Genomic DNA, 56,630 nt, shown 5'->3' on the forward strand with positions numbered 1-56,630 from the left:
CCGGGGGGGCCGCCCGCCCGCCGGGGTGGGGGGGGCGGGGGGGTGGGTTCTCGACCAATAAAAGCCGCCGGGGGGGGGGGGGCGGGGGGGCCGCCCCCCCCCCCACCCCTCTTCGTTCGTTTCCGATTCCGTTCCCGATCGACGTGTGATCGATCCGGAACGATCTGGGACCGCCGAAGGGGCGCGCGCCATGACCGACCAGGACTTCCAGCCCGGGCTCACGCCGGGACACCTGGGTGCGCCGGTGCTGGAGCCGGAGGGCCGCCCCCCGACCGCGCCCCGGCCGCACTCCGATGCGCCGGATCCGCACCGACGGCGCAACGGACTGGCCTGCGGGCTCACCGCCCTGGCACTGGTCGCGGTGTTCGGCGGGGTCGGGCTCACCGGGTACACCTGGTTCCAGGCGCAGCGCAGGCCCCCGGCCGCCGCCGACTTCGCCGGACAGGGCACCGGCAGCGTCCAGGTCTCGGTGCCGGAGGGCGCGGGCCTGTCCCAGATCGCGTCCGCGCTGGTCCGCAACGGGGTGGTGGCCAGCTCGCTCGCCTTCACCCGGGCCGCGAAGGGCAGCGCGGCGGCCGCCGGACGGATCCAGCCCGGGACGTACACGCTGAAGCAGAAGATGTCGGCCGTGGCGGCGCTGGCGATCCTGGTCGACCCGGCCAACGCCAACGGCCTGACCATCCCCGAGGGCTGGCGCGGCTACCAGATCTTCACCGCCATCGACAAGAAGCTCAACCTGCCCGACGGCACCACCCGGCGCACCGCGCAGGAACAGGCCGTCGAACTGGGCCTGCCGGACTTCGCCAACGGCAGCCCCGAGGGCTACCTGTTCCCGGCGACGTACGCCGTCACCGACGGGACCACCGCGCTCGACCTGCTGAAGCAGATGGTGGAACGGGCGGGCAGGGAGTACACCCGCGACGACGCCAACGTCGTCGCGCAGAACCTCGGCCAGACCGTGTACGGGCTGGTCACCGTGGCCAGCATGGTCCAGGGCGAGGCCGACAACACCGAGGACATGGGCAAGGTGGCCCGGGTCATCTACAACCGGCTCGCCAAGGGCATGCCGCTGCAGCTCGACTCCACGATCAACTACGCGCTCGGCCGGTCGACCCTGAACACCACGGTGACCGAGACCAAGCTGAACTCCCCGTACAACACCTACCTGCACCCCGGGCTGCCACCGACGCCGATCTCCAACCCGGGACGGCAGGCGATCATGGCGGCGCTGGACCCGACGCCCGGGGACTGGCTGTACTTCGTCACCGTGAAGCCCGGGGACACCCGCTTCACCGACAGCTTCGACGTGCAGCAGCGCAACGTGGCGGAGTTCAACGCCTACCGGGCGGCGGCGAAGCCGAGCGCCCCGGCGTCCGGCTCGGCCGCCGCCTCGGGGGCGCCGGGGACGGCTCCCGGCGGGGCGTCCGGGGCGGCCACCGGCTCGGCGTCCGCGGCTCCGCCGGGGCCGGGCGCTCCCGCGGGCCCGGGTGCGGCGACTCCGTAGCGATCTTGTGTGCCCTCCGTGAGGTCCCCCGGTGACGGTGCGTTCGCCCGGGCAGGGGTAAGGCTGCGGTACGGTAACGTCTCCCTCCAGGCGCTGCGCTAGCACGCCGGTTCGAGATTCAGCCGGGACGATGCCGTCCCGGACGGCCGGTCCGATCCGTCGGCCGTCACCGTCGGTTAAGGGGATCAATGACCGATCTGGGTGGGGGCTACGCCCCCCAGGGCGAGCCGTGGCACCCCGGTGATCCCGGGTACGACGGCCGGCAGCCGGTCCCCGGCCAGCAGGACGGCCAGTGGCAGCAGCAGTACCCGCAGCAGGGTCAGCACGGCCAGCAGCCCTACGGGGACGCACAGCAGGGGTACCCCCAGCAGCAGATGCAGCAGCCGATGCAGCAGGGCTATCCGCAGCAGCAGATGCGGCAGCAGGCGTTCCAGCAGCAGGGCTACCAGCAGCAGGGGTTCCAGGGCGGTCAGCAGGGCTACCCGCAGCAGGGCCAGCAGCAGGGGTACCCCCAGCAGCAGATCCAGCAGCCGATGCAGCAGCAGGGTTACCCGCAGCAGCAGATGCCGCAGCAGGCGTTCCAGCAGCAGGGCTACCAGCAGCAGGGGTTCCAGGGCGGCCCGCAGAACGGCATGCAGCAGCCCGGTGTCCAGCAGCAGCCGGGCACGCAGGGCCAGAACGGGATGCCGGCACAGAACGGCATGCAGCAGCCGGGCATGCAGGGCCAGAACGGGATGCCGGCACAGAACGGCATGCAGCAGCAGCCCGGAGTGCAGCAACAGGGCATGCCGCAGCAGCAGGCACCGCAGCAGCGGGGCCGGAGGCGGGCTGCGCCCGCGCCCGAGCCCGAGCCCGCTTCGGGCCCCGGGCCGGACGGCATCGACTGGGAGGCCGAGGCCGCCGCGCTGGAGTCCGGGGCCCCGGCCGGTGACGATGGCCAGGGCGGGACCGACGAGTGGGACGGCCGCGAGGACGGCCACCGCGAGGACGGCGGCTACCTCGACGAGCACGCCGAGTCCGAGGAGGGCGGCTTCCTCGGCAAGCAGGACGAGTCCCGCGAGGCGAAGAAGAAGCGCAAGGAGAAGGGCAAGAAGTCGGGCCGCCGCAACGGCGGCGCCTGCCTGCTGGTCGCGGTGGTGCTGCTCGGCGCCGTCGGCGGCGCCGGCTGGTGGGGCTACGGCTTCTACCAGGACCACTTCGGGCCGCCGCCGGACTTCACCGGCGCGGGCACGGGTTCCGTCCAGTTCGAGGTCAAGAAGGACGCGCTCGCCGGGCAGATCGGCCTGGCGCTGAAGAACGCCGGCGTGGTCAAGAGCGTCGACGCGTTCACCACGGCCTGCAAGGCCGAGCCCAAGTGCGTCACCGTCCAGCCGGGCTTCTACGGCCTGAAGAAGGAGATGCCGGCCGCCGACGTGCTCAAGGAACTGCTCGCCCAGGCGGGCGGCGCGGCGATCGTGATCCCCGAGGGCAAGAACTCCACCGAGATCTACACCCTGATCGACACCAAGCTGAAGCTCCAGAAGGGTGCCACGGCCGCCGCCGCGCAGGCCCAGATCAACGACCTCGGCCTGCCCGCGTACGCCCAGGGCAAGATCGAGGGCTTCCTCTGGCCGACGCGCTACAACATCGCCGACGGCATGAAGCCCGAGGACCTGCTCAAGCAGATGGTGAAGACCGCCACCGACAAGTACGCCAACCTGGACTCCCAGGCGGCCTCGGTGGGCCTGAAGACCGGGTACGAGGTGATCATCGAGGCGAGCATCCTCCAGCGCGAGGGCAACAACGTCGACGACTTCGCCAAGATGGCCAAGACCATCCAGAACCGGCTGGCCGCCGGCGGCGAGATCAACCACAAGCTCGGCATGGACACCACGCTGCAGTACTCGTTGGGCCGCAAGGAGCTCAACAAGGGCGACATGGACAACGCGAGCAACCCGTACAACACCTACGTCAACCCGGGCCTGCCGCCGACGCCGATCTCCAACCCCGGCGACGACGCGCTCAACGCGGTGCTCCACCCGGCGGACGGCAAGTGGCTGTACTTCATCGCGATGGACCCGCAGCACACCCGGTTCGCCGAGACGAGCAAGGAGCACTACGCCAACGTCAAGGAGTACTGCCAGGCGGCCGGGCAGGGCTTCGACGAGGCCCGCGGCCACTGCACCACCAAGTAGCAGCGGCGGGACAGCAGTTCATGGAGAGGCAGTGTTGACCAGCAAGCACCGGGCGGCCGTCCTCGGCTCGCCGATCGCCCACTCGCTCTCGCCGGACCTGCACCGGGCCGCCTTCGCGGCGCTCGGGCTGGACGGCTGGCGCTACGACCGCTTCGAGGTCGACGAGGCCGCGCTGCCCGGCTTCGTCGCCGGACTGGACGAGGCGCAGTGGGCGGGCCTGTCGCTGACCATGCCGCTGAAGCGGGCGGTCATCCCGCTGCTCGACGAGGTCAGCGCGACGGCCCGCGCGGTGGACGCGGTGAACACCGTGGTGTTCACCGCCGACGGGCGGCGCACCGGGGACAACACCGACGTTCCCGGACTGGTCAACGCGCTGCGCGAGCGCGGGATCACCGAGGTGCCCGGCGCCGCCGTCCTGGGTGCCGGGGCCACCGCCTCCTCGGCGCTGGCGGCGCTCGCCCGGATCTGCACCGGCGAGGTGACGGTCTACGTGCGCAGCGCCGAGCGGGCCCGGGAGATGGCCGAGCTGGGCGAGCGTCTGGGCGTGGTCGTCCGCACTGCCGACTGGGAGCGCGGGGCCGAGGCGCTGGCGCAGCCCCTGACCGTCTCCACCACGCCGGCCGGTGCCACGGACGCCTTCGCCGGTTCGCTGCCCGCTGCGCCCGGGACGTTGTTCGACGTGCTGTACCACCCGTGGCCGACGGCGCTGGCCGCCGCCTGCGCCGAGCGCGGGGCGACCGTGCTGGGCGGGCTGGACCTGCTGGTGCACCAGGCGGTGCTGCAGAGCGAGGCCTTCACCGGGCGGACCCCGGGGCCGCTGGCGGCGATGCGCGAGGCGGGGGAGAAGGCGCTCGCCGGGAGCTGAGGCCCGGTGCCCGCCCGGTGCCGGGTGACGCCCGCTGCCTTCCCGCCGCCCCTGCGCGGCCTCCCGGCCGCATGCTGACCGGTTGCCGTCCGTCACGCGGACTGCGCCCCCGGGTGCCGCTGGGGCATGAAAGGATTCAGGCAGAAGGCACGCTCGGGCGGGCCGCGGCGGTGCCGTGGGCCGGCCCGCTGATGAAGGAGCTCCGTTGGGTACGTTGCGCTGGCTGACGGCGGGGGAGTCGCACGGCCCCGCACTCGTCGCGACGCTGGAAGGCCTGCCCGCCGGCGTACCGGTCACCACCGCCGTGGTGGCCGACGCGCTGGCGCGCCGTCGGCTCGGTTACGGCCGCGGGGCGCGGATGAAGTTCGAGCAGGACGAGGTGACCTTCCTCGGCGGTGTCCGGCACGGCCTGACCATGGGCAGCCCGGTCGCGATCATGGTCGGCAACACCGAGTGGCCGAAGTGGGAGCAGGTCATGTCGGCCGACCCGGTCGACCCCGAGGTGCTGGCGGGCCTGGCCCGCAACGAGGCGCTCACCCGCCCCCGGCCCGGCCACGCCGACCTGGCCGGCATGCAGAAGTACTCGATCGAGGAGGCCCGGCCGATCCTGGAGCGCGCCAGCGCCCGCGAGACGGCCGCCCGGGTCGCGCTGGGCGCCGTCGCCCGCGCGTACCTCCGTGAGGTGGCCGGGATCGAGATCGTCAGCCACGTGGTCGAGCTGGCCGCCGCCAAGGCGCCGGCCGGTGTGCTGCCGCTGCCCTCGGACGAGGCCCGGCTGGACGCCGACCCGGTGCGCTGCCTGGACGCGGACGCCTCGAAGGCGATGGTCGCCGAGATCGACCAGGCCCACAAGGACGGTGACACCCTCGGCGGCGTGGTCGAGGTGCTGGCCTACGGCGTGCCGGTCGGCCTCGGCTCGCACGTGCACTGGGACCGCCGTCTGGACGCGCGGCTGGCCGCCGCGCTGATGGGCATCCAGGCGATCAAGGGCGTCGAGGTCGGCGACGGCTTCGACCTGGCCCGGGTCCCCGGCTCGCAGGCGCACGACGAGATCGTCCCGACCGCCGAGGGCGTCAAGCGCACCTCCGGCCGGTCCGGCGGTACCGAGGGCGGCCTGTCCACCGGCGAGGTCCTGAGGGTGCGCGCCGCGATGAAGCCGATCGCCACCGTGCCGCGGGCGCTGCAGACCCTGGACGTGCGCACCGGCGAGCCGGCCAAGGCGCACCACCAGCGCTCGGACGTCTGCGCGGTGCCCGCCGCGGGCATCGTCGCCGAGGCGATGGTCGCGCTGGTGCTGGCCGACGCGGTCGACGAGAAGTTCGGCGGCGACAACGTCACCGAGACCCGCCGCAACGTGCAGGGCTACCTCGACCACCTGATCATCCGATGACCCGACCCGTCGTGGTGCTGGTCGGCCCGCCCGGCAGTGGCAAGTCCACCGTCGGGCGGGCCCTGGCCGAGCGCCTGGGCGCCGACTTCCGGGACACCGACGCCGACATCGAGACCACGGCCGGCAAGCCCATCCCGGAGATCTTCATCGACGAGGGCGAGTCGCACTTCCGCGCACTGGAGGTGGCGGCCGTGCGCGCCGCCGCCACCGGACACGACGGGGTGCTGGCGCTCGGCGGCGGCGCGGTGATGGCCGAGGCCACCCGTGAGCTGCTGCGCGAGCTGCCGGTGGTCTTCCTGGAGGTCCCGCTCGCCGACGCGGTCAAGCGGGTCGGCCTGGACGCCCCGCGCCCGCTGCTGGCGGTCAACCCGCGGGCCCGCTGGCGCGAGCTGATGGAGGCCCGCCGCCCCCTCTACCTCGAGGTCGCCACCGCCGTGGTCGACACCGCAGGCCGCACCCCCGAGCAGGTCGCGGACGCCGTACTGGAAGCACTGGAGCTGAAGACCCCCCATGACTGACCCCATCGTCAGGATCCACGTCGGCGGCAGCGCCGGTCACGACCCGTACGACGTGCTGATCGGGCACCAGCTGCTCGGCGAGCTGGCGCCGCTCATCGGCAACCGCGCCAAGCGGGTCGCGATCATCCACCCGGAGGCGCTGTCCGCCACCGCCGACGCCATCCGCGAGGACCTGGCCGGCGAGGGCTACGACGCGATCGCGCTGCAGGTGCCCAACGCCGAGGACGCCAAGAGCGTCGAGGTCGCCGCGTACTGCTGGTCGGTCCTCGGGCAGACCGGGTTCACCCGCAGCGACGTCATCGTCGGCCTCGGCGGCGGTGCCACCACCGACCTGGCCGGCTTCGTCGCCGCCACCTGGCTGCGCGGCGTCCGGTGGATCTCCATGCCCACCACGCTGCTCGGCATGGTCGACGCGGCCGTCGGCGGCAAGACCGGCATCAACATCGCCGAGGGCAAGAACATGGTCGGCGCCTTCCACCCGCCGGTGGGCGTGCTGGCCGACCTGGGCACCCTGGAGACCGTGCCCAAGCACGACTACGTCTCCGGCCTCGCCGAGGTCATCAAGTGCGGCTTCATCGCCGACCCGGCCATCCTCGACCTGATCGAGGCCGACCCCGAGGGCGCCAAGACCCCGGCCGGCCCGCACACCGTCGAGCTGATCCGGCGCGCCATCCAGGTCAAGGCCGACGTGGTCTCCGGAGACCTCAAGGAATCCGGTCAGCGCGAGATCCTCAACTACGGTCACACCCTCGGCCACGCCATCGAGCGCAACGAGCGGTACAAGTGGCGGCACGGTGCCGCGATCTCCATCGGCATGGTCTTCGCCGCCGAACTCGGCCGCCTGGCCGGGCGGTTGGACGACGAGACGGCCGACCGGCACCGCAGCGTGCTGGCCTCGGTCGGCCTGCCGCTGAGCTACCGGGCGGACGCCTGGCCGAAGCTGCTCGACGCGATGAAGATCGACAAGAAGTCGCGCGGCGACCTGATCCGCTTCATCGTCCTCGACGGCCTCGGCAAGACCTCCGTGCTGGAGGGCCCCGACCCGTCCCTGCTGGTCGCCGCCTACGCGGAGGTCTCGGCGTGACCCGGGTCATGGTGCTCAACGGCCCCAACCTGGGCCGGCTCGGCAGCCGCGAGCCGGACGTCTACGGCGCCACCTCCTACGCCGGCCTGGTCGAACGCTGCACCGCCCTCGGCAAGGAGTTCGGCTTCGAGGTCGAGGTGCACGAGACCAACTCCGAGCAGCAGATGGTGGAGTGGCTGCACGAGGCGGCCGACGGACAGGTGCCCGTGGTGATCAACCCGGGCGCGTTCACGCACTACTCGTACGCGATGCGCGACGCCGCCGCGCAGCGCACCGCGCCGCTGATCGAGGTGCACATCTCCAACCCGTACGCCCGGGAGACCTTCCGGCACACCTCGGTGATCGCGGCGGTGGCCTCCGGCACCGTCGCCGGCTTCGGGCTCGGCTCGTACGAGCTGGCGCTGCGGGCGCTCGCCGAGGGGCTCACCTCGCGCTGAGGACCGGGCCCGTCCCCGACGGGCCCGGACCCACGGCCCGGCTGCGGACTGTGCCCGCTGCCGGGCCGCCGTGTAGTGTCCCCGCTGAGAACGTGTCGGGAGGTGCCGTGACGCAGTACGCCGGAGGCGGGCAGGTCCCGCCGCGTCCCGCCGCTCCGCCGGTGCCTCCGGGGGGCGGTGCGGGAGCGGCCCCGTCGGGGGTGCCGGTTCCGCCGCCGCAGGTCCGGCCCGTGCCGACCGGTTCACCGGCTCCTGTGGCTCCCGTTGCTCCTGCGGCGCCCGTTGCTCCGGCGCCCGTTGCTCCTGCGGCGCCCGTGGCGCCCGCTGTGGTCGGGCCCGCGCCCGTGGTGCCCGCTGCAGTCGGGCCCGCGCAGGTGCTCGCGCCCGGGCCCGCCGCCGGTCCGGCCCCGACTCCCGTCACGGCCCAGGCCCAGGCCCAGGCCACGGTCCCGGTGCCCGTGCCGCTTGCCGCTCCGGTGCCCAGCGCACCGGTACCCGCCGGAGGGACCGGGCACTTCGTCCTGCCGTCCGGGACGCCCGTCCAGCTGCCCGCCCACCCGCCGCGGCAGCACGCGCCCACCGGGCCGATCGCCGTCCTGCTGATCGGTCCCGCCGGCGCCGGCAAGACCACCGTCGCCCGGTACTGGGCCGAGCGCCGGCCCACCCCGACCGCGCACATCAGCCTGGACGACGTACGGGAATGGGTGCAGTCCGGCTTCGCCAACCCGCAGTCCGGCTGGAACAACGCCTCCGAGGCGCAGTACCGGCTGGCCCGCCGCACCTGCGGCTTCGCCTGCCGCAACTACCTGGCCAACGGCATCTCCTGCATCATCGACGACGCCGTCTTCCCGGACCGTCCGGCGATCGGCCTCGGCGGCTGGAAGCGGCACATCGGCCCCGGCATGATCCCGGTCGTCCTGCTGCCCAGCCTGGACTCGGTGCTGGGCCGCAACGCCCGGCGCAGCGGGAACCGGCGCCTCGGCGACGAGGAAGTGGCGCGCATCCACGGGCGGATGGCCGGCTGGTACAACTCCGGGCTGCCGATCATCGACAACTCGTACCTGGACGTCGCCGGGACGGCCGCCGAGCTGGACCGTGTGATCCTGGCCCGGCTGACGGGCATGCCGGTCCGCTGACCCGGCCGACAGCCCCCGCCCGGCCGCCCCCCCCGTCACCCCCCGCCCCGCCTCCCCGTCGCCTGCCGACTCGGGCGGCCGCGGGCGTGTCGGTGCCGACTGCGATGATGGAGGCGTCCTCGGGCCCGCCCAGCGGCCCGTCCTGTCGAACCCGGGGAGCTGACGCCCGTGCCGGAAGGCCACATCATCCACCGCCTCGCCGCCGAGAACCGGAAGGCCTTCGGCGGACGCCCCGTCCGGGTCTCCAGCCCGCAGGGCCGGTTCGCCGACGAGGCCAAGGTGATCGACGGGCAGCTGCTCACCGGTGCCGAGGCGATCGGCAAGCACCTCTTCCTCGGCTTCGAGGAAGGCGCCTGGGTGCACGTCCACCTCGGGCTCTACGGAGGCTTCACCTTCGGCGCCGGCCCGGCGCCCGCGCCGGTCGGCCTGGTGCGGCTGCGACTGGAGGGCGAGGACGGCTACGCCGACCTGCGCGGTCCCAACACCTGCGCCCTCGTGGCCGACGACCGGAAGGCCGCGGTCGCGGCCCGCCTCGGCCCCGACCCGCTGCGCGCCGACGCCGACCCGGAGGCCGCCTGGCGCCGGATCGCGGCCAGCCGCACGACGGTCGCCGCGCTGCTGATGGACCAGAAGGTGCTCGCCGGGGTGGGCAACGTCTACCGGGCCGAGGTGCTGTTCCGCCACGGCATCGACCCGCACCGGGCCGGGCGCGACCTCACCCGGAAGGAATGGGACGCCGTCTGGTTCGACCTGGTCGCCCTGATGCACGAGGGCGTCGCGGTCGGCCGGATCGACACCGTCCGTCCCGAACACACCCCGGAGGCGATGGGGCGCCCGCCCCGCGTGGACGACCACGGTGGCGAGGTGTACGTCTACCGGCGGGCGGCGATGCCCTGCCACGTCTGCGGCACGGACGTGCGGACCGAGGAGCACGCCGCGCGCAACCTCTTCTGGTGCCCGACCTGCCAGGCAGCCTGAGACCCCGATCCGCCCTCCGGGCCGGAGCCCAGCCCGTAGGCTGGGGCCGACCGGCCGGAGGGAGCGGGCAGATGGAGCATCGGCGGGTGACCAACACCGTGTCAGGAACGGTGGGTGGCCACGTGGTGCAGGCCGACACCATCGGCTCGGTGCACCTCCACCAGGCCGAACCGCCGCCGAGGCCTCGTCAGGTCCGGCCCCCGCACGGGCCCTTCGTCAACCGGGAGCCGGAACTCGCCGCGCTGACCGCGGCGTCGGGCCGGGTCGAGGCCGGCGGGCTGGGGATCGTGGTGTTCACCGGGCTCGGCGGGGTCGGGAAGACCGAACTGATCGCCAAGTTCGCCGAGGAGCACCGGGCGCGCTTCCCGGGCGGGGACCTCTACGCGGACCTCCTGGCCTACCGGCACCAGGGCGGGGTGGACCTCCCCTCGCTGCTGGCCGGCTTCCTGCGCGCCCTCGGGACGGAGCCCCCGGCGGTGGAGGCGGAGCGATTCACGATGTTCCGCACGGTCACCGCCGAGCGCCGGTGCCTGTTCTTCCTGGACAACGTCGAGCACGCCGCCGAGGTGCGCGCCCTGCTCCCGTCGACCGGACTGGTGGTGGTCGCGAGCCGGCGGCGGCTGCCCGCGCTGCGCACCGACGGCGCCGAGGTGCGACAGCTCGGTCCGCTGAGCGCGACGGCCGGTGCCGATCTGGTCCGGGCCTGGCTGGGTTCCGGGCGGGGCACCGACGGGGAGTTGGCGGCGCTGGTCGAGCTGTGCGGCGGGCTGCCGCTGGCGCTGAACGCCGTCGGCAGCCAGCTGCTGGACCGCGACCACCTGCCGGTCGGCCGGGTGGTGGCCGAACTGCACGACCGGGAGGGCAGGTTGGCCATGCTGGACGACGAGGAGAACGACCTCGGCCCGACCTACGACCTGGTCCACGAGCGGTTGTCGCCGCACGGCCGGGCGCTCTACCGGCTGATCGGCGTGCACCCCGGCCCCTTCGTGTCGGCCGAGTCGGCGGGTGCGGCGGGTGTCGAGCGGGCCGGGGCGGCGCTGCAGGAACTGCGCGCCGTCCACCTGCTCGACGAGGTGATGGACGACGACGTCGAAACGCGCTTCCGCGCCCACGACGTGGTGCGGCTGCACGCCTACGGCCGTACCCGGGAGCTGCCCGGCCGGACGGAACTCCTCGCCCGGGTGGTGGCCTACTACCGGGGCCGGGCCGCACTGGCCGACCGGGCGATGGGGGCCAGGCTGCGACTGCAGGAGGAGAGCGGCGAGGAGCTGCCCGGGTTCGCCTCCGGCGCGGCCGCCCTGGAGTGGCTGCACGCCGAACGGGCCAACCTGCGCGCCGTGGTGGAGGAGGCCGCCCGGCAGCGGTGGCACGGCGAGGTGTGGCGGCTCTGTGAGTCGCTCTGGCCGCTGTACCACGGCCGCAAGCTCTACGAGGACTGGATCGCCACCCACCGGCTCGGCGTCGAGTCGGCCCAGTGGGACAACCAGCCGGCCGCCGTGGTCCGGATGCGCAACCAGCTCGCCCGCGCCCACTTCGAGCGCAAGGAGTACCGGCTCGCCGCCGAGCAGTTGGCGCTGGCCGCGGAGCAGCTGCCGCTGGTGGCGGACCGCCGCGTGGTGGGCGTACTGCACGAGACGGACGGCCTGCTGTGCCTGGCCGACGGCCGCCCCGGCGACGCGGTGGAGCGGTTCACGCTGGCCCTGGCGGAGAACCGGGGCGACGACCACGGTGAGATCGTCCAGAGCTACAACCTGGCACAGGCGCTGATCGCCGACGGCCGCGCCCCGGAGGCGCTGGACGTCCTGGACCGCGCCGGCGCGCGGGCCGCGGACACCGACGACCACGACATGCTGATGAAACTGCCGCTGGTCCGCGCCCGGGCCCACCGCGCGCTGGGGCGACCGGACCTCGCCGTCGTGCACGCCGGTGACTGCGCCCGGCGGGCCGGGGAGCGGAGCCAGTACGTGAAGGAGGCGCAGGCGCACACCCTGTTGGTGGCCCTGGCGGAGGAGCTGGGCGATGCCGAGTTGGCCGGGCGCAGCCGGGCCCGGCTGCGGGAACTGGCGGGTCAGCTCTAGGGTCCGTCCTCACACCGCGACTGCGGGGCGACGCTCCCCGGCCTTCGGCTTGCGACGCACGCACCCCAACGCCGCCCGGCCGCCCTCCGGGCGGACGACGGGAGCGTGACGACGGGAGTGAGCGGACGGGAGCGTGCGGACGGACCCTAGGGAGGCGGGCCCTGGGGCGCGGTGCTGAACGAGAGCCGGGTGCGGTGCTCGCCGGTGCGGACGGTGAGTCCCTGTCGGGGGAGTTCGGCCGGGTCGCCGCCGTCGGCGAGCCAGCAGGCCACGGCGGAGCCGAGCAGCAGCGGGTCGATGCCCGGGTCGGGGCCGCCCCAGTCCGGTTCGGCGCGGGCCTCCAGCAGCAGACCGCTGCGCAGCCGGAGCAGGTGCCGGGCCGGGCCGAGCGCGGCCACCGCGACGGCGAGGCCGGGGAGTTCCGCGGCCGAGTCGGCGAGCCAGCGGGGAGCGGGGAGTTCGGCGTGGACCTCGGTGCGGGCCAGCACCTCCGCGGTGTAGCGCAGGGCGTCGCCCGGGTGTTCGTCGGTGAGCGCGTGGAAGCCGCGCGGGGTGTGGTCGGCCGGGTCGACGGGGTAGCGCCGCAGACTGACCTCGGTGCCCTCGCTCCCGCCCTCGACGTCGTACGCGGTGGGTCCGTCGGTGGTGCCGGGGTGCGGGACGGGCTTGGGGTAGGGCGGCAGGAGCGGTTCGTCCCCGGGTTCGTCCAGGTGCTCCAGGAAGGAGTAGAGCAGGGGGCGCAGCAGCGCGGCGGACCGGCCGCGCCGGCTCAGCGAGCGGTCGGTGAGCGGGCGCAGGGTGTCCGGGTCTTGCTCCCGCAGGGCCCGGGCGAGTTGGGCGGCGAGGTCGCCGTCGGGGTCGAGCACGGGGGCGGTCTGGCCGAAGGCGTAGCCGGGGGAGCGCGGGTCGAGTTCGGCGGCGCCGGTGGCGACGAGCACGGTGGGTCGTTCCAGCGCGGCGCCGTAGACGGATACCGAGCCGTGGTCGCCGATCAGGCAGTCGGCGGCGACCAGCGCGGCCTGCCAGCCCTGGTGCGGCGGGATCAGCCGCAGGCCCATCCGGCGGGCGGTGTCGAGCAGCGCCTCGGGGTCGTGCCGGCTCCAGATGTTGGGGTGCAGGACGACGGCGACCGTGTACTCGTCGGCGGGCAGCCGGCGGACCAGCCGCTGGGGCAGGTCGGGGCGGCGGCCGAATAACGAGTGCTCGCTCCAGGTGGAGTTGACGACGACGAGCCGTCGGCCGTCGACGGCGCCGAGCGCGGCCCGGTAGGCGTCCCGGGAGCGCAGGCTGCGCAGCATCCGGTCGAGGCACGGGTCGCCGACGACCCGGGCGACGTCCAGCGCTTCGGGGCAGGAGGTCCGCAGGCGGTCCAGCTGTTCGGGGTGGGAGAGGCCGAGGACGTCCACGAACACCTCTCCGCCGTGGGTGAGTTCGTTGCGCGAGAGGCCTGCGGAGCTGGTCGTGTCGCCGGTGGACTCGGTCACCAGGCGGTTGTAGCCGGCGCCGTGCGGGAGGACGACGAGCCGGGCGTCCAGGTGGTGCATGGAGGAGTGGACGGCGCAGGCGACGGCGAGGTCGAAGTGGTGCCGGAGGGCGTCCTGCCAGTCGAGCACGGTGAAGCCGGGCAGGCCGTGCAGGTAGTCGTCCAGGGCGCGGTCGGCGAAGGCGGAGCCGGGGTTGACGGTGAAGTACCGGGCGATGCCGTCCGGGTTGAGGAGGGTGAGGACGTCGAGGACGCGGGTGGCGGAGGTGAGGGTGCGGGCGACCGCCAGCACGCGTGCCCTGACCGGTCGGGTGTTCCAGCGGTCGGCGGGCCAGGCGTGGGGGTGGGACGGCACACCATGATCGTACTCATCCGGTGGCCCGGCCCGACGGCTGTTCCCCGAGTGTCGGTCAGCCCGCGGCGGCGGTGGGCTCGTGGTGCTCGCCGGCGGCGCATTCGTCGAGGAGGGGGCGCATGTCCTCGTCCACGAGCCGGTAGCGCACCACGCGGCCGTCCTTGTCGCCGGTGACGACGCCGGCCGTGCGGAGCAGCCGCAGGGCCTGGGAGACGGCGGGGTCGCGCATGCCGGTGGCGACCGCGAGGTCGGTGACGGCGAGCGGGCCGGCCCGGTGCAGGGCGAGCAGCAGGGCGAGCCGTCCGGGGTCGGCGAGCAGGGAGAAGCGCTCGGCCCAGGACCGGACGTGCGCGGTGTCGCCGATCGCGGCGATGGCCTCGCAGACCCGGTGCCCGTCGATGGTGCGGTGGCCCGCGCGGTCGGCCGGTACGAGATGCATGCGGACATTCTTGCAGGCGGGGGCCTGTGATCCTGGACACCTGCGCAGGTGCGCAGCCTTGCATGGGTCGGGGCGCGACCCCTACGGTGTAGCCCGCCGTGGTGCTCGGGAAGACCGGTGACGGACCCTCAGGGGTCCCAGTCCGGAGCGGCCCTCGCCACTGTGATCGGGTGAGTTCCTTCGTCCTCGACGGAATTCGGTCCGTGTCCACGAAGCCACTGGGTGCCTCGCGCACTCGGGAAGGCGGACCCGGATGTCCCGTAAGCCAGGAGACCGGCCACGGCACTTCACGAAGTGATTCCACGAGGTGTTGGAGCGTGATCCTGAGATGACCCTGCCCGAAACCGCCGCGGCGGACGCGAAAGCGGCGCCGTCCGTGTTGCCCGCCTTCCGGTGGAAACGCGAGGACACCGTCCGTACGGCCGGGTTGATGGGGGTGATCCTGGCCATGCACGTGGTGGCCTTCGGGACGCTCGTGTTCCTGGTGGCGCCCGAGCGGTACGCGGTCGGCACCCAGGTCTTCGGGGTGGGCCTGGGCATCACCGCGTACACCCTCGGGATGCGGCACGCGTTCGACGCCGACCACATCGCGGTGATCGACAACACCACCCGCAAGCTGATGGCGGACGGCAAGCGGCCGGTCTCGGTGGGATTCTGGTTCGCGCTGGGGCACTCCTCGATGGTGGTCATCATGGCCGCCCTGGTGGCGGGCGGCGCCCAGCTGGCGAACACGCTGATGGACGACGAGTCGACCACCCACAAGTGGCTCGGCGTGGTCGGGACGACCACCTCCGGGGTGTTCCTCTACCTGATCGGCGCGCTCAACCTGGCGGCGCTGCTCGGCATCGTCAAGGTGTTCCGCGCGATGCGGGCCGGGCAGTACGACGAGGCGGAGCTGGAGGCGCACCTCGACTCCCGCGGCTTCATGGCCCGGGTGCTGAACCGGGCGACCCGTTCGATCACCCGCCCCGGGCAGATGTTCCCGGTCGGCATGGTGCTGGGCCTGGGCTTCGACACCGCCACCGAGGTCACCCTGATGGTGATGGCGGGTTCGGGCGCGGCCGCCGGGCTGCCCTGGTACGCGATCGTCTGCCTGCCGCTGCTGTTCGCGGCCGGGATGAGCCTGTTCGACACCCTGGACGGGACGTTCATGAACTTCGCGTACCAGTGGGCCTTCTCCAACCCGGTGCGGAAGGTGTACTACAACCTGACCATCACGGGGCTGTCGATCGCGGTGGCCTTCATCATCGGCACCATCGAGCTGGTCGGCGTGCTGCACGAGAAGTTCGACCTGACCGACCCGGTGAGCGGCTGGATCGCGGAGATCTCGCTGGACAACGTCGGCTACGCGATCGCGGGGCTGTTCGTGGTGGTCTGGGCGGTGGCGATCGGGTACTGGAAGCTCGCCAAGGTCGAGAAGCGCTGGACGCCGCAGGAGCAGTGAGCCCAGGGGCCCACCGCGCGGTGCCGAACGGCGCCTCCCCACTCGGGGAGGCGCCGTTCGTGCGTGCGGGGTCAGCGCTCCTCGCGGAAGTCGACGTACCGGCCCGCGACCGGGTCGTACTTGCGCAGGACCATCCGGTCCGGATCGTTGCGGCGGTTCTTGCGGGTCACGTACGTGAAGCCGGTGCCGGCGGTGGAGCGGAGCTTGATGACGGGGCGCAGTTCGCTGCGGGCCACGGGTGTCCTCCTGGGTCCGGGGTGTTCGGTCGAGACCGTACACCGAAATGGAAGTCATTTTCATCTGGTGTAGCGTTTGCGCCGTCCCGATCATTCCCGGACGCCAGGGAGCACCCATGTCCGCCCACTGCCGGCTCACCGGCCGCCGGCCCGGCTTCGGCAACGCGATCTCGCACTCGCACCGCCGCACCCGCCGCCGCTTCGACCCCAACGTCCAGCGCAAGCGCTACTGGCTGCCCGGTGAGGGCCGGTACGTGCGGCTCACGCTGAGCGCCAAGGGCATCCGCACCGTCGACACGATCGGCATCGAAGCCGCCGTCGCCCGGATCCGGGCCCGGGGGGAGAGGGTCTGATGGCCGAGCAGAGCAAGATCGCCAAGAACGAGCAGCGGCGCGCCGTCGTCGACCGGTACGCCGAACGCCGGGCCGAGCTCAAGCGGATCATCGCCCACCCCGGCGCCGACCCGGCCGAGCGCGCCGCCGCGCGGGCCGAACTCGCCCGCCGGCCGCGCGACGCCGGCCCGACCCGGGTCCGCAACCGCGACGCCGTGGACGGCCGCCCCCGCGGCTACCTGCGCGCCTTCGGCCTCTCCCGGGTCAACCTGCGCGCGCACGCCCACGCCGGCCACCTGCCGGGCGTCCGGAAGGCGAGCCGGTGAGCCCGGTGGACGCCCCGGAGCGGATCAAGCTGCCCGTGGTCGTCGTCGCCGGGCTGCACGCCGAGGAACGACGCGCGGCCGTCGACGAGCTGACCGCGGACGCGGTGGAGGCGGTGGTGCTGCGGCACGACCTGCGGGACGCCTCGCTCGGCCTCGTCCACCGGGAACTGCGCGACGCCCGGGGGGTGTTCGACGCGGACGACGTGCCGTTGACGAACGACTGCCCGTGCTGCGCCCTGCGCGAGGACCTGCTGCCCCGGCTGCTGGGGATCGCCGACGAAGGCCGCCACGGGCTCGCCGTCGTCGAACTGTGGGGCGGCAGCGACCCGCACCCGGCCGTCGAGGTGATCGCCGGCGGAGAATCCGGCGGGCGGCGCCTCGCGGACGCCGTCGAACTCGCGGGCGTCGTCACCGCCGTCGCTCCGGACCGGCTGATCGGCGAACTCTCCGTCCCCGACGACCTGGCGGAACACGGCGAACACACCGCCGAACGGGACGAGCGGACCCGTGCGGAAGCGTTGGCCCACCAGATCGAGTACGCCGGCACCCTCGCCGTTCCGCGAGCCACGGCGCACGCGCCGGGGCTCGCACTGCTGCGTCAGCTCCACCCCACCGCCCGGGTCGTCCGGCTCGGCACCGGCGCCCTCACCCGGGCCGCACTCGGCGGCTTCGACGTCGCCGCCGCCCGCGACCGGGTCAACCCGGCCATCGCCCTGCTGCCGCAGGAACGCGACGAGGCGGGCGTCACCACCCTGGTGTGGGAACGCCGCCGGCCGCTGCACCCGGAGCGGTTCCACGAGGCGCTGCACCAGCTCGTCCCGGCGGCGCAGCGCAGCCGCGGCCGCTTCTGGCTGGCCAACCGCCCGGACCTGATGCTGGCCTGGGACGCGGCCGGGGCCAACCTCGCCGTCGAGGAGTGCGGGCCCTGGCTCGCCACCCTGTCCGACGCGGCCTGGGAGTTCTACCCGCCCGCCCGGCGGGCGGCGGCCGCCCTCGACTGGCACCCGCTGCACGGCGACCGGGTCCAGCAGCTCTGCTTCACCGCAGAGGGGCTGGACGTCGACGGGATCACCGCGCTGCTCGACTCCTGCCTGCTCACCGACGTCGAACTCATCGCCGGTGAGGCCGGCTGGAAGACCCTGCCCGACGCCTTCCGGGACCTGCTCGCCCCCCTCCACTGAAGGAGCCCCGGCATCATGCGCAAACGAACAGCCCCGCCGAAGGAGCGGCCCGACCCCCTGGACGCGGCCGGCATCGAGGACGTCGACCACGAGGACCAGGAGCTTCCGATGGCCGTGCCCGAGCGCAGGACCTCCCGCAGCAACACCCGGCACCGTCGCGCCCGGTGAAGGGCGACGCCCCCGAAGCCGGTCCCGGTCACGAGCGACGGCCGCGAGCTGCTCGTGCCGCAGAACCTGGTCCCGGCCTACCGCCGGGGGCTGATCGACCCGGGGGAGGCGTAGCGGCGGCGGCCCGTGCCGGGTGGCGGGAAACCGGTGGTGGTACGGGGGCGCGTCGGGGGCTCCGGGGGTTCCGTCGGGGGTGCTCGGCGGGCGGTTCGGGCCGGGGGTTCGTAGGCTCGACGCATGGCGGATGCGTACGCGGGGCGGCGGGAGCGGGTGAGGGAGCACTGCAGTGCGGCCGGGGCCGATGCGGCGCTGATCACCCGGGCGGCGAACGTGCGGTATCTGACGGGCTGCGCGCCCTGCGGGGCGACGCTGCTGCTGACCAGGGAGCGGGCGCTGCTGGCGCTGCCCGACGACCTGCCGCCGGACGACACGGGGGAGCACCTGATCGTCCCCGACGTGACCCGGCTGCCGGTGGCGGCCGGGGCGGACACCGCGCTGGCCGCCACCGCCGCGGCGAGCAGCTTCGGGGTCGAGGGCCTCGCGGTCGAGGAGCACGACCTGACCGTCAGCCGGCACCGGACGGTGGCGGGCCTGGCCGAGCGGGCCCGGCTGGTCGACCTCGGGCAGGTGGTCGAGCGGCTGCGGGTGGTCAAGGACGAGCACGAGATCGCCGATCTGCGGATCGCCGCCGAGATCGCCGACCAGGCGCTCGGCGAGCTGCTGGAGTCGATCCTGGTCGGCCGCACCGAGCGGCACCTGGCCATGGAGCTGGAGCGCCGGATGATCGACCACGGGGCCGACCGGGCCGCCTTCCCGGTGTCGGTCGGCACCGGCAGCCACTCCGGCCAGGCCGCCCACCAGCCGACCGACCGCCGGGTGGAGGAGGGCGACTTCCTGACCGTGGTGATGGGGGCCCAGTACCGCGGCTACGGCGTGTCCACCGCCCGCACCTTCGTGATCGGCGCCGCTCCCGCGCCGTGGCAGGTGGAGCTGCACCGGTTGGTCTTCCGGGCCCAGCGGGCCGGTCGGGAGGCGCTCGGACCAGGCGTGGAGCAGTGCGTACCCGACCGGGCCGCCCGGCAGGTCCTGGAGGCGGCGGGCCACACCGAGGGCTCGCCGCACCCGGTGGGCCACGGCATCGGGCTGGAGATCCGGGAGGCACCGCGCCTCGGTCCGTCGGACATGGGTAAACTGGACAGCCGCGTGCCGGTCACCGTCGGCCCAGGGGTCCACCTCCCGGGCAAGGGCGGCGTCCGGATCGAGGACACGCTCGTCGTGCGCCCCCTCGAAGAGGGCGGGCCCGAGCTGCTCACCATCACCACCAAGGAGCTCCTCGCCCTGTGACCGCGGCCTCCAGTCGGCCGTCGGCGGCAGGACGCACCCCTTGGTTCCTTGACAGCTATATCCAGGAGTAAGTGCGCCCGTGGCTTCCACGAACGATCTCAAGAACGGCATGGTCCTCAAGCTGGAGGGCGGCAAGCTCTGGTCCGTCGTCGAGTTCCAGCACGTCAAGCCCGGCAAGGGCCCGGCCTTCGTTCGGACCAAGCTCAAGGAGGTCCTGACGGGCAAGGTCGTCGACAAGACCTTCAACGCCGGCACCAAGGTCGAGACCGCCAACGTCGACAAGCGCGGCATGCAGTTCTCGTACAAGGACGGCGAGAACTTCGTGTTCATGGACATGGACACCTACGACCAGCTCACCATCGAGCCGGCCGTCGTCGGCGACGCCGCCAAGTACCTGCTGGAGGGCTTCGAGGCCCTCGTCGCGCAGAACGAGGGTTCGGTGCTCTACATCGAGCTCCCGACCTCCGTCGAGCTGACCATCGCCGAGACCGAGCCGGGCGTCCAGGGCGACCGCTCCACCGGCGGCACCAAGCCGGCCACCCTGGAGACCGGCGCCGAGATCCAGGTGCCGCTCTTCGTCACCACCGGTGAGAAGGTCAAGGTCGACACCCGCGACGGCAGCTACCTCGGCCGGGTGAAGTAAGTCCGTGTCGGCCGCACGTAGCAAGGCCCGCACCCGGGCCTTCCAGATCCTCTTCGAGGCCGACCACCGCGGGGTCGACCCGCAGCGGGTCCTCGCCGACTGGGTGGCCCGCGCCCGCGAGCCGAAGCCCGAGGAGGGCACCCCGCAGGTCGGCGAGTACACCATGGAGCTGATCGAGGGGTACGTCCAGCACGCCCGTCGGATCGACGACCTGATCTCGCAGTACGCGGTGGGCTGGACCCTCGACCGGATGCCGATCGTGGACCGCAACGTCCTGCGACTCGGCGCGTACGAGCTGATCTGGGAGGACGGCGTCCCGGACGCGGTCGTCCTGGACGAGGCCGTCGAGATCGCCAAGGAGTACTCCACGGACGACTCCCCGGCCTTCGTCAACGGCATGCTCGCCCGTTTCCTGGAGCTGAAGCCGAGCATCCGCCGATAACCGGTCGTGCTCCGCTGACGGCCGTCGGACCCGCATGCCGGGTCCGGCGGCCGTTCGGCGTTCCCCGGCCGTCGCGCGGTCGGCCCGATCGGCGTAGGGTGTGGCCTACTCGTCAGTAACTTGGTGTTCGACGCCCCGTGCGAAAAGGCAGGTCCTCCCCCATGACCACCGCGATCCGCAGCGAGTTCGACCGGGGCATCGCCCTGACCAGACACCCCGAGGAGGCCGGCCGCTACGAGGCCGAGCTGGGCGCCGGCTGGCAGATCGGCGGCGGGGTCAACGGCGGGCTGCTGCTCGCGGTGGCCGGACACGCGCTGTCGCTGGAGCACGAGTCGCACCCGGACCCGGTGTCGATCAGCGGTTACTACCTGTCCGCCTCCACCCCCGGCCCGGCCACCGTCCGCACCGAGGTGCTGCGCACCGGCCGCGGGCTCTCCACCGGCACCGCCTCGCTCAGCCAGGACGGCGTCGAACGGCTGCGCGTGGTGGCCAGCCACGGCGACCTCTCCGCCGCCGACGGCGAGGTGCGCACCAGTGCCCGGCCGCCGCAGCTCCCGCCGCCGGAGCAGTGCATCGGCGTGGAGCACGCGCCGAAGGAACTGATCGCCGAGGCCGCCCTGCTGGAGCGCTTCGACCTGCGGCTGGACCCGGCCACCGTCGGCTGGGCGCTCGGGCAGCCCTCCGGCAACGGGCGGATCCAGGGCTGGTTCCGGCTCGCCGACGGCCGCGAACCCGACCCGCTGCTGCTCCTGCTGGTCGCCGACGCGCTGCCGCCGGTCACCTTCGACCTCGGCATGCCCGGCTGGGCCCCGACCGTCGAGCTGACCGTCCACCTGCGGGCCAAGCCCGCCCCGGGCTGGCTCCGCGTCACCCACGCGACCCGCAACCTGGCCGGCGGGTACTTCGAGGAGGACGCCGAGGTCTGGGACGAGTCCGGCCGTCTGGTCGCGCAGTCCCGCCAGCTGGCCCGGGCGCCGCGGTAGTCCGGGGGGATCCGCGCCACCGGTCCTATTACCGGTGGTTACATTCCTGTGACACGCCGTACGTGTGCGGCGCGCGGGCGGTGGGGAGGAAGGCGGTCAGCGGCGAGCCCGCCGCCGACCGTCACCCCCGTCGGCCGTCGTCGCCGGCGGCCGCCCGCCGAAGCCAGGAGCCATCCGATGAGTAGCCGCCACGGCCGCGCCCGCCGTAACTCCGACTGCACCGCCGGCGGCTCGCGGCCCGCGGTGCGGGCGTCGCACCGGCCGCAGGGGGCCGACGGGGCCGAGGGCGTCGAGGGCGTCGAGGGCGCCGACCAGGCGTTCGTCATCGGGGTGCTGACCAGCGCCGCGGACTTCGCGCGGGCCCGCGCCTGGGGGATCTCCGACGCCCCCGACTACGAGCGCTACCTGGCCGACACCGCCGAGCTGCTGGCGGACGCGCTGGAGCGCTTCGAGACCGTCCGGGCGCGGATGTTCCACCCGCAGGACTTCGAGGAGTTCTGCCTGCTCAACGGGCTGGACCCGGCCGAGCCCGCCGCCCGCGACCGCTACCTGGTCAACCCGGCGCTGCAGACCCAACTGCTCGCCTACCAGGGCGAGGAGCCGGCCGGGGACTTCGTGCCGCGCCTGGTCCGGGCCCGGGAGAACGGGCTGACGCTCTGCCACGCCGACCTGCTGCTCGACGGCGGCCTGTACGGCGGCGCGGGCGAGCGCGACGAGGACCACGCCCGCTGGGTGCGCGCCGCCTACCAGCGCGGGGGCGAGGTGTTCCGCCGGATGCTGGTCGGGGCGGGCGCCGGCGTGTACGAGCTGCGCCTGCGGGTGGACGCGCCCGGCGGCAGGCTGACCGCGGCCGCGCGGGTGCTGCAGTGGGAGGACGGCGTGGTGCGGATCAACGACGAGGACCTGGAGCTGGTCTGCGCGGTGCTGTGCGCCGGGCTGGCCCTGGAGCTGCCGGGCGTCGCGGTGCTGCACGGTTCGCAGGGCTCGGCCGCCTCCTGCGGGGAGTACCTGCCGGCCTCCTGGGCCTGGTCGAGCAGTGGGCAGGACTGGGCGCCGGCGGACCGGCCGGTCCGGCTGGACGGGGTCGCCGCGCAGCCCGGCTACAGCCTGGGCACGGTCTGCTGACACGTGGCGCGCCGCGCCGGGGGAGGGCCCGCCGGGCCCGGGAACACCGCGGCGCGGCCCCCCGGTCTGGGGTGCCGCGCCGTGACGTTTCTGCTTGCCGGCACTGGTGGGACGAGTGCCGGCACGCACAAGGATCCGCTGGCGGGAGCCGGTGCGGTGAGCCTCAGCTCGCGTCCTCCTCGCGCACCGCACGGCGCGCGTCGGGGTTCAGCACGCCCCAGGAGATCAGCTGCTCGGTGAGGATCGACGGCGACTGGTCGTAGATGACCGCCAGGGTGCGCAGGTCGTCCTGGCGGATCGACAGCACCTTGCCGTTGTAGTCGCCGCGCTGGCTCTGGATGGTCGCCGCGTAGCGCTGCAGCGGGCCGGCCTTCTCGGAGGGGACCTGGGTCAGTCTCTCCAGGTCGAGGACCAGGCGCGGCGGCGGCTCGGCCGCGCCGCCGGGGGTGCCGCCGGGCAGCAGCTCCTGTACCGGGACGCCGTAGAACTCCGCCAGCTCGGCCAGTCGCTGCACGGTGACCGCACGGTCCCCGCGCTCGTACGAGCCTACGACGACTGCCTTCCAGCGCCCCTGGGACTTCTCCTCGACACCGTGCAGGGAGAGCCCCTGCTGAGTGCGGATCGCTCGGAGCTTGCCTCCGAGTTGCTTCGCGTAGTCGCTGGACATTGATCTCCCCGGACGAGATTGCTTCGCGTTCAGTGGTGGGTCACGGGCGATGTCGACGTCGTTACCGGTGGGTTCGACGTCCGTCTCGTAACTCACTGTGAGGTTACGTAGAGTAAGGTAGTTGCGTCAAGCCGAATGGGGCAGTCGTGCGAATGGCCCGCATCGTCGGCGCGTCCGGGGTGTTAACCGACGGAAGCGGAATGATGGACTTCTGTTTGCCGTCCGGGGCGCTGCTAGGATGACCCGAAGCCCACGCCGACCCGGCGGGGGTGATTCAGACATCCTTTAAGGCCCGTCCAGTGAGGCGGGGAAGGAGGTCCGCTTCGGCATGACCGCACACCGAGATTCGACGCCGCAGGAAACGACGCCGCGGCCGCCGCACCAAGTGCTGGACGGCACGGACATCGCCCGGGTCATCACCCGGATAGCGCACGAGATCGTCGAGCGCGCCAAGGGCGCGGAGGACGTCGTGCTGCTCGGCATCCACACCAGGGGTGTCCACCTCGCCCGCCGCCTGCACGGCCGGCTGGCCCAGATCACCGGGCGCGACATCCCGCTGGGCACCCTGGACATCACCATGTACCGGGACGACCTGCGGCTGAAGCCCGCCCGCGCCCTGGAGCACACCGAGATCCCCTCCGACGGCATCGACGGCAAGCTCGTCATCCTCGTCGACGACGTGCTCTTCTCCGGCCGCACCATCCGCGCCGCGCTCGACGCGCTGAACGACATCGGCCGGCCGCGCGCCGTCCAGCTCGCCGTCCTGGTCGACCGCGGCCACCGCGAGCTGCCGATCCGCGCGGACTACGTGGGCAAGAACCTCCCCACCTCGCTGCGCGAGGCCGTTCAGGTGCGCCTCTCCGACGCCGACGGCGTGGACGCCGTCCTGGTCGGGGACCGCGACTTCGCCGCGCGCTCGTCACAGGCCATGGCCGCCAAGCCGTCCGAACCGCACCTCCCGGAGTAACCCGCGTGAAGCGCCACCTCGTCTCCGCCGCCGATCTCAGCCGCGACGACGCGCTGCTGATCCTGGACACCGCCGAGGAGCTGGCCCAGCTCTCCGGGCGGGCCGTCAAGAAGCTGCCCACGCTCCGCGGCCGCACCGTCGTCAACCTCTTCTTCGAGGACTCCACCCGGACGAAGACCTCCTTCGAGGTCGCCGAGAAGCGCCTCTCGGCCGACGTCATCAACTTCTCCGCCAAGGGCTCCTCGGTCTCCAAGGGCGAGAGCCTCAAGGACACCGCGCTGACCCTGCAGGCCATGGGCGCCGACGCGGTGGTCATCCGCCACCACGCCTCGGGCGCACCGGCCCGGCTGGCCCAGTCCGACTGGCTGCACGGCAGTGTGATCAACGCCGGTGACGGCACCCACGAGCACCCCACCCAGGCGCTGCTCGACGCCTTCACCATGCGCCGCCACCTCAACCCGGGCTCCGGCCACGACCTCGCGGGCCGCCGGGTGACGATCGTCGGCGACGTCCTGCACAGCCGGGTCGCCCGCTCCAACGTCCACCTGCTGAACACCCTCGGTGCCCAGGTCACCTTCGTCGCCCCGCCGACGCTGCTGCCGATCGGCATCGAACCCAATCCCGAAACCGGCGCAGGCGGGTGGCCCTGCGAGATCAGCTACGACCTCGACGCGGTGCTGCCCAAGACGGACGCGCTGATGATGCTGCGGGTCCAGCGCGAGCGGATGAACGCCGCGTTCTTCCCGACCGAGCGCGAGTACAGCCGCCGCTACGGCATGAACGGCCACCGGCTGGCCCGGCTGCCCGAGCACGCGATCGTGATGCACCCCGGCCCGATGGTCCGCGGCATGGAGATCACCGCCGAGGTCGCCGACTCGCCGCGCTGCACCGCGGTCGAGCAGGTCGCCAACGGCGTCTCCGTCCGGATGGCCGTGCTCTACCTGCTGCTCGGCGGAGCCACCCCCGCCGACGCCCCCGCCGACGCCCCCCGTACCGAGACCGTGGAGACCGCTCAGTGACCACCTACCTGATCCGCAACGCCAAGATCCTCGGCGGCGCCCCGCAGGACCTCCTCCTCGCCGACGGCGTGGTCAAGGAGATCGGCACCGGCCTGGCGGTCGAGGCGGACATCGAGATCGACGCCACCGGTCTGGTCGCGCTCCCCGGCCTGGTCGACCTGCACACCCACCTGCGCGAGCCCGGCCGCGAGGACGCCGAGACCGTGCTCACCGGCACCCGGGCCGCCGCGATGGGCGGCTTCACCGCCGTGCACGCGATGGCCAACACCACCCCGGTGGCCGACACCGCCGGCGTGGTCGAGCAGGTCTGGCGGCTCGGCCAGGAGGCCGGCTACTGCGACGTGCAGCCGGTCGGCGCCGTCACCGTCGGCCTGGAGGGCAAGAAGCTCGCCGAGCTGGGCGCGATGCACGAGTCCGCGGCCGGCGTGCGGGTCTTCTCCGACGACGGCAAGTGCGTGGACGACGCGGTGCTGATGCGCCGCGCCCTGGAGTACGTCAAGGCCTTCGACGGCGTCGTCGCCCAGCACGCCCAGGAGCCGCGGCTGACCGAGGGCGCCCAGATGAACGAGGGCCAGGTCTCCGGCGAGCTCGGGCTCGGCGGCTGGCCGGCCGTCGCCGAGGAGTCGATCATCGCCCGCGACGTGCTGCTCGCCGCGCACGTCGGCTCCCGGCTGCACGTCTGCCACGTCTCCACGGCCGGTTCGGTCGAGATCATCCGCTGGGCCAAGGCCAAGGGCTGGGACGTCACCGCCGAGGTCACCCCGCACCACCTGCTGCTCACCGACGAGCTGGTCCGCTCCTACGACCCGGTGTACAAGGTGAACCCGCCGCTGCGCACCGCCGAGGACGTCCAGGCGCTGCGCAAGGCGCTCGCCGACGGCACCATCGACGCCGTCGCCACCGACCACGCGCCGCACCCGGCCGAGGACAAGGACTGCGAGTGGGCCGTGGCCGCGATGGGCATGGTCGGCCTGGAGACCGCGCTGTCGGTCGTCCAGCAGACCATGGTCGAGACCGGCCTGCTGAACTGGGAGGGCGTCGCCGACCGGATGTCGCACCGTCCGGCCCGGATCGGCCGTCTCACCGGGCACGGCCGGCCGATCTCGGTGGGTGAGCCCGCGAACCTGGTGCTGTTCGATCCCGCGTACCGTGGTGCCGTGAACCCGGACACCTTCGCCACCCGTAGCCGAAACACGCCTTACAAGGGCCTCGACCTGCCCGGACGGGTGCACGCCACCTTCCTGCGCGGGCGCGCCACCGTGCTGGCCGGCGAGCCGGTCGAGCAGGACGGCGACGCGTGATGGACTACGCCACGCTCGCCAAGGAGCAGGCGAAGGTCACCAACTGGCCCGGGTACATCGGCTGGTCGATCGGCCTGCTGATCGTGATCGGCCTCGTCTACTGGCTGATGCGCCAGGGCTGGAACTGGCGCCGCACCCTGCAGTCCGGCATCCCGCCGCTGCCCGCCGTGCCGGATCGCGCCGGGCGCACCATCCTGGAGACCAGCGGCCGCTACCACGGCACGACCACCGCCGGGAACTGGCTCGACCGGGTCGTCGCGCACGGCCTGGGCACCCGCAGCCGGGCCGACCTCACCCTCGGCGAGGACGGCCTGCTGGTCCGCCGCCCCGGTGACGTCGACTTCTGGATCCCGGCGGCGCACCTGACCGGTGCCCGCACCGACTCCGGGATCGCCGGCAAGGTCGTCCCGTCCGGGCTGCTCGTCGTCACCTGGACGCTCACCCGGCCTTCGGCCGGGGGGACCCCCACCGAAACGATCGAGCTGGACTCCGGCTTCCGGGCCGACCACCCCGACGAGCACGCCGCCTGGGTCGAGGCGGTCACCCACCTCGCAACACGCACGCAGACGAAGATGACGGAAGAGGCCGCGCAATGACCGCACCTGCCCCCACCACGCAGCGCCAACGGCGGGAACGCGTCCCCGCCGTGCTCGTCCTGGAGGACGGCCGGACCTTCCGCGGCCAGGCCTACGGCGCCACCGGCGAGACCTTCGGCGAGGCCGTCTTCAACACCGGCATGTCCGGCTACCAGGAGACCCTGACCGACCCGTCGTACCACCGCCAGGTCGTCGTGATGACCGCCCCGCAGATCGGCAACACCGGCTGGAACGACGAGGACGACGAGTCCAAGCAGATCTGGGTCGCCGGCTACGTCGTGCGCGACCCCGCCCGGGTCGCCTCCAACTGGCGCTCCCGCCGCTCGCTCGACGAGGAACTGGTCAACCAGGGCGTCGTCGGCATCAGCGGCATCGACACCCGCGCGCTGACCCGCCACCTGCGCGAGCGGGGCGCGATGCGCTGCGGCATCTTCTCCGGCGAGGCGCTGGCCGACCAGGCCGCCCTGCTCGCCCGGGTGCAGCAGTCGCCCGAGATGAAGGGCGCCGACCTGTGCGCCGAGGTCGCCACCACCGAGCCGTACGTGGTGCCCGCGATCGGTGAGAAGCGCTTCACCGTGGCCGCGCTGGACCTCGGCATCAAGGCGATGACCCCGCAGCGGATGGCCGAGCGCGGCATCGAGGTGCACGTGCTGCCGGCCAACGCCACCCTGGAGGACGTCTACGCGGTCGAGCCGGACGGCGTCTTCTTCTCCAACGGCCCGGGCGACCCGGCCACCGCCGACCACCAGGTCGCCGTCGCGCAGGGCGTGCTGGAGCGCAAGACCCCGTTCTTCGGGATCTGCTTCGGCAACCAGATCCTCGGCCGCGCCCTGGGCTTCGGCACCTACAAGCTCAAGTACGGCCACCGCGGCATCAACCAGCCGGTGCAGGACCGCACCACCGGCAAGGTCGAGGTGACCGCCCACAACCACGGCTTCGCCGTGAACGCCCCGCTGGACAAGGTGAGCGACACCCCCTACGGGCGGGTCGAGGTCTCCCACGTCTGCCTGAACGACGACGTGGTCGAGGGCCTGCAGGCGCTCGACGTCCCCGCCTTCAGCGTGCAGTACCACCCCGAAGCTGCTGCCGGCCCGCACGACGCGGCCTACCTCTTCGACCGTTTCGTGAAGCTCATGGAGGGCCAGCGTGCCTAAGCGCACCGACATCAAGTCCGTCCTGGTCATCGGCTCCGGCCCGATCGTGATCGGCCAGGCCGCAGAGTTCGACTACTCGGGCACGCAGGCCTGCCGGGTCCTCAAGGCCGAGGGCCTGCGGGTCGTGCTGGTCAACTCCAACCCGGCCACGATCATGACCGACCCGGAGATCGCCGACGCCACCTACGTCGAGCCGATCACCCCGGAGTTCGTCGAGAAGATCATCGCCAAGGAGCGCCCCGACGCGCTGCTGCCGACCCTGGGCGGGCAGACCGCGCTGAACACCGCGATCTCGCTGGACGCCAACGGCGTGCTCGCCAAGTACAACGTCGAGCTCATCGGCGCCAAGGTCGAGTCGATCAACAAGGGCGAGGACCGCGAGCTCTTCAAGGGCGTCGTCGAGGCCGTCAACGCCAAGATCGGCCACGGCGAGTCCGCCCGTTCGGTCATCTGCCACACCATGGACGAGGTGCTGGCCGGCGTCGACACGCTCGGCGGCTACCCGGTCGTCGTCCGCCCCTCCTTCACCATGGGCGGCGCCGGCTCCGGCTTCGCCCACGACGAGGAGGACCTGCGCCGCATCGCCGGCCAGGGCCTGACTCTCTCGCCGACCACCGAGGTGCTCCTGGAGGAGTCCATCCTCGGCTGGAAGGAGTACGAGCTGGAGCTGATGCGCGACAAGAACGACAACGTCGTGGTCGTCTGCTCCATCGAGAACTTCGACCCGATGGGCGTGCACACCGGTGACTCGATCACCGTCGCCCCGGCGATGACCCTCACCGACCGCGAGTACCAGATCCTGCGCGACGTCGGCATCGCCGTCATCCGCGAGGTCGGCGTCGACACCGGCGGCTGCAACATCCAGTTCGCCGTCAACCCCGACGACGGCCGGGTCATCGTCATCGAGATGAACCCGCGCGTCTCGCGCTCCTCGGCGCTCGCCTCCAAGGCCACCGGCTTCCCGATCGCCAAGATCGCCGCCAAGCTGGCCGTCGGCTACACCCTGGACGAGATCCCCAACGACATCACCGAGGAGACCCCGGCCTCCTTCGAGCCGACCCTCGACTACGTCGTGGTCAAGGTGCCGCGGTTCGCGTTCGAGAAGTTCCCGAGCGCCGACGCCACGCTGACCACCACCATGAAGTCGGTCGGCGAGGCCATGGCCCTCGGCCGCAACTTCCCCGAGGCGCTGCAGAAGGCGCTGCGCTCGCTGGAGAAGAAGGGCTCCCAGTTCTCCTGGACCGGCCCGGTGGGCGACAAGACCGCTCTGCTGGCCAAGGCGGTCGTGCCGACCGACGGCCGGATCAACACCGTCATGGAGGCGATCCGGGCCGGCGCCACCCCGGAGGAGGTGTTCGAGGCCACCAAGATCGACCCGTGGTTCGTCGACCAGCTCTTCCTGCTCGACGAGATCGCCGGCGAGCTGGCCGAGGCCGCCGAGCTCACCCCCGAGCTGCTGCGCCACGCCAAGCGCCACGGCTTCTCCGACCAGCAGGTCGGCGAGATCCGCGGCCTGAAGCCGGACGTGGTCCGCGAGGTGCGCCACGCGCTCGGCGTTCGCCCGGTCTTCAAGACCGTCGACACCTGCGCCGCCGAGTTCGCCGCCAAGACCCCGTACTTCTACTCGTCCTACGACGAGGAGAACGAGGTCGCCCCCCGCACCAAGCCCGCCGTGATCATCCTGGGCTCCGGCCCGAACCGCATCGGCCAGGGCATCGAGTTCGACTACTCCTGCGTGCACGCGTCCTTCGCGCTCGCCGAGGCCGGGTACGAGACCGTCATGGTCAACTGCAACCCGGAGACCGTCTCCACCGACTACGACACCTCCGACCGGCTCTACTTCGAGCCGCTCACCCTGGAGGACGTGCTGGAGATCGTCCACGCCGAGCAGCAGGCCGGCCCGCTCGCCGGCGTGATCGTCCAACTCGGCGGCCAGACCCCGCTGGGCCTGGCGCAGGCGCTCAAGGACAACGGCGTGCCGATCGTCGGCACCCAGCCCGAGGCGATCGACCTCGCCGAGGAGCGCGGCGCCTTCGGCCGCGTCCTGCGCGACGCCGGCCTGCCCGCGCCCAAGCACGGCACCGCCTTCTCCTTCGAGGAGGCCAAGGCGATCGCGGACGAGATCGGCTACCCGGTCCTCGCCCGCCCGTCCTACGTGCTCGGCGGCCGCGGCATGGAGATCGTCTACGACGAGGCCTCGCTCGCCTCCTACCTGGAGCGGCACGCCGGTCTGATCTCCGAGCACCCGGTGCTCATCGACCGGTTCCTGGACGACGCGGTCGAGATCGACGTCGACGCGCTCTACGACGGCACCGAGCTCTACCTCGGCGGCGTCATGGAGCACATCGAGGAGGCCGGCATCCACTCCGGCGACTCCGCCTGCGCACTGCCCCCGATCACCCTCGGCGGCCACGACATCAAGCGCCTGCGCACCTCCACCGAGGCCATCGCGCGCGGCGTCGGGGTGCGCGGTCTGATCAACATCCAGTTCGCCCTCTCCGGCGACATCCTGTACGTCCTGGAGGCCAACCCGCGCGCCTCCCGGACCGTCCCGTTCACCTCCAAGGCGACCGCCGTGCCGCTGGCCAAGGCCGCCGCCCGGGTCTCGCTCGGCGCGACCATCGCCGAGCTGCGCGCCGAGGGCCTGCTCCCGGCCGAGGGCGACGGCGGCACGCTGCCCGCCGACGCGCCGATCGCGGTCAAGGAGGCCGTGATGCCGTGGAGCCGCTTCCGCGACGTGCACGGCCGCGGCGTGGACACCGTGCTCGGCCCGGAGATGCGCTCGACCGGCGAGGTCATGGGCATCGACAAGGTCTTCGGCACGGCCTACGCCAAGGCCCAGGCCGGCGCCTACGGCGCGCTGCCGACCAAGGGCAAGGTCTTCGTCTCGGTCGCCAACCGCGACAAGCGCAACCTGGTCTTCCCGGCCCGCGCGCTGGTCAGCCTCGGCTTCGAGGTGCTCGCCACGGCCGGCACCGCCGAGGTGCTGCAGCGCGGCGGCATCCCGTCCACGCTGGTGCGCAAGCACAGCGAGGGCGAGGGCCCGAACGGCGAGAGGACCATCGTCCAGCTGATCCACGACGGTGAGGTCGACCTCATCATCAACACGCCGTACGGCACCGGTGGCCGCCTCGACGGCTACGAGATCCGCACCGCGGCCGTGGCCCGCGCGGTGCCCTGCCTGACCACCGTCCAGGCGATGGGCGCGGCCGTCCAGGGCATCGACCGGCTGCTGCGCGACGAGGTCGGGGTGATGTCGCTCCAGGAGCACGCCGAGCTGATCAACGCCGGCCGCAAGTAGCACCACCGCAGTGGGGGGCACCGAAGCCAGTCGGGTGCCCCCCACTCCTGTGCCCGCCCGTCACCGGCCACCGCCCTTCCTTCGACGGGCTGCGCCCGCGCCCCGATTCCGCTCGTCGCCCCGATTCCGCTCGTCGCCCCGGGAGTTGACCCCCCTTGTACAAGATCCTGTTCGACCTCGTCTTCAAGAAGATGGACCCCGAGAAGGCCCACCACCTGGCCTTCTTCTGGATCCGTCTCGCCTCCTCGGTGCCGGGCCTGCGCAGCCTGGTGCGGCTGGCGCTCGCCCCGCGCGACCGCGCCCTGCGCACTCGCGCCCTCGGCCTCGACCTGCCCGGCCCGTTCGGCCTCGCGGCCGGCTTCGACAAGAACGGCGTCGGCATCGACGGCCTGGCCATGCTCGGCTTCGACTACGTCGAGATCGGCACCATCACCGGCGAGCCCCAGCCCGGCAACCCGGCGCCCCGGCTGTTCCGCCTGGTCGAGGACCGCGCGCTGATCAACCGGATGGGCTTCAACAACCAGGGCTCCGCCCGGGTCGCCGCCCGCCTCGCCGCCCGCCCGCACACCAGCTCCACCCCGGTGATCGGCGTCAACATCGGCAAGACCAAGGTCGTCGAGGAGGCCGACGCGGTCGCCGACTACGTCAAGTCCACCGAGCGGCTGGCCAAGTACGCCGACTACCTGGTGGTCAACGTCAGCTCGCCGAACACCCCCGGGCTGCGCAACCTCCAGGCCGTCGACCACCTGCGCCCGCTGCTCGCCGCCGTCCGCGAGGCCGCCGACCGCACCACCGCGCACCACGTGCCGCTGCTGGTCAAGATCGCCCCCGACCTGGCCGACGAGGACGTCGACGCGGTCGCCGACCTCGCCCTGGAACTGGGCCTGGACGGCATCATCGCCACCAACACCACGATCGGCCGCGACGGCCTCCTCACCGACGCCGGCCGGGTCGAGGAGATCGGCATGGGCGGCCTGTCCGGGGCCCCGCTCAAGGCCCGCGCCCTGGAGGTCCTGCAGCGGCTGCGCGCCCGGACCGGGGGCCGGCTGACCCTGGTCTCGGTCGGCGGCATCGAGACCGCCGAGGACGCCTGGCAGCGGATCGTCCACGGCGCCGACCTGGTCCAGGGCTACAGCGCCTTCATCTACGAGGGCCCGTTCTGGTGCCGGCGGATCCACAAGGGCCTGTCCGCCCGGATCCGGGCCGCGGGCTTCCGCGACCTCGCCTCGGCGGTCGGCAGCGCCGTGCGCAGCTCGTGACCGCCGCACCACCCCGGACGCATCCCGCACGCCCCGGCTCCCTCGGCTCCGCGGACCCCTCGGCCCGGTCGGAGCGCTCGGCCTCCTCGACTCCCTCGACTCCCTCGGACCTCTCGGACCTCTCGGACCTCTCGGAAAGTGACGACATGACCCTCGCCCCGTTCGGCGCCCGGCTGCGCCAGGCCCTCGACACCCGCGGCCAGCTCTGCGTCGGCATCGACCCGCACGCCTCCCTGCTGGCCTCCTGGGGACTCGGCGACGACCTGGCCGGCCTGGAGACCTTCAGCCGCACCGTGGTCGAGGCGCTGGCCGACCGGGTGGCCGTGCTCAAGCCGCAGGCCGCCTTCTTCGAGCGCTTCGGCAGCCGGGGCGTCGCGGTGCTGGAGAAGTCCGTCGAGGAGGCCCGGGCCGCCGGTGCGCTGGTCCTGATGGACGCCAAGCGCGGTGACATCGGCTCCACCATGGCGGCCTACGCCGAGGCGTTCCTGTCGCCCGGCAGCCCGCTGTTCTCGGACGCCGTCACGGTCAGCCCGTACCTCGGCTTCGGCTCGCTGCGCCCGGCCCTGGACCTGGCCCGGGAGCAGGGCTGCGGCGTGTTCGCGCTGGCGCTCACCTCCAACCCGGAGGGCGCCGAGGTGCAGCGCGCGGTGGGCGCGGACGGCGAGCCGGTCGCGGCCTCGGTGCTGCGCCAGCTGGCGGCCGAGAACGCGGGTGCCGTGCCGCTGGGCTCCTTCGGCGCGGTGGTCGGCGCGACGCTGGCCGACGCGGGCGTGGACCTGGCCATCAACGGCCCGCTGCTCGCCCCGGGGATCGGCGCCCAGGGCGCGACCATGGCGGACCTGCCGCGGGTGTTCGGCGCCGCGGTGACCAACGTGGTGCCGAGCGTCAGCCGGGACGTGCTCAAGCACGGCCCCTCGGTGGCCGCGCTGCGCGAGGCGGCGGAGCGCTTCGTCGGGGAGTTCGCGGACGCCGTCAAGTAGGCGGGACGGCGTCCGTCCGGCGCGCGGACGGACGCCGGAGGGACGTCCTCCGGTGCACCGGGCGGGCGCGTTCGGTAGCGGGAAACGGACGGCCGTCAAGCACCCCGGAGTGTCCGGCGGGTTGCGGAAGGCGCCCCGCCGGTAGCCGGTCGGTGACCCTGTGGAGTGTCCGCAGGACGGTGGCGGCGTCGCGCGGGCGACGTGAGCGCCGTCACACAGACCCCGTCAAAGTTTCGCAATCGCGGTCATTTTGCCCTGGAAAGTCCTGGTCGGCCTTGGCTGACCAGGACTTTTCGTGTTCTTTTCCTGACGTGGCGCCGCAATACGGGTAGTGTCCGGCGATAGGTCATCGGAGAGCCGCGAATTTCGTGGCTTCCGCAGGTCAGGGCCTTGTGGTTCCTCTTGCGGGCGGTGTCCTGGGTACCAAACCAGTCATAGCTCAATCCCTTCCATCCACACCCTGAGGTGAACGGCGTGGCTCTTCCGCCCCTTACCCCTGAACAGCGCACCGCCGCGCTTGCCAAGGCCGCCGAGGCTCGCCGGGAGCGCGCCGAGGTGAAGAACCGGCTCAAGCACTCCGGCGCCTCCCTGCACGAGGTGATCAAGGCCGGCAAGGCCGACAACGACGTCATCGGCAAGATGAAGGTCTCGGCCCTGCTGGAGTCCCTTCCGGGCGTCGGCAAGGTTCGTGCCAAGCAGATCATGGAGCGCCTCGGCATCAGCGAGAGCCGGCGTGTCCGGGGTCTCGGCACCAACCAGATCGCCTCCCTGGAGCGGGAGTTCGGCGGGGGTGCCGCCTGACCGTGCCCCGGTGGTCCCGTCATCCTCCGCGATCCGGGATAATCGGTGCATGAGTGAGCGTCCGCGGCTGACCGTGCTCTCCGGCCCCTCGGGGGTCGGCAAGAGCACGGTCGTCGCTCATATGAGGAAGATGCACCCCGAGGTCTGGCTCTCGGTGTCGGCGACGACCCGCCACCCGAGGCCCGGCGAGAAGAACGGGGTCCAGTACCACTTCGTCGACAACGACGAGTTCGACAAGCTGATCGCCAACGGCGAGCTGCTGGAATGGGCCGAGTTCGCCGGGAACCGCTACGGCACCCCGCGCGCGGCCGTGCTGGAGAAGCTGGAGCGCGGCGAACCCGTGCTCCTGGAGATCGACCTGCAGGGTGCCCGGCAGGTGCGCGAGTCGATGCCCGAGGCGCAGCTGGTGTTCCTGGCTCCGCCGAGCTGGGACGAGCTGGTCCGCCGGCTCACCGGCCGGGGCACCGAGTCGCAGGACGTGATCGAGAAGCGGCTCGACGCCGCCAAGATCGAGCTCGCCGCCGAGCCCGAGTTCGACACGACCCTTGTCAACACCTCCGTCGAGCAGGTAGCGGCCGAACTGCTAGCCTTGCTCGGTGTAGCCTGACCTGTCTGTCTTTTCCACCCTTTCGGAAGGTTTTCGCGTGTCCTCTTCCATGACCGCGCCCGAGGGCATCATCAACCCGCCGATCGACGAGCTGCTCGAGGCCACCGACTCGAAGTACAGCCTCGTGATCTACGCCGCCAAGCGCGCGCGCCAGATCAACGCGTACTACTCGCAGCTCGGTGAGGGCCTGCTGGAGTACGTCGGCCCGCTGGTCGACACCCACGTGCACGAGAAGCCGCTGTCGATCGCGCTGCGCGAGATCAACGCGGGCATGCTGACCGCCGAGGCGATCGAGGCTGCCTGAGTCAGCCGCTGTTTTTCCGGGAGGGCCCGGCGGAATCGTTTCCGCCGGGCCCTCCCGTCGTCGTCTCCGGGATGCGTCGGCGGGGAGCTGCCCGGATGTGCCGGTGTGGGGTGCCCCTGTCGTCGGGGTGGGGAGCCGCGCGGGTCATCGGGGTGGGGAGCCGCGCGGGCCGTCGGGGTGGGGTGCCGCGCGGGCAGGAGCTGAGGGGTCGTAGGGTGGGCGGGTTCCCGAAGCGGAGAAAGGCCGGTAGATGAACGCTGGTGCGGACGCCCCCCGCGTGGTCCTCGGTGTGAGCGGCGGGATCGCCGCGTACAAGGCGTGCGAGCTGCTGCGCCGGTTCACCGAGTCCGGCCACCAGGTCACCGTGGTGCCCACCGACGCCGCGCTGCACTTCGTCGGCGAGGCGACCTGGGCCGCACTGTCCGGTCGCCCGGCCGCCACCGAGACCTGGGAGCGCGTGCACGAGGTGCCGCACGTGCGGATCGGGCAGCAGGCCGACCTGGTCGTGGTCGCCCCGGCCACCGCCGACCTGATCGCCAAGGCAGCCCACGGCCTCGCCGACGACCTGCTCACCAACACGCTGCTCACCGCCCGCTGCCCGGTCGTGGTGGCGCCCGCCATGCACACCGAGATGTGGGAGCACCCGGCCACCCGGGACAACGTCGCCACGCTGCGCCGCCGCGGCGTGATCGTGCTGGAGCCGGCCGTCGGCCGCCTCACCGGCAAGGACACCGGCAAGGGGCGGCTGCCGGAGCCGTCCGCGATCTTCGACGCCTGCCGGGCGGTGCTGCGCCGCGGCGGGGCGGTGCCGCACGACCTGGCGGGCCGGCACGTGGTGGTCTCGGCCGGCGGCACCCGGGAACCGCTGGACCCGGTGCGCTACCTGGGCAACCGCTCCTCGGGCAAGCAGGGCTACGCGCTCGCGGTCACGGCCGCGGCGCGTGGGGCCAGGGTGACGCTGCTCTCGGCCAACGCCGAGCTGCCGGATCCGGCCGGGGTGGACGTGGTGCACGTCTCGACCGCGCTGGAACTGCGCGAGGCCGCGCTGAAGGCGGTCGCGGACGCGGACGCCGTGGTGATGGCCGCGGCGGTGGCCGACTTCCGGCCCGCCGAGTACGCGACCGGCAAGATCAAGAAGGTCGAGGGGGTCGAGCAGGCCCCGGTGGCGCTGGTCCGCAATCCCGACATTCTGGCCGAGCTGTCGGCCCACCGACCCCGTTCGGGCCAACTGGTCGTGGGTTTCGCGGCGGAGACCGACGACGTGCTCGCCAACGGCCGCGCGAAGCTCGCCCGCAAGGGTTGTGACCTGCTCGTCGTGAACGAGGTCGGCAACGGCAAGGCCTTCGGCACGGACGTCAACGAGGCCGTCGTCCTGGGCTCGGACGGCAGTGAGACCGCCGTTCCGGTGGGCCCGAAGGAGGCGCTCGCGGACGTGATCTGGGACCTGGTCGCAAAGGGGCTGGAAACGGGCGGCAACTGATCGGAAGGCGCTGCGTGGCGCTCGAGAAATGCTGAAGTGGGTGACGTTCGGCGGAAGCAGACCGTTAGACTCCAGGAATCAAGTCTTTCCGGAGTTCACCGGTCACGGGAACTTCAGTCAGCAGCCGCTGCAACCCCAGGGAGCGCTGTGTCTCGCCGCCTGTTCACGTCGGAGTCCGTCACCGAGGGCCACCCCGACAAGATCGCTGACCAGATCAGCGACACCATCCTTGACGCCCTCCTGCGCGAGGACCCGACCTCCCGGGTCGCCGTGGAGACGCTCATCACCACCGGCCAGGTGCACGTGGCCGGCGAGGTGACCACCAAGGCGTACGCGCCGATCGCCCAGCTCGTCCGGGACAAGATCCTGGAGATCGGCTACGACAGCTCCAAGAAGGGCTTCGACGGCGCCTCCTGCGGCGTCTCGGTGTCCATCGGTGCGCAGTCGCCCGACATCGCGCAGGGCGTGGACACGGCGTACGAGGCCCGCGTCGAGGGTGACGAGGACGACCTGGACAAGCAGGGCGCCGGCGACCAGGGCCTGATGTTCGGCTACGCGTCCGACGAGACGCCCGAGCTCATGCCGCTGCCGATCACCCTGGCCCACCGGCTCTCGCGCCGGCTCACCGAGGTCCGCAAGAACGGGACCATCCCGTACCTGCGCCCCGACGGCAAGACCCAGGTCACCATCGAGTACGACGGCGACAAGGCCGTCCGCCTGGACACCGTGGTCGTGTCGACCCAGCACGCCAGTGACATCGACCTGGAGTCGCTGCTCACCCCGGACATCCGCGAGTTCGTGGTCGAGCCGGAGCTGAAGGCGCTGGCCGAGCAGGGCATCAAGCTGACCACCGAGGGCTACCGCCTGCTGGTCAACCCGACCGGCCGCTTCGAGATCGGCGGCCCGATGGGCGACGCCGGCCTCACCGGCCGCAAGATCATCATCGACACCTACGGCGGCATGGCCCGCCACGGCGGCGGCGCCTTCTCCGGCAAGGACCCGTCCAAGGTGGACCGCTCGGCCGCGTACGCGATGCGCTGGGTGGCGAAGAACATCGTCGCCGCCGGCCTCGCCAGCCGCGCCGAGGTGCAGGTCGCGTACGCGATCGGCAAGGCCGAGCCGGTCGGCCTGTTCGTGGAGACCTTCGGCACCGAGACCGTGCCGGTCCTCTCCATCCAGAAGGCCGTCTCCGAGGTCTTCGACCTGCGTCCGGCCGCGATCATCCGCGACCTGGACCTGCTGCGCCCGATCTACTCCCAGACCGCCGCGTACGGCCACTTCGGCCGTGAGCTGCCGGACTTCACCTGGGAGCGCACCGACCGGGTGGAGCAGCTGAAGGCTGCCGTGCAGGACTGACGTCCCCAGCACTCCAGGCGGCGCCCGCCCCCGAACGGGGGTGGGCGCCGCTTCGTGCGTCCGGTGGGCGGGGGACGGGTGGGCGCCGCTGCGGCGGGCGTCCGGCTGTGTGGGCGTGTGTGCGTGTGGGCGTGGGCGTGTGCCCGGGTGTGTGCGCGTTGTCGGTGTGACCTGGTAGTACTTGGTGGCGATGAGCAGCACAGGGGACAACGGGGCCGCCGAGCCGGAGCAGCTGGCGTTCATCCGGGAGACGGTCAAGCGGGCCAAGCCGCGCAGCTGGCGCGGCGCGAAGCGGGCCGAGCACCTGCCGGTGGCCCGGGTCGTGGTGGACAAGGGCGTGCTCACCATCGACAAGTTCTTCGACTACGCCGTGCCGGAGAGCATGGCCGAGGAGGCCCAGCCGGGCGTCCGGGTCCGGGTGCGGTTCGGCGCGCGCGTGGTGAAGGGGCAGCGCGAGGGCGGGGAACTGCACGACGGGTTCATCGTCGCCCGGCTGGAGAAGAGCGACTTCGCCGGGCCGCTCGCCCCGCTGGCACAGGTGCTGTCGCCCGAACCCGTGCTCACCCCGCAACTGCTCCGGCTCTGCCGGACCGTCGCCGACCGGTACGCCGGGACGCTCGCCGACGTGCTGCAGCTGGCCGTCCCGCCCCGGCACGCCAAGGCGGAGGCCGAGCCCTCGCCGCCGCCGCTGCCCCGCCCGGCCGTCCCCGCCCCCGGCAGCTGGCAGCGCTACCCGGCCGGCCCCGACTTCCTGGCGGCGCTGGCCGGCGGCGGTGCGCCGCGCGCGGTGTGGGCGGCGCTGCCCGGGCCCGGCTGGCCGTACGAGATCGCGCGGGCGGTCGCGGCGACGCTGGCGGGCGGGCGCGGGGCGCTGGTCGTGCTGCCGGACGGGCGCTCGGTGGCCCGGGTCGACCAGGCACTGACCGAACTGCTCGGCCCCGGGATGCACACGGCCCTGGAAGCCGACCTCGGCCCGCGCGAGCGGTACAAGCGCTGGCTCGCGGTGAGCCGCGGCTCGGTGCACGCCGCCATCGGCACCCGCGCGACCATGTTCGCGCCGGTGCGCGACCTCGGGCTGGTCGTCGTCTGGTCGGACGGGGACGGCAGCCACAGCGACCCGCGCTCCCCGCACCCGCACGTCCGGGAGGTGGCGCTGCTGCGCGCCGCCGAGGAGGGCGCGGCCGTGCTGCTCGGCGGGCACGCGGTGACCGTCGAGGGCGCGCAGCTGGTCAGCACCGGCTGGGCGCGCCCGCTCGTCGCCGACCGGGAAACGGTGCGGCAGGTCGCGCCGAGGGTGCGGACCGTCACCGACCAGGACCAGCACCGCGACGCGGCCGCGCAGGCCGCCCGGCTGCCCTCGGTGGCCTGGGACGCCGCCCGGGAGGCACTCGCGGCCGGGCACCCGGTGCTCATCCAGGTGCCCCGGCGCGGCTACGTGCCCCGGCTGGCCTGCGGGCGCTGCCGCACCCCGGCGCGGTGCCGGCGGTGCGAGGGGCCGCTGGAAGCGCCCTCGGCGGACGCCGCGCTGACCTGCGGCTGGTGCGGCGAGGCGGAGAAGGACTGGCACTGCCCCGAGTGCGGGTCGTTCCGGCTGCGGGCCCAGGTGATCGGTGCCCGGCGCACCGCGGAGGAACTCGGCAAGGCCTTCCCGCGGATCCCGGTCCGCACCTCCGGGCGGGAGGCGGTGCTGGCGACCGTGCCCGACGAGCCCTCGCTGGTGATCTCGACCCCGGGCGCCGAGCCGGTGGTCGAGGGTGGTGCAGGGTACGGGGCGGCGTTGCTGCTGGACGGGTGGGCGCTGCTGAGCCGGCCGGACCTGCGGGCCGGCGAGGAGACGCTGCGGCTCTGGCTGGCCGCCGCCGCGCTGGTGCGGTCCTCGGCGGAGGGCGGCGCGGTGGTCGTGGTCGCCGAGCCGTCGGCCCGTCCGGTCCAGGCGCTGGTGCGCTGGGACCCGATGGGGCACGCCGGGCTGGAGCGGGACGAACGGGCGCAGCTGCACTTCCCGCCGGTGTCGCGGATGGCCTCGGTCAGCGGGAGCCCGGCGGCGGTCGCCGACCTGCTGGGGCTGATCCGGCTGCCGGAGGGGGCCGACGTGCTCGGGCCGGTGCCGGAGGCGGCGCTGCGGGGGGAGGAACAGGAGCGCGCGCTGCTGCGGGTGGCGCCCGGGCAGGGGGCGGCGCTGGCGGCGGCGCTCAAGGCGGCGCAGATCGCGCGGATCGCGCTGCGGACGGCGGAGCCGGTGCGGGTGCGGATGGATCCGACGGACATCGGGTGAGGTGCGGGGCCGACCGGCCGGATGAGGGTGCGGTGCGGGGTCGGTCGGGTGGCTCTTCGGCCGAGGAGCGGTGGGGGTGAGCCGGGTGGCCGTGCCGGGCAGGTGGGTGGTGGCGGGCCGGGCGGATGGGCGGTGGTGGGGGCGGGGTGAGTGGGCCACCCCGCCCCGGGGCGGCCGGTCGTTCGTGCGGTGTGCGGTGTGCGGTGGCGCGTCGTGGGGCGGGGTCAGCCGCGCAGCGGGATGCCGGTGCGGTCGACGGTGGTGCTGCGGTCGAGCGTCGTGCGGTCGATGCCGGATCGGTCGATGTGGTCGATGCGGTCGATGGGGGTGCGGTCGACGGGGGCGCGGTCCAGCGCGCCGCGCTCCATGGCGGCGCGCTCCAGGCTGCTGCGGTCCAGTCCGCCCTGGCGGGCCGCCGGGACCGTCGCGGCCAGGCCGCCGGTGGGCGCGGCGGGCAGGTCCTCGGAGCGGTCCGGGCGGCTCGGGCCCGGGACGGCGCCACCGGCGGCCAGGAGCTCGCTGGTCGGGCGGCGCATGCCGTAGCGGCGGTGCACGGCCTGCTTGGTGACCCCCAGGGCGGAGCCGACCGAGTCCCAGGAGAAGCCCAGCGCCCGGTCGAACTCCACCGCGGCCGCCACCAGGGTCTCCACGCTCTCCCGCAACTCCTGCGCCAGGCGCACGGTCGGCGCCGGCGCCCGCCCGTACACCACGAAGCCGGCGGAGGTGCTGGGGCGGCGCGGCCGGTACACGTTGCCCAGTTGGGCGGTGAGCGTCCGCAGCGCGTCGACCTGGCGCCTCACCCGCTCGATGTCCCGTACCAGCAGGTGCAGGCTCGCCCGCGCGCGGGCGTCGTGGTTGATCTGCTCGGCCATGGCCTACGTGCCACCTTCCGTACGGTTCAGCTCGGCCGGGGCGCGGTGTCCCGTGCGCCCGGCCCTGGTCAATCTCTCTTGACCAACGCCGAATCGGGGGCCGGGGTAACGCCGCTCGGCAGAGTCGGGTTATGCCAGTGCGGTTCCGGCGGCTCCGAGGGCATGGGGGGAGGGCCCGGCGCGTTGCATAGACTTGGCGGGAACAGCCGTTGCCCGCAGTCCTCCCGGACGCCCGACACCTCGACGGACAGGAGCCCGTACCCCGTGGCGATCCAGCCGATCCGCCTCTTCGGAGACCCCGTCCTGCGGGCCACCGCCCAGCCGGTGACCGTGTTCGACAAGGAACTGCGCAACCTGGTCCGCGACCTCACCGAGACCATGATGAACGCCCCCGGCGCCGGCCTTGCCGCGCCCCAACTCGGCGTCTCCCTGCGGGTGTTCACGTACCACGTGGACGGCGTCACCGGGCACCTGATCAACCCGGACCTGTCGCTCAGCGAGGACGAGCAGGAGGGCCCCGAGGGTTGCCTCTCGCTGCCCGGCCTGCGCTACGACACCAAGCGCGCCCACGGCGTGGTGGCCAGGGGCTTCACCATGCACGGCGAGCCGGTGACCGTGGAGGGCACCCAGCTGCTCGCCCGGTGCATCCAGCACGAGACCGACCACCTGGACGGCATCATCTTCATCGACCGGCTCGACCGTGAGCAGCGCAAGGCCGCGCTGAAGGCGATCCGGGAGGCGGACTGGGGTGCCGGACCGGCGCCCGTCGTCAAGGTCTCCCCGCACAGCACCTTCGGCGCCGCGCGCTGACCCTCCCGTCCGGCTTCCCGAACTCCCTTTTGCAGAAAGGCACTTGATGCGTCTCGTCTTCGCCGGCACCCCCGAGGTCGCCGTTCCCGCCCTGGACGCCCTGCTCGCTTCCGGCCGGCACGAAGTCGTCGCGGTGGTCACCCGCCCCGACGCCCCCGCCGGGCGCGGACGCAAGCTGGTCGCCAGCCCCGTCGCCCAGCGCGCCGAGGAGGCCGGGATCGAGGTCCTCAAGCCGGCGAAGCCCAGCGACCCGGAGTTCGTCGCCCGGCTCACTGAACTCGCCCCCGACTGCTGCCCGGTGGTCGCCTACGGCGCGCTGCTGCGCCCCGGCACCCTGGAGATCCCCAAGCACGGCTGGGTCAACCTGCACTTCTCGCTGCTGCCCTCGTGGCGCGGCGCGGCCCCGGTCCAGCACGCGGTGCTGGCGGGCGACGAGGTCACCGGGGCGTCCACCTTCCTGATCGAGCAGGGCCTGGACTCCGGCCCGGTCTACGGCGTGATCACCGAGGAGATCCGCCCGGCCGACACCAGCGGCGAACTGCTCACCCGGCTCTCGCGCTCCGGCGCGCGGCTGCTCACCGCCACCATGGACGGCATCGAGGACGGCTCCCTGCACGCCGTGCCGCAGCCGGCCGACGGCATCACGCTCGCGCCGAAGATCAGCGTCGAGGACGCGCGGATCGACTGGAACCACCCCGCGCTGCGGGTCGACCGGGTGGTGCGCGGCTGCGCGCCGGCGCCGGGGGCGTGGACGGAGTTCCGGGGCGAGCGGCTGAAGGTCACCGGGCCGGTGAAGCTGCTGCCGGAGTCGGCCGAGCTGGCGCCCGGCGAGGTGGCGATGGCCGGCAAGAACAGCGTGCGGGTCGGGACCGGCAGCCATGACGTCGAGCTGGGCGAGGTCCGTCCCCAGGGCAAGAAGGAGATGCGGGCGGCGGACTGGGCCCGCGGTGCCCGGCTGGAGGCCGGGGAGCGGTTCGGGACCGGCTCCGAGGGCTGAGCGTCCGGGCGAGATGCGGCTCGCCGCGCGAGCCGCGGCGGGTGGACCTACCTTGGTCCGAGTGGGGGATTCCTCACCAGGAAGGCTGATCCCAATGGCCCGACTCGCCTGGACGAGCCCGCGTATCTGGACCGCCATGGCCGGTGCACTACTGGTGACCGCCACCTATGGACTGGCGACCGCTCCTCCGGCCGGCGCCTCGACCACCACGGTGGTTTCCGGCGAGCCGGCCGCCTCGGGCACGCTCTCCTCCGCCACCTGCCCGCAGAACACCCTCCTGATCTCGGGAGGCTTCGACCTGGGGCCCGTCCAGGTCGATGCCGGCACCGGTGCGGCACCGTCGGTGCTGGTGTCCCGGAACGCCCCCTCGGCCGACCAGAGCAACACCTGGGAGGTCGTCGCGGTGGGCGTGGACGGAGCCAAGGCGCTCGCCCTCTGCCAGACGAGCTGACGCACCGTCCGAAAGGACCGTCCGCGCGCAGCCGGACCCGTACCCGTACCCCTACGCGTTCGTGGAGCCCCCTCCCGCGGGGGGCTCCACCCGGGTCGCGGCGCGGAGGAGGCTTCGGGCGGCACGTCCCGCAGGGGATATCGTTGACCGTCGATAACCCCCGCAGCACCTTGAGGCACACACAATGAGCACGCCCAGCAGCACCCCCGGCGCCCAGCGCGCGCCCCGCCCGCACCGCCGTCCGAAGAAGGACCCGGCCCGGATCGTCGCGTTCCGCGCGCTGCGCGCCGTCGACGAGCGGGACGCGTACGCCAACCTGATCCTGCCCTCGCTGCTCCGCGAGGCCGAGCAGAAGGGCATGGACCGGCGCGACGCCGCGCTCGCCACCGAACTCGTCTACGGCACACTGCGCCTGCAGGGCACCTACGACGCGATCATCGCGGCCTGCATCGACCGGCCGCTCGGCAAGGTCGACCCGCCGGTCCTGGACGTGCTCTCGCTCGGCGCCCACCAGCTGCTCACCACCCGGATCCCCAGCCACGCGGCCGTCTCGGCGACCGTCGAACTCGCCCGGGTCGTGCTCGGCGACGGCAAGGCGAAGTTCGTCAACGCCGTGCTGCGCCGGATCAGCGCCCACGACCTGGACGCCTGGATCCAGCGGGTCGCCCCGCCGTACGACAAGGACGCCGAGGACCACCTGGCCGTCGTCCACTCGCACCCGCGCTGGGTGGTCTCCGCGCTCTGGGACTCCCTCGGCCGCTGGCAGCCGGACGCCTCCGGACGCACCGCGATCGAGGAACTGCTCCGGGCCGACAACGAGCGGCCCGAGGTCACCCTCGTCGCCCGGCCCGGCCGGGCCACCGTCGGCGAGCTGGCCGAGGCGCTGCCCGAGGCCGAGCAGGGGCGCTGGTCGCCGTTCGCACTGCGGCTCGCCGAGGGCGGCGATCCGGGCTCGATCGCGGCCGTGCAGGAGAACCGGGCCGGCGTGCAGGACGAAGGCAGCCAGCTGGTCGCACTCGCCCTGGCGAGCGCCCCGCTGGACGGCCCGGACCGGATCTGGCTGGACGGCTGCGCCGGCCCCGGCGGCAAGGCCGCGCTGCTCGGCGCGCTGGCCGCCGAGCGCGGGGCGGCGCTGGTCGCGAGCGAGAAGCAGCCGCACCGGGCCCGACTGGTGGCGCGGGCACTGCAGGGCAACCCCGGCCCGTACACGGTGATCGCGGCGGACGGCACCCGTCCCGCCTGGCAGGCGGACAGCTTCGACCGGGTGCTGGTCGACGTGCCGTGCTCCGGCCTGGGAGCGCTGCGCCGCCGCCCCGAGGCGCGCTGGCGGCGCCGGCCCGCCGACGTCGCGGCCTTCGGCCCGCTCCAGCGGGACCTGCTGCGCTCGGCGATCGAAGCCACCCGGGTCGGCGGTGTGGTCGGCTACGCCACCTGCTCGCCGCACCTCGCGGAGACCCGGGCCGTCGTGGACGACGTGCTGCGGGCCGAAGGCGGCCGGGTCGAGTGGATCGACGCGCGCCCGCTGCTGCCCGGCGTCCCCGCGCTCGGCGACGGCCCGGACGTACAGCTCTGGCCGCACCTGCACGGGACGGACGCGATGTACCTGGCGCTGTTGCGTCGGACGGCCTGATCGGGCAGTTTCGGCGGGCCGTCCCGCGTGGGCCGCTCCGCGTGGGCCGCTCCGCGTGGGCCGCTCCGCGTGGGTGGTTCTGCGTGGGCCGTTCCGCGTGGGCCGCTCCGCGTGGGCGGTTCCGCGTGGGGTTCCGTGGGTGGTGCGCTCGGTCCTGGGTGCTTGCACCTCCCGTAGGGGGAGGCGGCAGAGTGGCGGCCATGAACGGCGACGCGACGTACACCATCGGTGAGCTGGCCCGACGGACGGGGCTGACGGTCAAGGCCGTCCGCTTCTACTCGGACCGGGGGATCGTGTCGCCGACCGGCCGCAACCCGGCCGGCCACCGGCGGTACGGCGTCGACGCCGTCGCGCGCCTGGACCTGGTCCGCACCCTGCGGGAACTCGGGCTCGGACTGCCCGTGATCCGGACGGTGCTGGAGCGCGAACTCACCCTGCCCGCGGTCGCCGCGGCGCACGCCGATGCGCTCGACGTCCGGATCCGGCTGCTGCGGGTGCGGCAGGCGGTCCTGCGGGCGGTGGCCCGGCGCGGGTCGACACCCGAGGAGTTGACGCTCGTGCACCGGTTGGCGCAGTTGTCGGAGGACGAACGGAACCGTCTGATCGGGGAGTTCCTGACGGGGGTGTTCGGCGGGTCTGGCGATGTCGGGCCGGGTGGTGCCGGGCCGGGTGGCGCCGGACCGGGGGAGGGCCTGTTCGTCGGCGTGGCGCGCTCGCTGACGCCGGAGCTGCCGGAGGAACCGACGGCCGACCAGGTCGAGGCCTGGGTGGAGGTGGCGCAGCTGGCGGGGGACGACGGGTTCCGGGAACTGCTGCGCGGGCTCGCGGAGGGGGAAGCGGCGGAGGCCGGTTCCGGTCCGCCGCGACCCGGACTCGCAGTCGCGGTACGGGAGTCGGTCGGGCCCGCGGTCGCGGCGGGGGTGGATCCGGGGTCGCCGGAGGCGGCGGAGGCGGTCGCGGCCCTGGTGGAGCGCTATGCGGGGATGGCGCAGCGATCCGCGGGGACGGTGCCGGGAGACGCCGGAGCGGTGCGTGGCCGGTTGGCCGATCGACTGGCGGCGATGGCGGACCCCCGGCGGGAGCGCTACCTGGAACTCCTGGCGGTGGTCAACGGGTGGCCCGCGCCGGAGAGTCGGGCGGCGGAGGTGGACTGGGCGCGGCGCGCGGTGGCGTGAACCGGTGCCCGTCGGCGTGGGTGTGTGCTCGGGCGCCCGCTCCGTTGCCGGGGGCGGTTGCTACCGCTGGGGGCGGGCGGGGCCCGGGAGCCCGGTGAGGAAGGCGTGGGCCTGGGCGCGGAGGTCGTCGACCGGCGGGTCCTCGCAGATCACCTCCAGGCCCAGCGCGGTGGTCTGCCCCCAGTGGAAGTAGGACTGGTAGGCGAGGTACGGGCGGTGACCGTCGCTGGGGTCGAGGCCGACGGCGAAGGTGGCGTAGTGGGTGAACTCGCGTTTGTCGTGGATGACTTCGGTCTGCGAGAGCTGCCATTCGCATTCGTACGGTTCGGGTTCGGCGGGCAGGTCCAGCAGCGCCTGGGCGAGCCGGCGGACCTCGTCCGGGCCGGCGAAGGGGAGCGACTCGGATCCGACGGGTGTGCCGGCGAACAGCTGCCACTCGCGGCCGTTGTGGCTGACGGTCAGTGCCCACGGGCCGTTCAGGTCGCGCCAGTGGCAGTGGAGGGTCAGGTCCATGGTGGTCAACCTCCCTGTGGTCCTCGGCTGTTCGTGGTCCATCATCGCGGCACACCGGGGGGCGGAGGGAAGTCGGGTGTGAGCCGTTCTCGGGCCCGTTGCCAGGCGTCCCGCAGCGGGCGGTGGTCGAGGACCGTGATGCCGTGCTCGGCGACGAGGCGACGAGGCGGTGAGGCGGCGGGCTCCGGGGGAGACCAGGAAGTCGTCGTCGGTGCGACGGACCCGCCAACCGTCGTTCGGGGCGGCGGGGTTCGGGCCGGCCAGGGTGGGGTGCAGCGCCCATTCGGTCAGACCCGGGCGCAGGGCGGCGAGCAGGCGGGCGTAGTGGGCGGGCTTGTCGTTCAGCGGGACGGTGAAGCCGTCGAGGAAGGCGTGGTCCACGACGGGAAGTCCTTGCTCGCGCAGTCGGCCCGGCGGGGGCGGCTGCCGGATCCGTACCGCCAGGCCGTACTCGGCGCTGAGGGCGAGGGCCTGCTCCCGGCCGAGGTCGAGGATGTCTCACGGCCGCCGCCGGTGAGGCAGTGGAAGTCGAGGTGGGTCGGGGAGGGGCCGGCCGCCGCCGCGTCGATGCGGGCGCGGAACTCGCGCTCGACGTGGTCGAGCCGGGCGCGGGCGGGCAGTTCGGCCCGTCCGGCGGGCGTGGGGGCGAAGAACCCGCCGTCGTCGGTGAGCAGGGACGGCACCTGGTCGCAGGCGGACAGCGGGCCCCAGCGCAGATGCGGTGCCTCGCAGACCGGCGTGAGCTGGACGCCGAACGGTACCTCCGGGTGCTGCCGCAGCAGGCGGAGCGCGTGCGGGGCGGCGGCGCACGGGGTCATCAGGCTGCCGGAGGCGGCGATGCCGGTCCGGACGGCGTCGATCACGGCGAGGTTGACGGACTCGTTCGGACCGAGGTCGTCGCAGGTGAGCGGGAGGAGGCGGGCATCGGGTGGGTCCCGAGGCGGGGGCCGGTGGTGGGCGCGGGCACGAGGGAAGTCTGCGACGGGGGTCCGGGCCGGGCGTGCGGGGTTTTCGTGCGGGGCTCGCGGCTGGGGGTTGCGCGTCGGGGGGTTCGCGGCCGGGGGTTCGTGTCCGGGGGTTCGCGTCTGGGGCCTCCGGTCGGATGCCGGTCGATGGGGGGAGGGGCGGGTCAGTCGGTGGGGGCGGGAGCCGGGTGCCAGGGGCGGTCGGGGCGGGTGACGACCGGGGCGGAGGTGAGACGTAGCCCGTACACCTCGTGGTCGGTGGCCTCGTGCGGGATCCGGCCGAGGTACTCGTGGCCGGTGAGGTGGCACCAGGCGGGCAGGTCGAGCGGGGCGGCGGGGTCGGTGGTGTGGATGTGGACCACCGCGCCAGCCGGGAGGTGCGCGATCCGGGCGCGCAGGCGGAGCAGGAGCTGGACGCAGAGCAGGCCGGTGCCGTCGACGGTGAGGTCGGGGGTGGTGGCGACCGGCGTGTTCGGGTCGGCGGGGTCGTTCGGGGCGTTCAGGTCGGTCGTGGGGGCGGTGCGGTCGGGGGCGGTCATCGCGGGGTCTCCTGGGTGATGCGCCAGAGGCGGCGGGGCAGCTCGCCCTCGTCGAAGGGGTGGACGTCGGTGAGGTGTCGGCCTGCGGCGAGCGCGTCCACCAGCTCGCGGGAGAAGAAGTGGACGGCGAAGCCGCCGTGTTCCCAGACGTCGTCGCCGTGGCCGGTGCCGGCGCCGCAGTGGGCGTCGCCGGTGTGCCGGACGGTGTGGACGAAGGCGCCGTCGGGGCGCAGGATGCGGCGGACCTCGGCGACGAGTGCCTCGATCTCCCGGGTCGAGAGCGCCATGCAGAGCAGCATGTGGGCGAAGACCGCGTCGACGGAGGCGTCGGGGTGGGGCAGCGGGTCGCGGGCGTCGTGGGCGGTGACGGCGAGCCGGTCGGCCAGGCCCTGGTCCGCGGCGGCGGTGCGCAGTTGCTGCAGGCCGGTCGGGCTGAAGTCGGTGGCCGGCACGGGGAAGCCCGCGCGGGCGAAGTGGAGCGCGTCGCGGCCGTGCCCGGCGCCGAGCTCCAGCACCTCGCGGGCGTCGGCGGCGGCGAAGGCCTCGGCGGCGTACCGGTCGGGGGCGGAGGGACGCTCGCCGTACATCCCGGGGTTGTCGGCGTGGGTCCGCTGCCAGTGCGCGCGCTGGGTGTCGGCGAGGGCGGGCTCCCGGCCGGGCGGGGTGCCGGGGGTGTGGGTCATGGCGGTGCCCTTCGCGGCGGTGCGGGCGGTGCGGGCGGTGCGGGCGGTGCTGGTTCAGCGTAGGGCGCGGGGTGTCCGGTGGGGTGTCGGGGGCCGTTCCGGGCGCTCGGAGGCGGGCCGGGTGGTGTGCCGCTCAGTCAAGCCGGTCACCCGAGCCGGTCAGCCGAGCCGCGTGCCGGGGGCGGTGCCGCCGGCCCGGGTGAGCAGGGCCGACAGGTGGCCGAGGTCCTGGGGGCTCCACCGTTCGGCCACGAAGTGGTCGGCGGCGACCTGGCGGGCGGTGTGCAGCATCTCGGCGAGCCGCTCGCGGCCGGTCGGGGTGAGGGCGGCGTACGCGACCCGTGCGTCGCGGGCCGCGGTCTCGCGGGTGACCAGGCCGATCCGCTCCAGCGGCGCGAGGCCGCGGGTCACGCCGGAGGCGGTGAGGCCGAGGGCGTCGGCGAGGTCGACCCGGCGCATCCGGGCACCGCGGGCCTGGGCGAGGTGCAGCAGCATGGTGAAGTCGGAGAGGCTGACGCCGTGCAGGCTGCTGAGGCTCGCGTCGAACCGCTTGACCACGGCTGCCTGGGCGCGGACCAGTCGTAGGGCGGTCTCCAGCGGGTCGGCGCCCGGGACCGGACCTGATGGCGCCGTCGTCGGCTCCGCTGACGGCTCGGTGGTCGGTGCGGTCGCCGGCGCTGATGCCGGTCGTGCTGTCGGCTCTGTCATTTGCCACCTCCTTGACCACTCAAGCATAGCTCGGCGAAGAGTCGTCAAGGAGGTGGGGGAGGGGGAGGGGCCGGTCGGTCAGTGGGCGGTGCCGGCGGCGCGGCGCTGTCGTTTGCCGAGGGGTGCCTGGGAGAGGTCCTCGGCCTGGGAGCGGAGGTTCTTGTGGCCGTAGCCGCGCTCGGCCAGCCAGTCGCGCGCTGCCTGCTCGGCCCGCTCGGTGGCCTCCAGGATGTCCTCCTCGGCCTCGCCGCCGTCGAGGAAGCGGAAGGTGAAGGCGGCCCGCGCGGAGAGGTCGTAGCTGAGGTGGCCTTCGCGGGTGAAGGCCGCGTGCAGGACGTCGTGCTCGGGCGCGGCGGCGAGGAGCTCGGCGCGCTGCCCGTCGCTGAGGCCGTCGAAGACGCCGCGCACCATGATGCGGAAGGTTCGGGTGGTCATCCCCCGACGATAGGCAGGAGGGGTCGCCGACCGCCAACGTGATTTCCGGGCGTCGGCGGTCGGCGGCCCCTCGGCCTGGCGACGGACCTCAGCCGTGGACGCCCAGTTGGGCGAGCAGGGCGGTGTTGTCCTCGATGTGCCAGTCCTCGACGATCCGGTCGGTGCCGACGTGCTGGATGTCGATGGCGTTGAACTCGACGGCCTGGCCGCGGCCGTGGACACCGTTGAAGCTTCCGGTGAAGTGGCCGCGGAAGACCAGCCTCGCGGTGATCTCGTCACCGGTGACCAGGACGTCGGACAGCTCGCAGGTCAGGTCCGGAACGGCGGCGCGGAAGGTGCGCGAGGCGAGCGCCGGGCCCGCCGGGCCCTGCGGACGGCCCGGAGGCAGGGTGTTGTCCCGGAACCGCGGACTGATCGCCGCGTCCAGGTACTGCTGCTGTCCGGTGTTCCAGAACGTGTACAACTGCTGGGCCAGGTGGACCTCCTGTGCCGCGCGCCGGGCGCCGATCGAACGGTCCACGGTGAGCGCCTTCGGCTGGACCAGACCGGGTGAGCGGTCGACCAGGCGCTCCGGCCAGGCGTGCGGGATGGGGTGGCGCCCGGCGTCGTGGACGGGCGCGGCCGCGGCGGTGCCGCCCGCCAGTGCGGCCAGCGCGGCGGCGACGGCGGCGGTGCGGGTCAGGGCGCGGGGACGGACCGCTCCCCGGGGTCGGGTCTCAGACAAGGCGACCGCCCCCGTCGACGTGCAGCACGGTGCCGGTGACGTACGGGTTGTCGATCGCGTAGCGCACGGCCCTGACCAGGTCCTCGGTGCTGCCCACGCGACGGGCCGGATTGCGCTCGGCGACGCCCCGCAGGAACGCCTCCTTGTCGGCACCGAGGCCGTCCCAGGAACCGGTGTCGACGATGCCGGGGGACACCGCGTTGACCCGGACCGGCGCGATCTCCACCGCCAGCGCCTGCACCAGGAAGGCGAGCGCGCCGTTGGTCGTGGCCATCACCGTGCGGCCGGGCGCCGGACGCCAGGCGGCCACACCGGAGAAGAACGTGAACGAGCCGCTCCCGGAGACCCGGTCGGCCAGGTGCTTGGCCAGCAGCATCGGCCCGATCACCTTCGCCGAGAACGCCCGCTGCACATCGGCCGCGTCGAGGTCCCGCAGCGGGCCGTTGGCCGGCATCGCGGCGGTGGACACCAGGTGGTCGAACCGGCCGACCCGGGCCGCGAGTTCGGCGATCGACCGCTCGTCCGCCAGGTCGACCGCGAGCACCTCGGACGGCCCGGACAGCTCACCGGCCGTCCACTCCAGCTTGCGCGGGTCCGGACCGGCCAGCACGAGCTCGGCACCGGCGGCCGAAGCGGCCTTGGCGAGTGCCCGCCCGGTGTGCGAACCCGCGCCGACCACGACGAGGCGTCGGCCCTTGAGAGAACTGTCATCGGACATGAGGGTGCTCCTTGGTGGCAGAGGGGGGATCGGCCGCCTGTCGCGTACTGCTGCGGCCACACCACGACCCTCTCCTGAGCTGGTGCGATGAGTCCAAGGCTTGTTTTCTACGGCAGCGATAAAATCCGTTCATGGCAACGCTTCGGCAGCTCCAGTACCTGGTCACGGTGGTCGACACCGGCTCCTTCACCCGTGCGGCCGAGCAACTGCACGTCACCCAGCCCGCGCTCTCCCACCAGATGCGGGCCCTGGAGAAGGCCGTCGGCGGACCGCTGCTCGAACGCCTGCCGCGCTCCGTGCGGCTCACCCCGATGGGCCGGGCGGTCCTGCCGCACGCCCGTGCCGCGCTCGCCGAGGCCGACCGCCTGCACACGGTGGCCCGGCGTACGGCCGGACTGGAGGAGGGCGAGCTGGAGGTCGCGGCCATCTACTCCGTCAGCCTCGGCATCCTGCCGCCCGTCCTGCGCGTCTGGCGCCGACGGCACCCCGGTGTCCGGATCCGGCTGCGCGAGTACCCGCACGCCGACCGCCTCCAGGCCGCGATGGCCGCCGGCCGCGCCGACGTCGCCATCGGACCCGGGCCGGCCGACTGGGACGGTCCGATCCGCGAACTCGGCGTCGAGGAGTTCGCCGTCGTCCTGCCCGCCGACGACCCGCTGGCCGACAGCCCCACCGGTACGGTCGCGCTGGCCGGACTCGCCGACCGCGCCTGGGTCCACTACGCCCCCGACAACGGCCTCGCCGACCTGCTCGACCGTGTCGCGGCCCGGGCCGGCTTCCACCCCCGGGCGGCCGTCCGCGCCGAACAGACCTCCGCCGCACCGCTGCTGGCCGCAGCCGGCCTCGGCCCGGCCCTGGTGCCCGCCAACATCGTCCCGGCGCACTTCGACGGCGTCGTGCTCCGCCCGGACCCGCCGATCCGCCGGACCCTCACCGCCTACACCCGCACCCGCCCCGACCCGCTCACCGTGGCCTTCGCCGACCTGCTCGCCGAGCAGGCCCGCGTCAACCCCGGCCTGCCTGCGGCCGGGCCGGTGTGCGACTGACGGGGGTGCGGGTGACGGGGAAGGCGGGTGGCGGGCGGCGTGGGTGTGACGCTGCCGGAGGGCCGTGCGGCCGTGAGGCGCGGGGCCGGGGTGGACGGTGAGGTGACGGGCGGATGAGCGCGATGGCGGCGGGGTGGCGCGACCCCCGGCGGGCCGCACGGATGTGACGCCGGGTCGATTGCCTGCGGGCGGCGCGGATGCGGACCACGGTGGAGACTCCCTTCTCCGGCGGCTCGGACGGCCGCCGTTCGGTGACTCCAAGAGTGGTCGCCCAGGCCTCGATCGTGCATGTGCCGATCGGCAGAAATCACGGGGGAACGTCACCGGGGTGCCCTGCCGATGGGCACCCCTGAGCCGGGGGAATCCGTGTCCGGAGAACCCGTGTCCGGAGAACCCGCGCCCGGGAACACCCTTCGCGAGGGGCCCGTTCCCGGGGCCCACACCCCCGGGACCCGGCGAACGACCGAGTCCGTCCGTCGTGCGCCCCGCAGGGGCCGCGTGCCGCCGGGCGCCCCGTCCGGGTACGGGTCGCGGAGCCCGGTCGGTGCACCGGGCGGTGCCCCGACCGGGGAGGGGTCTCCGAGCGCGCTACACCCGTACCGGGAGGCGGGTGCAGACAGCGCCGGTGGCGAGTGCGGCGGGTTCGGCCGCGAGCGTGGCGAGGGTGAAGGCGGTGGTGAGGGCGCTGACGGCGCGGGTCTCGCGGATCAGGTAGTGGTTGGCGCCCGGGATCTCGTAGCGGGCGAGGTCCGGGACGACCGGCCGGGCGCGCAGCGCGTACTCCAGCGACTGGGTGGCGTTGGCCGCGCTGCGGTCGCCGGTGCCGTGGACGATCAGCACCCGGCGTCCGGCCAACTGGTCGACCGGGTCGCCGCTGGGCAGCCAGGGGGCGATTCCGGCGACGCCGGCGACGGAGGGGTGGCCGGCGCACCAGAAGGCGGCGCGTCCGCCGAGCGAGTTGCCGATCAGGACCACCGGTGCGCCGTCGTACCGCCGGGCGAGTTCGTCGAGCGCCCAGTGGGTGTCGACGGCGGTGTCGGCGTCGTCGCCGTTCCAGCCGCTGTAGCGGTAGCGCAGCAGGTGCACGGCGAGGCCGTGCGGCCGGCCGCGTTCGGTGAGCTCGCCGGCCAGCTCCCGCAGGCCCAGCTCGGCGACCTTCAACGGCCCCCGGCGGCTGCGGAGGAACCCGCCGGGCAGCAGCAGGGCGACGCCGTTGACCGGCTCGTCCCCCTGTCGCGGGGTCAGCTCTGGTGTGCGCGGACGGTGCGCTCGGAACACGCGTGATCCTCCCTGGTGTGGACGGTCGGATTCTACGGTTCCGGTGACGGGTCGCGGTGCGCGAGCAGGGACTACGGCACCCAGCCGGTGACCCGGGTGCGCGTCACCATGACCTGGGCCCGGCGGGTGCCGAGCGGTGAGGTCCAGGTGTCCACGACCTCCACGACGTCCCCGCCCACCGGCCGGCTCCGATCTCGGGCGACCGTTCGCCGCCCGGTGTGACCGCCGCCGGGACGAGCAAGATCGCCAGGGAGATCACCGCCGCCGTCGCCCGGCCGATCACGGCCACGGGAGCCTCGGTGCGACGCCGTGCACGGGTGATGGCGTAGGTGTGAAGAACGGAGGTGTGAGGAGCAGGGGAGTCACGTACAGCAGAACGAGCCGCCCCTGCGGGCGCGTACTGCCGGGTGGCGAGGCTCACCCGGTCGGGTGATCAAGGGGCGGGGGTGCGGCGGCTCCGCGTCGCGGGTCGAGCGTTCCCCGTCCTCAACTGGGCTGTCGGTCAAGGCTGTTGGTGCGATCCCCCGCGGGCGGCGGGCGGCGGGCGGCGGGCGGTGGGCCGGTGAGCGGGTCGGCGGTGGGGCCAGCCGGCGGTCGGGTGCCCGTCAGGCGGACGCCAGGACGCGCTCCAGTGCCGCCCTGCCCGCCGGACCCCAGGTCGGCTGACCGCCGGGCAGGCCGCGCTCCCAGGCCAGGCCGACGGAGATCAGCGAGAGGGCGCAGAGCAGCGCCCGGCCGCGGGCCCGGCGGACCGTCGCCCGGTCGACGGGGCCGTAGGCGTCGAAGAGCCGCGTTGCCGAGCCGACGGGCAGGAGGACCCAGGCGGCGGCGAGGTCGGCGGCCGGGTCGCCGGTGGAGAGGTCCCCGAAGTCGAGCACGCCGGAGAGGGTGCCGTCGGTGACCACGACGTTGGCGGGGTGCAGGTCGCCGTGCAGCCAGAGCCGCGGGCCCCGGTACTCGGGCGCGGAGCTCGCGTCCTTCCACAGTGACCGGACCGATGGGGAGTCGGCGGCGAGGCCGGCGGGTCCGAGGATCCGGATCCGGTGGTCGAACGGGTCTTGTTCCTCGGCGAGGGGCGTGCCGCGGCCGGTGCCGGGCGGGGCGTCGGCCGGGGCGGGGCGGTGCAGGGCCAGGAGGAAGCGGGCCAGGGTGTCGGCGGCGTGCGCGGGGCGGGTGATGGCGGCGCGGTCGCTCGGCTCGCCCGGGATCCAGGTGGTGACGGCCCACGGGCGGGGGAAGCGCTCGGACGGCGTGCCCGCCCGCAACGGCCGGGGGACCGGGAGCGGGAGGTCGGGGGCGAGTCGGGGGAGCCAGTGCAGTTCCTTGCGCAGCAGTTCCGACGCGCGCCCGGTGCACGGCACCCGGACGGCGAACTCGTCGCCGAGCCGCCAGAGTTGGTTGTCCCAGCCGCCGGTGACCGGGTGCAGCGGGAGTGCGGCGAGGTCCGGGTGCTGTTCCTGGAGCAGGGCGCGGACGGTCGGGGCGTCGAGGGTGGTTCGGGTGGGGGCTGCGGGCTGCTCCGGCGCAGTGTCCCCGCTGTCCCTGCTGTCCCCGGTGTTGCCGGTGTCCCTGCTGTCGCCGGTGTTGCCGCGGTCGGGCTGGGCGGGGTCGCTCATCGGTGACTCCCCTCGGCGGTGGAGCGCGACAGTTTAGCCGGAGGGGGAGCGGTAAGCCGTGGACCCGGCGCGGACCCGGTCGGCGGGACGGGGTTCGGGGCGACGGCGGGGCCGCGGTGGCCGGAGAGGCTGGGGTGGTCGGCGGGGCCGGGGTGGTGGGGATGGGGGGAGTGGCGGATGTGGACGGAAGCGGATGGAAGTGAAGGGCCACGATTGGCCCGTGCTGGTCCGGCGCCGGGACCGCAGGAGGATTCGTGACGAACGCCTGATTCCGCGCCTCTCATGTGCAGGTGATGGCCGGGGTTTTCCCTGCTCTTTGTTTCGGATCATGGTGGGGCTCTGCGACGATCCGGTGATCGTCGTTCTGTCGCGGTGGGCGGCGCGTCGCAGGGGAGAGACCGGCATGGCCGTTGGGCCCGAGGACAGCGTGGTCCGGGCGGGGTGGGGTGTCAGGTCCGCCTGGAACAAGGAGACCTGGATGGTGGTCTCCGGCGGTGTGCTGGGAGCCATGTTCGCGACCATGGGGCTGGCGGTGCTGTTCGGGCCCGGGAACGGGTTCGGCGGCGACAGCCTCGCCTACATGGGCATCATCAGCATCCTCGGGCTGATGCCGTGCGGTGCGGGCTTCGTCTGGGCACTGATCCACCCCCGGCGCGGGCTTCCGTCGGCAGCCCTGGGGGCACTGCTGGGGTTCGGAATATTCGTCCTCTTCGCCGGTGACGGCCTCAACGACTCCTG

At 73.6% G+C, this 56,630-nt stretch carries 55 protein-coding genes, 1 pseudogene and 1 riboswitch (1 of these 57 running past the window's edge); of the genes and pseudogenes, 41 read left to right on the plus strand and 15 right to left on the minus strand.

Going from position 1 to position 56,630, the window contains the following annotated elements:
• Positions 1-190: 190 nt before the first annotated feature.
• From mltG (ACFV0O_RS09110) to ACFV0O_RS09155, 10 genes are all read left to right on the plus strand, one after another.
• Positions 191-1,504 (plus strand): endolytic transglycosylase MltG, encoded by a 1,314-nt coding sequence (gene mltG, locus ACFV0O_RS09110; protein WP_380338420.1) that lies wholly within the window; start codon positions 191-193, stop codon positions 1,502-1,504.
• A gap of 188 nt (positions 1,505-1,692) precedes the next feature.
• Positions 1,693-3,678: an endolytic transglycosylase MltG gene (gene mltG / locus ACFV0O_RS09115; RefSeq protein ID WP_380338424.1), complete on the plus strand. Its 1,986-nt coding sequence runs from the start codon at positions 1,693-1,695 to the stop codon at positions 3,676-3,678.
• Positions 3,679-3,712: 34 nt separating this feature from the next.
• Entirely contained in the window at positions 3,713-4,543 is an 831-nt protein-coding gene (locus ACFV0O_RS09120) for a shikimate dehydrogenase (protein WP_380338427.1), read from the plus strand.
• Between the two features lie 205 nt (positions 4,544-4,748).
• Entirely contained in the window at positions 4,749-5,933 is a 1,185-nt protein-coding gene (aroC, locus tag ACFV0O_RS09125; RefSeq protein ID WP_360261925.1) for a chorismate synthase, read from the plus strand.
• The gene (locus tag ACFV0O_RS09130) at positions 5,930-6,451 is read left to right on the plus strand and encodes a shikimate kinase (protein WP_360261924.1); all 522 of its coding nucleotides are present in this window, start codon (positions 5,930-5,932) and stop codon (positions 6,449-6,451) included. The genes aroC and ACFV0O_RS09130 overlap by 4 nt, the downstream gene beginning before the upstream one ends.
• Entirely contained in the window at positions 6,444-7,535 is a 1,092-nt protein-coding gene (gene aroB / locus ACFV0O_RS09135) for a 3-dehydroquinate synthase (RefSeq protein ID WP_380338432.1), read from the plus strand. The genes ACFV0O_RS09130 and aroB overlap by 8 nt, the downstream gene beginning before the upstream one ends.
• Before the next feature lie 8 nt (positions 7,536-7,543).
• Positions 7,544-7,972, plus strand: a complete 429-nt coding sequence (aroQ, locus tag ACFV0O_RS09140) for a type II 3-dehydroquinate dehydratase (RefSeq protein ID WP_360261932.1) — start codon at positions 7,544-7,546, stop codon at positions 7,970-7,972.
• A 161-nt stretch (positions 7,973-8,133) separates the two neighbouring features.
• Positions 8,134-9,108, plus strand: coding sequence for an AAA family ATPase (locus tag ACFV0O_RS09145; protein ID WP_380338753.1), 975 nt, complete (start codon positions 8,134-8,136; stop codon positions 9,106-9,108).
• Between the two features lie 168 nt (positions 9,109-9,276).
• Positions 9,277-10,086 carry an Fpg/Nei family DNA glycosylase gene (locus ACFV0O_RS09150; protein ID WP_380338435.1) on the plus strand — a complete coding sequence of 270 codons (810 nt, stop codon included), beginning with the start codon at positions 9,277-9,279 and terminating at the stop codon, positions 10,084-10,086.
• An 86-nt stretch (positions 10,087-10,172) separates the two neighbouring features.
• Positions 10,173-12,164: an AAA family ATPase gene (locus tag ACFV0O_RS09155; protein ID WP_380338438.1), complete on the plus strand. Its 1,992-nt coding sequence runs from the start codon at positions 10,173-10,175 to the stop codon at positions 12,162-12,164.
• Positions 12,165-12,310: 146 nt separating this feature from the next.
• Here the strand turns inward: ACFV0O_RS09155 and ACFV0O_RS09160 are convergent, their stop codons facing one another.
• Complete coding sequence (locus tag ACFV0O_RS09160) at positions 12,311-14,002, minus strand: hypothetical protein (protein WP_380338441.1); 1,692 nt, start codon at positions 14,000-14,002, stop codon at positions 12,311-12,313.
• A 55-nt stretch (positions 14,003-14,057) separates the two neighbouring features.
• The gene (locus tag ACFV0O_RS09165; protein ID WP_380338444.1) at positions 14,058-14,441 is read right to left on the minus strand and encodes an ArsR/SmtB family transcription factor; all 384 of its coding nucleotides are present in this window, start codon (positions 14,439-14,441) and stop codon (positions 14,058-14,060) included.
• A gap of 82 nt (positions 14,442-14,523) precedes the next feature.
• Positions 14,524-14,738, plus strand: a riboswitch (cobalamin riboswitch).
• 31 nt (positions 14,739-14,769) lie between these two features.
• On the opposite strand from ACFV0O_RS09165, the gene ACFV0O_RS09170 reads away from it, so the two are divergent.
• On the plus strand, positions 14,770-15,885 hold the full coding sequence (locus tag ACFV0O_RS09170) for a HoxN/HupN/NixA family nickel/cobalt transporter (protein WP_380338447.1): 1,116 nt from the start codon (positions 14,770-14,772) through the stop codon (positions 15,883-15,885).
• A gap of 71 nt (positions 15,886-15,956) precedes the next feature.
• Here the strand turns inward: ACFV0O_RS09170 and rpmG are convergent, their stop codons facing one another.
• Positions 15,957-16,121 carry a 50S ribosomal protein L33 gene (gene rpmG, locus ACFV0O_RS09175; RefSeq protein WP_380338450.1) on the minus strand — a complete coding sequence of 55 codons (165 nt, stop codon included), beginning with the start codon at positions 16,119-16,121 and terminating at the stop codon, positions 15,957-15,959.
• 116 nt (positions 16,122-16,237) lie between these two features.
• Here rpmG and rpmB point away from each other — a divergent pair, with 116 nt between their 5' ends.
• From rpmB to ACFV0O_RS09220, 9 genes and pseudogenes are all read left to right on the plus strand, one after another.
• Positions 16,238-16,474: a 50S ribosomal protein L28 gene (gene rpmB, locus ACFV0O_RS09180; protein WP_380338453.1), complete on the plus strand. Its 237-nt coding sequence runs from the start codon at positions 16,238-16,240 to the stop codon at positions 16,472-16,474.
• A complete protein-coding gene (gene rpsN, locus ACFV0O_RS09185) occupies positions 16,474-16,779 on the plus strand; it encodes a 30S ribosomal protein S14 (RefSeq protein WP_380338456.1) in 306 nt (101 codons plus the stop codon). The genes rpmB and rpsN overlap by 1 nt, the downstream gene beginning before the upstream one ends.
• Positions 16,776-17,960, plus strand: a complete 1,185-nt coding sequence (locus ACFV0O_RS09190; RefSeq protein ID WP_380338459.1) for a CobW family GTP-binding protein — start codon at positions 16,776-16,778, stop codon at positions 17,958-17,960. Before rpsN ends, ACFV0O_RS09190 begins: the two co-directional genes overlap by 4 nt.
• Positions 17,961-18,068: 108 nt before the next feature.
• Positions 18,069-18,242 (plus strand): annotated as a pseudogene (gene rpmF / locus ACFV0O_RS09195) (50S ribosomal protein L32).
• 123 nt (positions 18,243-18,365) lie between these two features.
• A complete protein-coding gene (locus ACFV0O_RS09200; RefSeq protein ID WP_380338462.1) occupies positions 18,366-19,472 on the plus strand; it encodes a M24 family metallopeptidase in 1,107 nt (368 codons plus the stop codon).
• Between the two features lie 79 nt (positions 19,473-19,551).
• Complete coding sequence (gene efp / locus ACFV0O_RS09205; RefSeq protein WP_360261914.1) at positions 19,552-20,115, plus strand: elongation factor P; 564 nt, start codon at positions 19,552-19,554, stop codon at positions 20,113-20,115.
• Positions 20,116-20,119: 4 nt separating this feature from the next.
• Positions 20,120-20,557 carry a transcription antitermination factor NusB gene (nusB, locus tag ACFV0O_RS09210; protein WP_360261913.1) on the plus strand — a complete coding sequence of 146 codons (438 nt, stop codon included), beginning with the start codon at positions 20,120-20,122 and terminating at the stop codon, positions 20,555-20,557.
• A gap of 161 nt (positions 20,558-20,718) precedes the next feature.
• Positions 20,719-21,540, plus strand: coding sequence for a thioesterase family protein (locus ACFV0O_RS09215; protein WP_380338466.1), 822 nt, complete (start codon positions 20,719-20,721; stop codon positions 21,538-21,540).
• Between the two features lie 177 nt (positions 21,541-21,717).
• Positions 21,718-22,665 carry a hypothetical protein gene (locus ACFV0O_RS09220; protein ID WP_380338469.1) on the plus strand — a complete coding sequence of 316 codons (948 nt, stop codon included), beginning with the start codon at positions 21,718-21,720 and terminating at the stop codon, positions 22,663-22,665.
• Between the two features lie 163 nt (positions 22,666-22,828).
• Here ACFV0O_RS09220 and ACFV0O_RS09225 read toward each other — a convergent pair whose 3' ends face one another.
• Positions 22,829-23,332, minus strand: coding sequence for a transcriptional regulator (locus ACFV0O_RS09225; RefSeq protein ID WP_030056198.1), 504 nt, complete (start codon positions 23,330-23,332; stop codon positions 22,829-22,831).
• 328 nt (positions 23,333-23,660) lie between these two features.
• Between ACFV0O_RS09225 and pyrR the strand changes: the two genes are divergently transcribed.
• The 14 genes from pyrR to ACFV0O_RS09295 all read left to right on the plus strand — a co-directional run bounded on the left by pyrR (position 23,661) and on the right by ACFV0O_RS09295 (position 40,732).
• Positions 23,661-24,299 carry a bifunctional pyr operon transcriptional regulator/uracil phosphoribosyltransferase PyrR gene (gene pyrR, locus ACFV0O_RS09230; protein ID WP_380338471.1) on the plus strand — a complete coding sequence of 213 codons (639 nt, stop codon included), beginning with the start codon at positions 23,661-23,663 and terminating at the stop codon, positions 24,297-24,299.
• 5 nt (positions 24,300-24,304) lie between these two features.
• Complete coding sequence (locus tag ACFV0O_RS09235; RefSeq protein WP_380338474.1) at positions 24,305-25,318, plus strand: aspartate carbamoyltransferase catalytic subunit; 1,014 nt, start codon at positions 24,305-24,307, stop codon at positions 25,316-25,318.
• A complete protein-coding gene (locus tag ACFV0O_RS09240) occupies positions 25,315-26,619 on the plus strand; it encodes a dihydroorotase (RefSeq protein WP_380338477.1) in 1,305 nt (434 codons plus the stop codon). The genes ACFV0O_RS09235 and ACFV0O_RS09240 overlap by 4 nt, the downstream gene beginning before the upstream one ends.
• Positions 26,619-27,215, plus strand: a complete 597-nt coding sequence (locus ACFV0O_RS09245) for a hypothetical protein (RefSeq protein WP_380338480.1) — start codon at positions 26,619-26,621, stop codon at positions 27,213-27,215. Before ACFV0O_RS09240 ends, ACFV0O_RS09245 begins: the two co-directional genes overlap by 1 nt.
• Positions 27,212-28,369: a glutamine-hydrolyzing carbamoyl-phosphate synthase small subunit gene (gene carA / locus ACFV0O_RS09250; RefSeq protein WP_360261907.1), complete on the plus strand. Its 1,158-nt coding sequence runs from the start codon at positions 27,212-27,214 to the stop codon at positions 28,367-28,369. Before ACFV0O_RS09245 ends, carA begins: the two co-directional genes overlap by 4 nt.
• Positions 28,362-31,670 (plus strand): carbamoyl-phosphate synthase large subunit, encoded by a 3,309-nt coding sequence (gene carB, locus ACFV0O_RS09255; protein WP_380338483.1) that lies wholly within the window; start codon positions 28,362-28,364, stop codon positions 31,668-31,670. The genes carA and carB overlap by 8 nt, the downstream gene beginning before the upstream one ends.
• Positions 31,671-31,825: 155 nt before the next feature.
• Entirely contained in the window at positions 31,826-32,929 is a 1,104-nt protein-coding gene (locus tag ACFV0O_RS09260) for a quinone-dependent dihydroorotate dehydrogenase (RefSeq protein ID WP_380338486.1), read from the plus strand.
• 146 nt (positions 32,930-33,075) lie between these two features.
• Positions 33,076-33,909 (plus strand): orotidine-5'-phosphate decarboxylase, encoded by an 834-nt coding sequence (pyrF, locus tag ACFV0O_RS09265; protein WP_380338489.1) that lies wholly within the window; start codon positions 33,076-33,078, stop codon positions 33,907-33,909.
• A 474-nt stretch (positions 33,910-34,383) separates the two neighbouring features.
• A complete protein-coding gene (gene mihF, locus ACFV0O_RS09270) occupies positions 34,384-34,710 on the plus strand; it encodes an integration host factor, actinobacterial type (protein ID WP_030056187.1) in 327 nt (108 codons plus the stop codon).
• Between the two features lie 49 nt (positions 34,711-34,759).
• Positions 34,760-35,317, plus strand: a complete 558-nt coding sequence (gene gmk, locus ACFV0O_RS09275) for a guanylate kinase (RefSeq protein WP_360261903.1) — start codon at positions 34,760-34,762, stop codon at positions 35,315-35,317.
• A gap of 37 nt (positions 35,318-35,354) precedes the next feature.
• A complete protein-coding gene (gene rpoZ, locus ACFV0O_RS09280) occupies positions 35,355-35,621 on the plus strand; it encodes a DNA-directed RNA polymerase subunit omega (RefSeq protein WP_030240625.1) in 267 nt (88 codons plus the stop codon).
• A gap of 250 nt (positions 35,622-35,871) precedes the next feature.
• Entirely contained in the window at positions 35,872-37,101 is a 1,230-nt protein-coding gene (gene coaBC / locus ACFV0O_RS09285; protein WP_360261902.1) for a bifunctional phosphopantothenoylcysteine decarboxylase/phosphopantothenate--cysteine ligase CoaBC, read from the plus strand.
• Positions 37,102-37,248: 147 nt separating this feature from the next.
• Positions 37,249-38,457, plus strand: coding sequence for a methionine adenosyltransferase (gene metK / locus ACFV0O_RS09290; RefSeq protein ID WP_380338493.1), 1,209 nt, complete (start codon positions 37,249-37,251; stop codon positions 38,455-38,457).
• 190 nt (positions 38,458-38,647) lie between these two features.
• On the plus strand, positions 38,648-40,732 hold the full coding sequence (locus ACFV0O_RS09295) for a primosomal protein N' (RefSeq protein WP_380338496.1): 2,085 nt from the start codon (positions 38,648-38,650) through the stop codon (positions 40,730-40,732).
• 224 nt (positions 40,733-40,956) lie between these two features.
• Here the strand turns inward: ACFV0O_RS09295 and ACFV0O_RS09300 are convergent, their stop codons facing one another.
• Positions 40,957-41,604: a hypothetical protein gene (locus ACFV0O_RS09300; protein ID WP_380338498.1), complete on the minus strand. Its 648-nt coding sequence runs from the start codon at positions 41,602-41,604 to the stop codon at positions 40,957-40,959.
• 264 nt (positions 41,605-41,868) lie between these two features.
• On the opposite strand from ACFV0O_RS09300, the gene def reads away from it, so the two are divergent.
• The 5 genes from def (at position 41,869) to ACFV0O_RS09325 (ending at position 46,667) form a co-directional block, all read left to right on the plus strand.
• Positions 41,869-42,414, plus strand: a complete 546-nt coding sequence (gene def / locus ACFV0O_RS09305) for a peptide deformylase (RefSeq protein WP_380338501.1) — start codon at positions 41,869-41,871, stop codon at positions 42,412-42,414.
• 46 nt (positions 42,415-42,460) lie between these two features.
• Positions 42,461-43,411 (plus strand): methionyl-tRNA formyltransferase, encoded by a 951-nt coding sequence (fmt, locus tag ACFV0O_RS09310; protein ID WP_380338504.1) that lies wholly within the window; start codon positions 42,461-42,463, stop codon positions 43,409-43,411.
• Positions 43,412-43,547: 136 nt separating this feature from the next.
• Positions 43,548-43,862, plus strand: a complete 315-nt coding sequence (locus ACFV0O_RS09315) for a hypothetical protein (RefSeq protein ID WP_380338507.1) — start codon at positions 43,548-43,550, stop codon at positions 43,860-43,862.
• A gap of 184 nt (positions 43,863-44,046) precedes the next feature.
• Positions 44,047-45,492, plus strand: coding sequence for an RsmB/NOP family class I SAM-dependent RNA methyltransferase (locus tag ACFV0O_RS09320; protein ID WP_380338509.1), 1,446 nt, complete (start codon positions 44,047-44,049; stop codon positions 45,490-45,492).
• A gap of 200 nt (positions 45,493-45,692) precedes the next feature.
• Positions 45,693-46,667 carry a MerR family transcriptional regulator gene (locus ACFV0O_RS09325; protein WP_380338512.1) on the plus strand — a complete coding sequence of 325 codons (975 nt, stop codon included), beginning with the start codon at positions 45,693-45,695 and terminating at the stop codon, positions 46,665-46,667.
• 60 nt (positions 46,668-46,727) lie between these two features.
• Here ACFV0O_RS09325 and ACFV0O_RS09330 read toward each other — a convergent pair whose 3' ends face one another.
• The 8 genes from ACFV0O_RS09330 to ACFV0O_RS09365 all read right to left on the minus strand — a co-directional run bounded on the left by ACFV0O_RS09330 (position 46,728) and on the right by ACFV0O_RS09365 (position 51,952).
• Entirely contained in the window at positions 46,728-47,561 is an 834-nt protein-coding gene (locus ACFV0O_RS09330) for a hypothetical protein (protein WP_380338515.1), read from the minus strand.
• Positions 47,522-48,043: a ChbG/HpnK family deacetylase gene (locus ACFV0O_RS09335; protein ID WP_380338518.1), complete on the minus strand. Its 522-nt coding sequence runs from the start codon at positions 48,041-48,043 to the stop codon at positions 47,522-47,524. Before ACFV0O_RS09335 ends, ACFV0O_RS09330 begins: the two co-directional genes overlap by 40 nt.
• Positions 48,044-48,309: 266 nt before the next feature.
• Positions 48,310-48,684 (minus strand): sulfurtransferase TusA family protein, encoded by a 375-nt coding sequence (locus ACFV0O_RS09340; RefSeq protein WP_380338521.1) that lies wholly within the window; start codon positions 48,682-48,684, stop codon positions 48,310-48,312.
• Entirely contained in the window at positions 48,681-49,367 is a 687-nt protein-coding gene (locus ACFV0O_RS09345) for a class I SAM-dependent methyltransferase (protein WP_380338524.1), read from the minus strand. The genes ACFV0O_RS09340 and ACFV0O_RS09345 overlap by 4 nt, the downstream gene beginning before the upstream one ends.
• Positions 49,368-49,526: 159 nt before the next feature.
• Positions 49,527-50,075, minus strand: coding sequence for a MarR family transcriptional regulator (locus ACFV0O_RS09350; protein ID WP_380338527.1), 549 nt, complete (start codon positions 50,073-50,075; stop codon positions 49,527-49,529).
• A gap of 78 nt (positions 50,076-50,153) precedes the next feature.
• Entirely contained in the window at positions 50,154-50,510 is a 357-nt protein-coding gene (locus tag ACFV0O_RS09355) for a DUF6204 family protein (protein ID WP_380338530.1), read from the minus strand.
• Between the two features lie 88 nt (positions 50,511-50,598).
• On the minus strand, positions 50,599-51,234 hold the full coding sequence (locus ACFV0O_RS09360; protein ID WP_380338533.1) for an ester cyclase: 636 nt from the start codon (positions 51,232-51,234) through the stop codon (positions 50,599-50,601).
• On the minus strand, positions 51,227-51,952 hold the full coding sequence (locus ACFV0O_RS09365) for an SDR family oxidoreductase (RefSeq protein WP_380338536.1): 726 nt from the start codon (positions 51,950-51,952) through the stop codon (positions 51,227-51,229). Before ACFV0O_RS09365 ends, ACFV0O_RS09360 begins: the two co-directional genes overlap by 8 nt.
• Positions 51,953-52,083: 131 nt before the next feature.
• On the opposite strand from ACFV0O_RS09365, the gene ACFV0O_RS09370 reads away from it, so the two are divergent.
• Positions 52,084-52,998 (plus strand): LysR family transcriptional regulator, encoded by a 915-nt coding sequence (locus ACFV0O_RS09370; RefSeq protein WP_380338539.1) that lies wholly within the window; start codon positions 52,084-52,086, stop codon positions 52,996-52,998.
• A 588-nt stretch (positions 52,999-53,586) separates the two neighbouring features.
• Here ACFV0O_RS09370 and ACFV0O_RS09375 read toward each other — a convergent pair.
• On the minus strand, positions 53,587-54,276 hold the full coding sequence (locus ACFV0O_RS09375; RefSeq protein WP_380338542.1) for an alpha/beta hydrolase: 690 nt from the start codon (positions 54,274-54,276) through the stop codon (positions 53,587-53,589).
• 605 nt (positions 54,277-54,881) lie between these two features.
• Positions 54,882-55,892, minus strand: coding sequence for an aminoglycoside phosphotransferase family protein (locus ACFV0O_RS09380; protein ID WP_380338545.1), 1,011 nt, complete (start codon positions 55,890-55,892; stop codon positions 54,882-54,884).
• A gap of 403 nt (positions 55,893-56,295) precedes the next feature.
• On the opposite strand from ACFV0O_RS09380, the gene ACFV0O_RS09385 reads away from it, so the two are divergent.
• On the plus strand, positions 56,296-56,630 hold the start of the coding sequence (locus ACFV0O_RS09385) for a PQQ-binding-like beta-propeller repeat protein (RefSeq protein WP_380338548.1). 1,249 nt of this gene lie beyond the right edge of the window; 335 of the gene's 1,584 nt are visible here — the first part of the coding sequence; it begins with the start codon at positions 56,296-56,298; its stop codon lies off the right edge, out of view.

It is taken from the genome of Kitasatospora sp. NPDC059577, assembly GCF_042735475.1.
Classification (GTDB): domain Bacteria; phylum Actinomycetota; class Actinomycetes; order Streptomycetales; family Streptomycetaceae; genus Kitasatospora.

Coding starts and splice junctions, on each gene's coding strand:
- aroQ (WP_360261932.1), top strand. CDS start 7,544: ATGGTGCTCAACGGCCCCAACCTGGGCCGGCTCGGCAGCCGCGAGCCG.
- ACFV0O_RS09170 (WP_380338447.1), top strand. CDS start 14,770: ATGACCCTGCCCGAAACCGCCGCGGCGGACGCGAAAGCGGCGCCGTCC.
- ACFV0O_RS09220 (WP_380338469.1), top strand. CDS start 21,718: ATGAGTAGCCGCCACGGCCGCGCCCGCCGTAACTCCGACTGCACCGCC.
- ACFV0O_RS09130 (WP_360261924.1), top strand. CDS start 5,930: ATGACCCGACCCGTCGTGGTGCTGGTCGGCCCGCCCGGCAGTGGCAAG.
- pyrF (WP_380338489.1), top strand. CDS start 33,076: ATGACCCTCGCCCCGTTCGGCGCCCGGCTGCGCCAGGCCCTCGACACC.
- carA (WP_360261907.1), top strand. CDS start 27,212: ATGACCGCACCTGCCCCCACCACGCAGCGCCAACGGCGGGAACGCGTC.
- ACFV0O_RS09165 (WP_380338444.1), bottom strand. CDS start 14,441: ATGCATCTCGTACCGGCCGACCGCGCGGGCCACCGCACCATCGACGGG.
- ACFV0O_RS09245 (WP_380338480.1), top strand. CDS start 26,619: ATGGACTACGCCACGCTCGCCAAGGAGCAGGCGAAGGTCACCAACTGG.
- mltG (WP_380338420.1), top strand. CDS start 191: ATGACCGACCAGGACTTCCAGCCCGGGCTCACGCCGGGACACCTGGGT.
- ACFV0O_RS09315 (WP_380338507.1), top strand. CDS start 43,548: ATGGCCGGTGCACTACTGGTGACCGCCACCTATGGACTGGCGACCGCT.
- rpsN (WP_380338456.1), top strand. CDS start 16,474: ATGGCCGAGCAGAGCAAGATCGCCAAGAACGAGCAGCGGCGCGCCGTC.
- mltG (WP_380338424.1), top strand. CDS start 1,693: ATGACCGATCTGGGTGGGGGCTACGCCCCCCAGGGCGAGCCGTGGCAC.
- ACFV0O_RS09325 (WP_380338512.1), top strand. CDS start 45,693: ATGAACGGCGACGCGACGTACACCATCGGTGAGCTGGCCCGACGGACG.
- ACFV0O_RS09345 (WP_380338524.1), bottom strand. CDS start 49,367: ATGACCCACACCCCCGGCACCCCGCCCGGCCGGGAGCCCGCCCTCGCC.
- rpmB (WP_380338453.1), top strand. CDS start 16,238: ATGTCCGCCCACTGCCGGCTCACCGGCCGCCGGCCCGGCTTCGGCAAC.
- aroB (WP_380338432.1), top strand. CDS start 6,444: ATGACTGACCCCATCGTCAGGATCCACGTCGGCGGCAGCGCCGGTCAC.
- ACFV0O_RS09200 (WP_380338462.1), top strand. CDS start 18,366: ATGGCGGATGCGTACGCGGGGCGGCGGGAGCGGGTGAGGGAGCACTGC.
- coaBC (WP_360261902.1), top strand. CDS start 35,872: ATGAACGCTGGTGCGGACGCCCCCCGCGTGGTCCTCGGTGTGAGCGGC.
- gmk (WP_360261903.1), top strand. CDS start 34,760: ATGAGTGAGCGTCCGCGGCTGACCGTGCTCTCCGGCCCCTCGGGGGTC.
- ACFV0O_RS09355 (WP_380338530.1), bottom strand. CDS start 50,510: ATGACCACCCGAACCTTCCGCATCATGGTGCGCGGCGTCTTCGACGGC.
- ACFV0O_RS09225 (WP_030056198.1), bottom strand. CDS start 23,332: ATGTCCAGCGACTACGCGAAGCAACTCGGAGGCAAGCTCCGAGCGATC.
- ACFV0O_RS09295 (WP_380338496.1), top strand. CDS start 38,648: ATGAGCAGCACAGGGGACAACGGGGCCGCCGAGCCGGAGCAGCTGGCG.
- ACFV0O_RS09320 (WP_380338509.1), top strand. CDS start 44,047: ATGAGCACGCCCAGCAGCACCCCCGGCGCCCAGCGCGCGCCCCGCCCG.
- ACFV0O_RS09300 (WP_380338498.1), bottom strand. CDS start 41,604: ATGGCCGAGCAGATCAACCACGACGCCCGCGCGCGGGCGAGCCTGCAC.
- pyrR (WP_380338471.1), top strand. CDS start 23,661: ATGACCGCACACCGAGATTCGACGCCGCAGGAAACGACGCCGCGGCCG.
- ACFV0O_RS09370 (WP_380338539.1), top strand. CDS start 52,084: ATGGCAACGCTTCGGCAGCTCCAGTACCTGGTCACGGTGGTCGACACC.
- ACFV0O_RS09365 (WP_380338536.1), bottom strand. CDS start 51,952: ATGTCCGATGACAGTTCTCTCAAGGGCCGACGCCTCGTCGTGGTCGGC.
- ACFV0O_RS09350 (WP_380338527.1), bottom strand. CDS start 50,075: ATGACAGAGCCGACAGCACGACCGGCATCAGCGCCGGCGACCGCACCG.
- ACFV0O_RS09340 (WP_380338521.1), bottom strand. CDS start 48,684: ATGACCGCCCCCGACCGCACCGCCCCCACGACCGACCTGAACGCCCCG.
- ACFV0O_RS09215 (WP_380338466.1), top strand. CDS start 20,719: ATGACCACCGCGATCCGCAGCGAGTTCGACCGGGGCATCGCCCTGACC.
- ACFV0O_RS09380 (WP_380338545.1), bottom strand. CDS start 55,892: ATGAGCGACCCCGCCCAGCCCGACCGCGGCAACACCGGCGACAGCAGG.
- fmt (WP_380338504.1), top strand. CDS start 42,461: ATGCGTCTCGTCTTCGCCGGCACCCCCGAGGTCGCCGTTCCCGCCCTG.